31 protein-coding genes are annotated in these 44122 nt (G+C 43.0%); 22 read left to right on the forward strand and 9 right to left on the reverse strand.

Annotation, left to right across the window (positions count from 1 at the left end; genetic code table 11):
* Nucleotides 1-241 precede the first annotated feature (241 nt).
* The 4 genes from QZ076_RS14300 (at nucleotide 242) to QZ076_RS14315 (ending at nucleotide 5146) form a co-directional block, all read left to right on the forward strand.
* Nucleotides 242-625 (forward strand): START-like domain-containing protein, encoded by a 384-nt coding sequence (locus QZ076_RS14300; RefSeq protein ID WP_075555910.1) that lies wholly within the window; start codon nucleotides 242-244, stop codon nucleotides 623-625.
* 72 nt (nucleotides 626-697) lie between these two features.
* Nucleotides 698-2647 carry an LptF/LptG family permease gene (locus tag QZ076_RS14305; protein ID WP_293714096.1) on the forward strand — a complete coding sequence of 650 codons (1950 nt, stop codon included), beginning with the start codon at nucleotides 698-700 and terminating at the stop codon, nucleotides 2645-2647.
* Between the two features lie 6 nt (nucleotides 2648-2653).
* Nucleotides 2654-3871 (forward strand): bifunctional 3,4-dihydroxy-2-butanone-4-phosphate synthase/GTP cyclohydrolase II, encoded by a 1218-nt coding sequence (locus tag QZ076_RS14310; protein ID WP_293714098.1) that lies wholly within the window; start codon nucleotides 2654-2656, stop codon nucleotides 3869-3871.
* Nucleotides 3872-3952: 81 nt separating this feature from the next.
* Nucleotides 3953-5146 carry a pyridoxal phosphate-dependent aminotransferase gene (locus QZ076_RS14315; protein WP_293714100.1) on the forward strand — a complete coding sequence of 398 codons (1194 nt, stop codon included), beginning with the start codon at nucleotides 3953-3955 and terminating at the stop codon, nucleotides 5144-5146.
* Between the two features lie 79 nt (nucleotides 5147-5225).
* On the opposite strand, the gene tsf is transcribed toward QZ076_RS14315, so the two are convergent.
* The 6 genes from tsf to QZ076_RS14345 form a co-directional block, all read right to left on the reverse strand.
* Entirely contained in the window at nucleotides 5226-6215 is a 990-nt protein-coding gene (gene tsf, locus QZ076_RS14320; RefSeq protein ID WP_293714102.1) for a translation elongation factor Ts, read from the reverse strand.
* Between the two features lie 141 nt (nucleotides 6216-6356).
* The gene (rpsB, locus tag QZ076_RS14325; protein WP_075555905.1) at nucleotides 6357-7202 is read right to left on the reverse strand and encodes a 30S ribosomal protein S2; all 846 of its coding nucleotides are present in this window, start codon (nucleotides 7200-7202) and stop codon (nucleotides 6357-6359) included.
* A 136-nt stretch (nucleotides 7203-7338) separates the two neighbouring features.
* Entirely contained in the window at nucleotides 7339-7725 is a 387-nt protein-coding gene (gene rpsI, locus QZ076_RS14330) for a 30S ribosomal protein S9 (protein ID WP_028729881.1), read from the reverse strand.
* A 5-nt stretch (nucleotides 7726-7730) separates the two neighbouring features.
* On the reverse strand, nucleotides 7731-8186 hold the full coding sequence (rplM, locus tag QZ076_RS14335; protein WP_293714104.1) for a 50S ribosomal protein L13: 456 nt from the start codon (nucleotides 8184-8186) through the stop codon (nucleotides 7731-7733).
* A 220-nt stretch (nucleotides 8187-8406) separates the two neighbouring features.
* Nucleotides 8407-8994 (reverse strand): hypothetical protein, encoded by a 588-nt coding sequence (locus tag QZ076_RS14340; protein WP_293714106.1) that lies wholly within the window; start codon nucleotides 8992-8994, stop codon nucleotides 8407-8409.
* Nucleotides 8995-9051: 57 nt separating this feature from the next.
* Nucleotides 9052-9696 carry a porin family protein gene (locus QZ076_RS14345; RefSeq protein WP_293714108.1) on the reverse strand — a complete coding sequence of 215 codons (645 nt, stop codon included), beginning with the start codon at nucleotides 9694-9696 and terminating at the stop codon, nucleotides 9052-9054.
* An 891-nt stretch (nucleotides 9697-10587) separates the two neighbouring features.
* On the opposite strand from QZ076_RS14345, the gene dnaE reads away from it, so the two are divergent.
* Nucleotides 10588-14391 carry a DNA polymerase III subunit alpha gene (gene dnaE / locus QZ076_RS14350; protein ID WP_293714110.1) on the forward strand — a complete coding sequence of 1268 codons (3804 nt, stop codon included), beginning with the start codon at nucleotides 10588-10590 and terminating at the stop codon, nucleotides 14389-14391.
* Nucleotides 14392-14464: 73 nt separating this feature from the next.
* The gene (trxA, locus tag QZ076_RS14355; protein WP_195375030.1) at nucleotides 14465-14779 is read left to right on the forward strand and encodes a thioredoxin; all 315 of its coding nucleotides are present in this window, start codon (nucleotides 14465-14467) and stop codon (nucleotides 14777-14779) included.
* Here the strand turns inward: trxA and mnmD are convergent, their stop codons facing one another.
* Entirely contained in the window at nucleotides 14780-15436 is a 657-nt protein-coding gene (mnmD, locus tag QZ076_RS14360) for a tRNA (5-methylaminomethyl-2-thiouridine)(34)-methyltransferase MnmD (RefSeq protein ID WP_293714112.1), read from the reverse strand.
* Between the two features lie 101 nt (nucleotides 15437-15537).
* Here mnmD and QZ076_RS14365 point away from each other — a divergent pair, with 101 nt between their 5' ends.
* From QZ076_RS14365 to QZ076_RS14395, 7 genes are all read left to right on the forward strand, one after another.
* Entirely contained in the window at nucleotides 15538-16725 is a 1188-nt protein-coding gene (locus QZ076_RS14365; RefSeq protein WP_293714143.1) for an AraC family transcriptional regulator, read from the forward strand.
* 151 nt (nucleotides 16726-16876) lie between these two features.
* A complete protein-coding gene (locus tag QZ076_RS14370; RefSeq protein WP_293714145.1) occupies nucleotides 16877-17611 on the forward strand; it encodes an anti-sigma factor antagonist in 735 nt (244 codons plus the stop codon).
* A gap of 7 nt (nucleotides 17612-17618) precedes the next feature.
* Nucleotides 17619-18560: an ABC transporter substrate-binding protein gene (locus QZ076_RS14375; RefSeq protein WP_293714147.1), complete on the forward strand. Its 942-nt coding sequence runs from the start codon at nucleotides 17619-17621 to the stop codon at nucleotides 18558-18560.
* Nucleotides 18561-18567: 7 nt separating this feature from the next.
* Complete coding sequence (locus QZ076_RS14380) at nucleotides 18568-20505, forward strand: SpoIIE family protein phosphatase (protein WP_293714149.1); 1938 nt, start codon at nucleotides 18568-18570, stop codon at nucleotides 20503-20505.
* Between the two features lie 14 nt (nucleotides 20506-20519).
* Nucleotides 20520-20933, forward strand: a complete 414-nt coding sequence (locus QZ076_RS14385; protein WP_293714151.1) for an ATP-binding protein — start codon at nucleotides 20520-20522, stop codon at nucleotides 20931-20933.
* A gap of 78 nt (nucleotides 20934-21011) precedes the next feature.
* Entirely contained in the window at nucleotides 21012-23399 is a 2388-nt protein-coding gene (locus tag QZ076_RS14390; protein ID WP_293714153.1) for a TonB-dependent receptor, read from the forward strand.
* Between the two features lie 110 nt (nucleotides 23400-23509).
* Nucleotides 23510-26176: an ATP-binding protein gene (locus QZ076_RS14395; RefSeq protein ID WP_293714155.1), complete on the forward strand. Its 2667-nt coding sequence runs from the start codon at nucleotides 23510-23512 to the stop codon at nucleotides 26174-26176.
* Between the two features lie 5 nt (nucleotides 26177-26181).
* Here the strand turns inward: QZ076_RS14395 and QZ076_RS14400 are convergent, their stop codons facing one another.
* Together QZ076_RS14400 and QZ076_RS14405 are read right to left on the reverse strand one after the other, a co-directional pair.
* Entirely contained in the window at nucleotides 26182-27183 is a 1002-nt protein-coding gene (locus QZ076_RS14400) for a HAMP domain-containing sensor histidine kinase (RefSeq protein ID WP_293714157.1), read from the reverse strand.
* Nucleotides 27180-28544: a sigma-54 dependent transcriptional regulator gene (locus QZ076_RS14405; RefSeq protein ID WP_293714159.1), complete on the reverse strand. Its 1365-nt coding sequence runs from the start codon at nucleotides 28542-28544 to the stop codon at nucleotides 27180-27182. Before QZ076_RS14405 ends, QZ076_RS14400 begins: the two co-directional genes overlap by 4 nt.
* A 320-nt stretch (nucleotides 28545-28864) precedes the next feature.
* Here QZ076_RS14405 and QZ076_RS14410 point away from each other — a divergent pair, with 320 nt between their 5' ends.
* The 9 genes from QZ076_RS14410 to QZ076_RS14450 form a co-directional block, all read left to right on the forward strand.
* Complete coding sequence (locus QZ076_RS14410) at nucleotides 28865-29758, forward strand: hypothetical protein (protein WP_293714161.1); 894 nt, start codon at nucleotides 28865-28867, stop codon at nucleotides 29756-29758.
* A gap of 128 nt (nucleotides 29759-29886) precedes the next feature.
* On the forward strand, nucleotides 29887-31365 hold the full coding sequence (locus QZ076_RS14415) for a TolC family protein (protein WP_293714163.1): 1479 nt from the start codon (nucleotides 29887-29889) through the stop codon (nucleotides 31363-31365).
* A gap of 4 nt (nucleotides 31366-31369) precedes the next feature.
* Nucleotides 31370-32620: an efflux RND transporter periplasmic adaptor subunit gene (locus QZ076_RS14420; protein ID WP_293714165.1), complete on the forward strand. Its 1251-nt coding sequence runs from the start codon at nucleotides 31370-31372 to the stop codon at nucleotides 32618-32620.
* Between the two features lie 21 nt (nucleotides 32621-32641).
* Nucleotides 32642-35014: an ABC transporter permease gene (locus tag QZ076_RS14425; RefSeq protein WP_293714167.1), complete on the forward strand. Its 2373-nt coding sequence runs from the start codon at nucleotides 32642-32644 to the stop codon at nucleotides 35012-35014.
* Nucleotides 35015-35030: 16 nt separating this feature from the next.
* On the forward strand, nucleotides 35031-37400 hold the full coding sequence (locus tag QZ076_RS14430; RefSeq protein WP_293714170.1) for an ABC transporter permease: 2370 nt from the start codon (nucleotides 35031-35033) through the stop codon (nucleotides 37398-37400).
* Between the two features lie 32 nt (nucleotides 37401-37432).
* Nucleotides 37433-39751 carry an ABC transporter permease gene (locus tag QZ076_RS14435; RefSeq protein ID WP_293714172.1) on the forward strand — a complete coding sequence of 773 codons (2319 nt, stop codon included), beginning with the start codon at nucleotides 37433-37435 and terminating at the stop codon, nucleotides 39749-39751.
* A gap of 18 nt (nucleotides 39752-39769) precedes the next feature.
* Nucleotides 39770-40828: a hypothetical protein gene (locus QZ076_RS14440; RefSeq protein ID WP_293714174.1), complete on the forward strand. Its 1059-nt coding sequence runs from the start codon at nucleotides 39770-39772 to the stop codon at nucleotides 40826-40828.
* A 16-nt stretch (nucleotides 40829-40844) separates the two neighbouring features.
* Nucleotides 40845-43238, forward strand: a complete 2394-nt coding sequence (locus tag QZ076_RS14445) for an ABC transporter permease (protein ID WP_293714176.1) — start codon at nucleotides 40845-40847, stop codon at nucleotides 43236-43238.
* Nucleotides 43239-43372: 134 nt separating this feature from the next.
* Nucleotides 43373-44122: DUF4369 domain-containing protein (locus QZ076_RS14450; protein WP_293714178.1), on the forward strand; the 750-nt coding region annotated here is incomplete at its 3' end.

Raw genomic sequence — 44122 nt, forward strand, 5'->3', positions numbered from 1 at the left:
ATGATTATGAATCATGCGCTCTAACCAGCTGAGCTATCTCGCCATCATGTTGTCAATTTTCCTTATTGACGCTGCAAAAGTAGATGTTATTTTTATATTATGCAACAGTTTCGTGAAAAAAAATCGTTTATTTTTCGGGGCTTTCAGCTAAGCCTTTAAAAATTAGATGTTTTTTTATTCTAAGAATATTGGCAAATAGCAATCTTTTGCCTATCTTGCTGCGCAAATAATAGCTGAAAAGATGAAAAAAGAGAAGTTTCATATCGAATACGTTTTCGATAAAGTTTCGCGACGAAGTTTATGGAATCACCTCACCACACCTCCCGGACTATCCGCATGGTTCGCAGATGATGTAACAATCAATGACAACACTTATATTTTTAAGTGGGACAGAGATGAACAGGAAGCCGAAGTACTGGCCGTAAAACCGGAAATAAGTATCCGTTATCGTTGGGCAGATGAGGATGATGACAATGTTTACTTCGAATTTTTAATTCACACTGTTGAGCTCACCGGAGCAACCGCTCTTGAAATTACCGACTTTGCCGAGCCGGATGAAAAGAAAGATTCGATCAATTTGTGGGACTCGCAAGTCTATGAATTGAAACGTACACTCGGTATTTAGGTTGTTTTAGAGATTTATGTCATGTACTTATCGTTTTTTACACTACTTTTGCCCCGTCAACCCGGATAGGTAATGTTGAAGATAAAACGATTATATACATTTATGCTGCAGACTTTCCTGCCGTTGTTCATTATGACCTTCGGTATCTGTCTGTTTATTGTACTCATGCAGTTCCTTTGGAGGTACATAGACGACATGGTAGGAAAGGGGTTGGGGATTCCTGTGCTCGGCGAAATGTTTTTTTATGCTGCTTTATTCCTCCTACCGATGGCTTTACCATTGGCCATCTTATTAGCGTCTCTGATGACTTTCGGAAATCTGGGCGAGCGCCTGGAATTACTGGCTATGAAATCTGCCGGGGTATCACTTATACATATAATGAGACCGCTTATGATAACAATTGGCATCATAAGCATCGGTGCATTCTTTTTCCAGAACAACGCCATGCCTGTCGTCCAGGTTAAATTATACTCCCTACTCTACTCCATGCGGCAGAAATCGCCCGAACTGGATATTCCGGAGGGGGTATTCTATGGGGAAATCACCGGATATAATGTATATGTAAAAGAAAAGGATAATAAGACGGGACTGCTGAAAGATGTGATGATCTACGATTATTCGGAAGGTTTCAACAATGCACGTGTTATCGTTGCCGATTCCGGGCGGTTGAAAACATCGGCTGATAAGTTATTCCTTGTCTTGTCGCTCTTCAACGGTGAATCGTTTGAGAATTTGAAGGCTCAGGCCAGCACGGGAGCAAAAACGGCTGTTCCGTATCGCAGGGAAAGTTTCAGTTCCAAAGAGATTCTTATCGAATTCGATGCAAACTTCACTCGTACGGACGAATCGTTCATGGCCAACCAGTATATGGGAAAAAAACTGAACGACTTACAGACCTCCATCGATTCAATGACCGTAAGGCTCGATAGCATAAAAGAGTTGAATGCGAAAAGTGTTTATGACATGTCTTATCGTCGTACATTCTCCAAACCCAGAAGGGCAGAGTCTGATATGGCTAAAACTACTCAGGAGATAAATACAGACTCAATCGTCAACAAGCAAAATGAACCGGCTATAATCATCAATTTCGACAGCCTATACCAGGCGGAAGCACCCAGCGGTAAAGCAGCCTTACTTGTACGCGCAAAGTCGAATATAGAGAGTGTAAAGGCCGATTACTATTTTAAAGCGGCAACTATGGGGGATGAAGCCTCGAAGGTACGTCGCCACATGACTGAATGGCATAAGAAATTTACCCTGTCATTTGCCTGTATGGTATTCTTCTTTATCGGGGCCCCGCTGGGAGCAATTATCCGTAAAGGGGGATTAGGTATGCCGGTTGTGATCTCTGTGATCCTGTTCATTTTCTATTATATTATTGATAACATCGGGTTTAAAATGGCCCGTGACGGTGTATGGGCAGCCTGGGAAGGTATGTGGTTGAGTTCAGCCGTACTGGCTCCGCTGGGGATATTCCTTACTTACAAAGCCGTAAACGATAGTGTGATACTAAATGCAGACACATACTTGAACGCTCTGAAAAATCTTATCGGAAAACGTTCCGGACGTAAGGTGGAAAAGAAAGAAGTAATCATTTTCACCCCCAACTACGTATCTGTTCTTCCACGCCTGGAAAAACTGGCAAACGACTGTGCTTCCTATTTACAGGGTCACAAACGCTGGCTTAATTATATTACTTTCTGGAAACAGGGAGGAAAAGATCATACAGCCGAACAACTGGCTGAAGAGATGGAAGGGATCATCGAGGAACTGGCCAACTCCGACCAGAACCTGTTATTGAACAAATTAATGGACTATCCGGTCATAGGCGGATACAACCAACTGAATGCCAATCTGAACGGAAAGATCGGACTGACACTCGGTATCTTCTTCCCGATCGGACTGCCGATCTATCTGCTCGCTACATATCAGCGCAAGCTGTTGCGTCATGATGTACAAGTAGTACAAAAGACAAGCCTCGAACTGGAAGAGATGATCAAGAGCTTAGAAACTAAAAATTAAAACGATATGAGTGATTTCAAATTAAACACGATCGAAGAAGCAATTGAAGATTTCCGCGAAGGAAAATTCCTGATCGTTGTCGACGACGAAGATCGCGAAAACGAAGGTGACTTTATTGTTGCTGCAGAAAAGATAACTCCCGATAAAGTAAATTTCATGATGACATACGGTCGTGGTGTACTATGTGCCCCGATCACGGAAGAACGTTGCCAGGAACTCGATCTGGATATGCAGGTAGCCAGAAACACTTCTATGCTGGAAACGCCTTTCACTGTAACTGTCGATAAACTGGGTGGCGGTTGTACTACCGGTGTCTCTATGTTCGACCGTGCCGAAACAATACGCGCTTTGGCCGATCCCCAGACAAAACCGTCTGATTTGGGACGCCCGGGACATATCAACCCGCTACGTGCCCGTTCCCGCGGTGTACTTCGCCGTGCCGGACACACAGAAGCCGCTGTCGACCTGGCTCGCCTGGCCGGACTTTTCCCTGCCGGGGCACTGATCGAGATCATCAATGAAGATGGAACAATGGCCCGCCTGCCTCAATTGGTAGAAGTGGCCAAGAAATTCGATATCAAAATTATCTGTATCAAAGATCTGATTGCTTACCGCCTGAAGACAGAATCTATTGTCGACAAAGGCGTGGAAGTAGATATGCCGACACAATACGGTCATTTCCATCTGATCCCGTTCCGCCAGAAAAGTAACGGACTGGAACATATCGCTTTGATTAAAGGAGATATCTCCGGTGAAGAACCGGTATTAGTACGGGTTCATTCATCCTGCGCCACCGGCGACATCTTCGGTTCGATGCGTTGCGAATGTGGCGAACAGCTCCACAGAGCAATGAAAATGATCGAGAAAGAAGGACGCGGCGCCATCGTCTACCTGAACCAGGAAGGACGCGGTATCGGCCTGATGGATAAAATGAAAGCCTATAAACTTCAGGAAGAAGGATTGGATACGGTAGATGCCAACCTGCATCTGGGACACCAGGCTGATGAGCGTGATTATGGTGTCGGAGCACAGATACTGAAACACATCGGTATCACTAAAATGCGTCTGATGACCAACAATCCGATAAAACGTGTCGGCCTTGAAGCCTACGGCTTGACGATTGCGGAAAATGTTCCTATCGAAGTAACTCCCAACAAATATAACGAGTTTTATATGAAGACAAAGAAGGAACGTATGGGACATGTACTTCACAATATCAAATAATTAGCAATTTGTTGCAAGAATGCCGATAATTAATTACTTTTGTCGCAACTATTTAAAACAACCTATACAAACAGCAGTGTCATGACACAAGTTTCAGATCGTTTAGCAAGTTTATCGCCTTCGGCAACATTGGCGATGTCTCAAAAGAGCAATGAGCTCAAAGCACAAGGTATCGATGTTATCAACCTGAGTGTGGGAGAACCTGATTTCAACACACCCGATCACATTAAGGAAGCTGCAAAAAAAGCGGTAGATGATAACTTCTCTCGTTACTCACCAGTTCCCGGCTACCCGGCATTACGTAATGCGATTGTTGCCAAGCTGAAGAATGAAAACGGATTGGAATATACGGCCAATCAAATTTCTTGTGCGAACGGAGCTAAACAATCCGTTTGTAACACGATTCTGGTATTGGTAAATCGGGGAGACGAAGTAATTATTCCGGCACCGTTCTGGGTTAGTTATCCTGAAATGGTTAAGCTGGCCGAAGGTAACCCGGTAATTGTTCCGGCTGGTATCGAACAGGATTTCAAGATCACTCCGGCTCAGTTGGAAGCTGCTATCACTCCGAAGACAAAAGCATTGATCCTCTGTTCGCCTTCCAATCCGACAGGCTCAGTTTACAGTGCTGATGAATTGGCCGGTCTGGCAGAAGTATTGAAAAAACATCCGGAAATCATCGTTATTGCCGACGAGATCTACGAACATATCAACTATATCGGCAAACACCACAGCATTGCCTCTGTTGAAGGTATGCAGGATCGTACTGTTATTGTAAACGGTGTTTCCAAAGCATACGCGATGACAGGCTGGCGTATTGGTTTCATTGCCGGACCGGAATGGATCGTAAAAGCCGTAAACAAACTTCAGGGACAGTATACATCAGGCCCTTGCTCTGTATCACAGAAAGCAGCAGAAGTAGCTTATACAGGCTCACAGCAACCGGTTGAAGATATGCGTAAAGCATTCGAACGCCGCCGCGACCTGATCGTCAACCTGGCTAAGGAAGTTCCGGGATTCGAAATCAACAAGCCGGAAGGAGCTTTCTACCTGTTCCCGAAATGTAGCTACTACTACGGAAAGACAGACGGTACAAATACAATCAACAATGCTGACGACCTGGCTATGTTCCTGTTGGAAAAAGCACATGTTGCCTGCGTAGGCGGTACTTCTTTCGGTGCTCCCGAATGTATCCGTATGAGCTATGCTACCAGCGATGAAAACATTGTAGAAGCTATCAAACGTATTAAAAATGCTTTGGCTACTTTAAAATAAGGAAAGTAAAGTCTTATAACACAAAAAAGGGACTCCGATTAATTTCGGAGTCCCTTTTTTATTTCATTGCTTACGCTAATTATTCAGCACGCAAAGTGAAGCGTTTGAATGCAAGAACTTTCAATTCAGGATCTGCTTCCTTCATTACTTCTCTTACAGTCTTCTTTGCATCCATGATGTCTTCCTGGTTCAACAGGCAAACTTCTTTCAAGAATTTGCTAAGACGACCTTTTGCAATATTTTCAATCATCTGCTGAGGTAAGTTAGCAGATTTTTCCTCTGAAACCTTAGCGATGATTTCTTTAGCTTTAGCCACATCTTCAGCTGTAATCCAGCCTTTAGCCATATTGCTTTCCATGTGATCTTCGCTATCAACATGCGTAGGATTGATACCAGCTTTCTTCAGGGCAGCTTCAACAGCTTTCTGAACCTGCTCAGCTTTAGTCTTTTCAATAGCTACCTGGATTTCAGTTTCTTTTACTGATTCAGAAACACCATCTTCATCGATAGCGATCGGGTTCATAGCAGCGATCTGCATAGCTATGTTATGAGCTACATTGTCTGATTCCTTGTTGAAAGCAACGATTGTACAAAGCATGTTCTTACCCATGTGGTTGTAAACAGTGGTGTAAGCGCCTTCTACTACATTGTAGCCGTCCAATTCCATCTTTTCGCCAGTGATACCGCTACGGTCGGTAACAGCGTCCTGTATAGTACCTTTACCCATCGGCAGAGCTTTCACTTCGTCCAGAGTCTTGCACTTGTTAGCCACAGCAGCGTCAAGGATAGCCTGAGCCAGAGCAATGAAGTCTTCATTCTTAGCAACGAAGTCAGTTTCGCACTTCAAAGCGATAACTGCAGCGAACTCACCGTCTTTCTTAGCCAACACGCAACCTTCAGAAGCTTCACGATCAGAACGTTTAGCAGCGATAGCCTGTCCTTTTTTACGGATAATTTCCATTGCCTTTTCGATGTCACCGTCAGCTTCAGTCAAAGCCTTCTTACAATCCATCATACCAGCTCCACTCAATTTGCGCAGCTTGGTAATATCAGCCATAGTTACAGCCATAATCTTATTTCCTTATTTAATTGTTTATACTATTCTAAAACAACAATGGACAACCGACAGTTGACAATTACTGTCAAAAGCCAATTGCCCATTGTTTTATATTCTAATTGTCAATTGCAAACTGTCAATTGTCAATTATATTTATTCTTCGATATCTTTAGCGTACTTGTCAGCGACTTTAGCGTTCAAAGCGTCTTCGTCTTCTTTCTTAGTACGTTCTTTCTTTACAGTAGCTTTTCCTTTGCGTTCTCTTTTAGGACCTTCGCCTTCACCGGCAGCTTCTGTATCGATCTTTTCAGCTTTGCGTTCCTGCAGACCTTCGTTCATTGCTTCGCAGATAGCGCCTAAGATAACTTCTACTGATTTAGTAGCGTCGTCGTTAGCCGGGATCACGTAGTCAATGTTGTTAGGATCAGAGTTAGTATCAACCATACCGAAAACGGGGATACCCAGACGGTTGGCTTCGCGTACTGCAATATGTTCTTTCATCACGTCAACAACGAACAAAGCAGACGGCAGACGAGTCAAGTCTACAATAGAACCTAACGTCTTTTCCAGCTTAGCACGCTGACGAGTGATCTGAAGTTTTTCTCTTTTTGACAGATTATCAAATGTACCATCTTTTGTCATCTTATCGATAGTAGTCATCTTTTTGATGGCTTTACGGATAGTCGGGAAGTTGGTCAACATACCACCCGGCCAGCGTTCGATAACGTAAGGCATACCTACAGAAGCAGCCTTATCAGCGACAACTTGTTTTGCTTGTTTTTTAGTAGCAACGAAAAGTACTTTCTTACCCTGTTTAGCCAGGTTTTTCATTACTTCTGCTGCTTCGTCTACTTTAGCAACTGTTTTATATAAATCAATGATATGAATACCATTGCGCTCCATAAAGATATAAGGAGCCATAGCGGGATTCCACTTTCTCTTCAAGTGTCCGAAGTGTACACCAGCTTCTAATAACTGATCAAAATTAACTCTTGACATTTTTTTCTTTTTAAATCGTTTACTTTCTGTTTAATTTTCAACTATCAGGTAGTCCTCCGGCATGTCTGCATGCAAAAGAAATCCCGACAATTTAGATACTAAACGCTTTGTCCTTGTAAGAAACTCACAAATAACATTAACGTTTGCTGAACTGGAATCTCTTACGAGCTTTTGGCTGACCCGGTTTCTTACGTTCAACAGCACGAGGATCGCGAGTTACGAAGCCTTCTGCTCTCAACGCAGGTTTATCTTCCGGATTAATCTTGATCAAAGCACGAGCGATAGCCAAGCGAGCAGCTTCTGACTGACCTTTGAAACCACCACCGTCAAGGTTGATCTTGATGTCATATTGTTCTTCAACATTCAGCTTTGCAAGCGGTTGCTTAACAATGAACTGAAGGATTGTAGAAGGAAAGTAATTTGCAAGATCACGTTTGTTGATAGTTATCTTTCCCGTTCCTTCGCTTACGAATACGCGAGCAACTGCTGCTTTACGTCTTCCTATTGCATTTACTACTTCCATAGTTATTATTTAAGTGAGTTTATATCGATTGACTTAGGTTGTTGAGCTTCGTGCTTGTGCTCTGTTCCTGCATATACATATAAGTTACCCAGTAACTTTGCACCCAGACGATTTTTAGGCAACATACCCTTTACTACTTTTCTGAACAGACGATCTTCGCCCTTCTGCATCAATTCTGCAGGAGAATATGCGATCTGTCCACCGGGATATCCGGTATATCTCAAATAAACACGATCGTTCCACTTGTTACCTGTCAGAACGATTTTATCTGCATTGATAATGATTACATTATCACCACAATCAACATGAGGAGTGAAATTGGGTTTATACTTACCGCGCAAAAGTTTTGCTACTTTTGCACAAAGACGTCCCAAAGTCTGTCCATCAGCGTCAACGATGACCCACTCTTTGTTTACAGTTGCTTTGTTTGCAGAAATGGTCTTAAAACTTAAAGTATCCACTGCTTAATAAATTAATTAATTAATAACTCTAAAAAACAAGCGCTCAGTTTCTCACTACCATTATCACTACGGACACTTGACGTAATAATGTGCTAAAAACTAAACCCTTAGTACAATTTGATAATATTCGGCTTGCAAAGGTACGGCTTTTCTTCGAAATACAAAATATTTGTACATCTTTTTCATTATGAACCGCTAAGAGAGAAAGGACGATCGTTTTTTATTTGAATCGGATTTGCGTATCGATAAAATACAGGTCACCGTCTATTCCATGAAGAACATTGTTAGGTACAGCATCAAATATCTCATATTTATCGTTATGAAATTCATCCGGATAATCCATAACAAAGCTCAGAGCTTTCATATAGGAAATAATCTCGCTTTCTGTTGCTTCTCTTTCCGCTCGCACATAGGGTTGCAATAAGACTGCGCAGAATTCTTTTTTAGAATTATATGAAAAACCGATTAGCTGATAACAGACGTTGCTAAAGAAGTGGTTATGAGCAAAGATTCTGGTAAAAAAATTCTCCAGGTCATCTCCTGCATAATCAAAATTATTCAATTTTATAACAGAAGACGCACCATCATAAAAGACTTCGTTTTCACCCCCCTTATCTAAAAAGATAACGGAAGAATCATCGAGACTAATCCAAAGATTATATTTAAAAGCAAATTCTATTAACTCTGAGATTTGCCTTCTCTTGTAGCCCTCTGCCGGTTCAGCATTTCCTGTTGCTTCCTTGCATCTGCCAACGACACCGGATGCATCTTCCAATAGCTGATAGAATCTTTGCTGCGTTCCATCCATTCTTTGTGAAAATCATTTATGTATATTGTTTGCTCCATAAGCCTAAAATACTTTTAATTACTTGCGGAAATAATACCCCAGAGAGAAAGTTACGTTATTTTGATAGAGTGATGATTCGCCGTCATGTTTAGAGGTACGGCGGTCGAGCGTTCCGCAAAGGGCGGATACGGAGAAGAAGAAATTGGAATATTCGACCTGCAAACCGAGGTTTACTCCCAGGTCAAAGGTTTTAAGGTCTGCTTCGCCGGACTGACCGAAAACGATGTCGGTATTCAGATTTTCCTTCGTTTTCATTTTGCCAAACAGAGAGAAATCGACAGCCGGACCGGCGATCACACTGAAATAAACATCGGTAAACTGAAATGTATAGACCAGATTTACAGGTACCAGAATAGAATAGTAGTTACATTTAGTCTTGGGATAAGCCAGTTCCGGACTTTCTCCGTCCGAGATTTTGGACAGATAATTACCACCTTGATTCACAAAAGCGACTTCCGGCTGCAATGACAATTTCTTATATAAAGGTATCTGAGCTAGTCCGGCCACACTGAATCCGAAACGGGCTCCCGATTGATAATTATTATCTATTTTCTGTACCAGTGACGAATAAGCTAAACCGCCACGTACTCCCCAAGTGATCTGTGCGCCAGCGGGCACAATCATCAACATCACCAATATTATTACCAATCCGATCCTTTTCATACTAAATGCTCTTTTCTACCGAACAAAGATAGTTTTTTTTTCTAATGATGATACTTATTCTATGATTTTAACGTATGATTCAGCTACTGAAGAGTTCAGGACATACACTAACTAATAAAGCCACCCCGACCCTAAGGCCGAGGTGACTTACTTTTGTCTGTTTTTGCTCTTAACAGAGATCGAAGAGAAGAACTTTATTTCATTACTTTAGTATTAATATAGACCACTTGTTCGCCCTCGCGGGGCAATTGGTTGATTCCTGTCCGATATCACCGCGCAGTCAAATTTAAATTTATTGATTATAAATAGTTTCTTATTTTACGATTACTTTTACAGATCTTGACGAGTTTTGAATATTCGGAATTTGCCAGATGTGAGCGTTAAGCGCAGCAGCCGGAATGAGCGTCCGAAAGGATTGCTTGGTCGGTGAGCTACTACTCTTTAGGAGAAAAAATGCCATATATTATGAAAATGTTTTGTCATAATATATGATACAGTAATTTCATAATATATGATACAGTAATAGCGAAAGTTTTAAGAATATCGATTCCACATTAGAAATACAGGTACGCACCACCCTTTCGGAAGTCTGGCATGAAATAGAGCATAATATGTGGTATAAATGTAAAAAGGAATGGCAGTCGCTGGAAGACGAATCAAACATGATATTTGGATGGATATTTCATTTAATAACATTATTTATCTATGTAATTATCTGTTTGTGAAAAACACAGCGATACACGAACTCACACCTCCCGCATTAATACAACGATTTGAGAAAACTTTCGAACAGGATAGTTAAAGGCATATCTGTTTTAAAGATTGAGGCACTCGTTTCCAAACAAAAATAGTACCTTTGTTAGATCAAAATAAAAAGTTTTTCAATCATATATGGAACCATTTATACATCTACACGTACACACCCAGTACTCGCTACTGGATGGTCAAGCCTCTATTGATGCGTTGATCGACAAAGCACAGAAAGACGGCATGAACGCAATAGCCGTTACCGACCACGGTAACATGTTCGGTATAAAAGAGTTCTTCAACAAGGTTTCCAAAAAGAACGGGAAGCCGCTCGGTGCTATCAAAGACCTGGAAAAAGAACAGAAAGCACTCAAAGGGAAAGAAGAACTTACTGCCGAAGAACAGGCACGCCTGGGAGAGATCCCGACTTTAATAGAAGCTGAAAAGAAAAAGATATTCAAGCCCATTATCGGCTGCGAATGTTATTGTGCCCGCAACGGAAGACACAATAAAACGACGAAGGAAGACCGAAGCGGTTACCACCTGATCGTATTGGCAAAGAACATGAACGGCTACAAGAATCTGATCAAGATGGTTTCCATCTCGTGGACGGAAGGTTTCTACGGACGGCCGCGTATCGACCATGAACTGCTGGAAAAGTATCATGAAGACCTGATCATCTGTTCAGCCTGCCTGGGTGGAGAAATCCCGCAGCATATCATGCACGATCGGATAGATAAGGCGGAAGAGTCTATCCAATGGTTCAAGAGACTGTTTGGCGAAGATTATTACCTGGAAATGCAACGGCACGAGACACACGACCCGAACGCCGACTGTACCACCTATCCCAAACAGCAGGAAGTCAACAAGGTACTGATCGAACTCGCACACAAACATAACGTCAAGCTGATCGCCACCAACGACGTCCATTTCGTAAACGCTGAAGACGCCGAGGCACACGACCGCCTGATCTGCCTGAGTACCGGAAAAGACCTCGACGACCCGACCCGTATGCGCTATTCCAAACAGGAATGGATGAAAACGACGGCCGAAATGAATACCATCTTTACCGATATACCGGAGGCCCTCAGCAACACGCTCGAGATTGCCGACAAAGTGGAGTTCTATTCGATCGACAGCGGTCCTATCATGCCGACCTTCGCTATTCCCGAAGAGTTCGGAACCGAAGAGTCATACCGCGAAAAGCTATCCGAGCAGGAGTTGTTCGATGAGTTTACCCGTGATGAGAATGGAAATGTGGTATTGAGCGAAGAAGATGCAAAAGACAAAATAAAGAAACTGGGTGGATACGATAAACTTTACCGTATCAAGCTGGAAGCCGACTATCTGAAAAAACTGACTTACGACGGAGCCAGAGAATGCTATGGTGAAGATCTGTCGGAAGAAGTAAGGGAACGTCTGGATTTCGAGTTGCACATTATGAAGACAATGGGGTTCCCCGGATACTTCCTTATTGTGCAGGACTTTATTAAAGCAGCCCGCGAAGAGTTGGGCGTATCGGTAGGTCCGGGACGTGGTTCGGCTGCCGGCTCGGCAGTGGCTTACTGCCTGGGGATCACCAAGATCGACCCGATCAAATATGACCTGCTGTTCGAACGTTTCCTGAACCCCGACCGTATCTCCCTCCCCGATATCGATACCGACTTCGATGATGACGGCCGCGGAGAAGTATTGCGTTGGGTAACGGAAAAATACGGAGCCGACCGGGTAGCACATATTATTACGTATGGTACAATGGCCACCAAATCGGCTATCAAGGACGTCGCCCGTGTGCAGAAACTACCGCTTTCCGAATCCAACCGCCTGGCCAAGCTGGTGCCGGATAAGATTCCGGATATGAAGAAGTTTAAGTTGAAAGATGCCATCAATTACGTACCCGAACTGCGCGAAGCGGCCACCGGAAGCGATCCGCTGGCACGCGATACTTTGAAGTATGCACAGATGCTGGAAGGTAACGTGCGTAATACGGGTGTACATGCCTGTGGTGTAATTATCGGACGGTATGATATATCCGACGTCGTTCCGGTAAGTACCGCAAAAGATAAAGAAACCGGCGAAGAGATGCTGGTTACCCAATATGAAGGTTCGGTAATCGAGGAAACCGGACTGATCAAGATGGACTTCCTGGGACTGAAAACCTTGTCTATCATCAAAGAAGCCATCGAAAATATCCGTTTGACGACCGGAGACGAACTCGATATCGATCATATCAGCCTGGAAGATCCGAAAACATACGAATTGTATTGCACCGGAAAAACAACCGGGACATTCCAGTTCGAGTCCGCCGGTATGCAAAAGTACCTGAAGGAGTTGCAACCTTCCAAGTTCGAAGACCTGATCGCCATGAATGCCCTGTATCGTCCGGGGCCTATGGATTATATTCCCGACTTTATCGACCGTAAGCACGGGCGTAAACCGATCGAGTATGATATCGCCGTCATGGAAAAATACCTGAAAGATACATACGGTATTACGGTCTATCAGGAACAGGTCATGCTTCTGTCGCGTCTGCTGGCAAACTTCACCCGCGGTGAGAGTGATGCCCTGCGTAAGGCGATGGGTAAGAAACTGATCGACAAGATGAACCACCTGAAATCGAAGTTTATGGCAGGTGGCCAGGCAAACGGTTATGAGGCGAAGACACTTGAAAAGATCTGGTCCGACTGGGAAAAGTTTGCTTCTTATGCATTCAACAAAAGTCACGCCACCTGCTACTCGTGGGTCGCTTACCAGACCGCATTCCTTAAAGCGAACTATCCGTCCGAATACATGGCAGCCGTACTGAGCCGAAGTTTGTCCAACATCGTAGATATCACGAAGTTTATGGATGAATGTAAAGCGATGGGTATACAGGTATTGGGACCTGATGTGAACGAATCTATCCTGAAGTTCAGCGTCGATAAAAACAAGAACATTCGTTTCGGACTGGGAGCCGTGAAAGGGGTCGGCGAGTCAGCCGTACTGAATATTATTGAAGAACGGAAGAAAAACGGGCCATATAAGAACATCTTCGACTTTGTGGAACGCGTCAATCTGACATCGTGCAATAAGAAGAACATCGAATCATTGGCTTTGGCGGGTGCATTCGACAACTTCGGCATCCAGCGCGAACAATTCTTTGCTGAAACAGGTAAAGGTGAACTCTTCCTGGATACACTGGTACGCTATGGTAATAAGTTCCAAATGGATAAAAGTTCTGCCGCCAATTCTTTATTTGGTGGCGACGATCTATTAGTAGCTATTACCAAGCCGGAAATTCCGGTTTGCCATCGTTGGAGCGATCTGGAACGTTTGAATAAGGAAAAGGAACTGGTAGGTATCTACCTTTCCGCTCACCCGCTGGACGAATACCGTATCGTATTAACCTATGTATGCAATACGGGAATGGCAGAGATCAATGACCGGGAAAGCCTGAAAGGGCGCGAAATACTGCTGGGAGGTATCGTTACCGACTTCCGTGAGGGAATGACCAAGACAGGAAAGCCTTATGGAGTGGTTAAAATAGAAGACTTCACCGGCAGTGGCGAGATTGCTTTATTCGGTAACAACTATATAGAATACAGTAAATACTGCAAACAAGGTATGTATCTGCTCATCAATGCCCGCGTAGAGCCCCGCCGTTGGAATGAGAATGAACTCGATTTCAATATCGGTTCCATCCGTTTGTTGCAGGATGAAAAGGATAAGCTGATCGAAAAGATCAGTATTACCTTGCCTATCCACGACCTCGACGAGCCTACAGTCAATGAATTATCGGTGCTGATCAAAAACAATCCGGGACAGAGCTTGTTATATTTCAGAGTGGTTGATGGCGAACATAACATTTCACAAAACTTCTTTTCGCAGAATATCCGGCTGAATGTAACCGGTAAGTTAGTGGAATTCCTGCAGGAGAACGAAAATATTGATTTCAAAATTAACGGCTAAAGTTGTACGGTGTAGAAAGAATTAGTACTTTTGACACCTCGAAAAGGGAACAATTTAAATTAGATATATAATTATGGCACTAGAAGTTACAGATGCAAATTTTGAGGAGTTGGTAAACTCTGGCAAGCCCATGGTCGTTGATTTTTGGGCAGAATGGTGCGGTCCTTGCCGCATGGTAGGTCCGATCATCGATGAATTGGCCACAGAATATGAAGGTAAAGTTACAATCGGAAAAATGGACGTCGACAACAACAATGATGTAGTTGCTCAGTTCGGTATTCGTAATATCCCGACTGTATTGTTCTTCAAAGACGGAAAGTTGGTAGACAAACAGGTAGGTGCAGCACAGAAACCTGCGTTTGTTGCAAAGATCGACGCACTTTTATAATTACTTCATAGCGCGGAGCATTTCGCGCTTTCCCGGGGGGCCGGGTATTCTTTCAACAGAATACCCGGCCTCTTGCATCATACGACGTACTACTCCTTTAGCACAGTAAGTGGTGAGGATTCCTCCATCTGTCATATGTGCATATAATCTGTTGAATATTTCCTGGTTCCACATTTCTGGCTGCTTATCGGGTGCAAAGGCATCAAAGTAAATAAGGTCTATTCCTTCGGGAAGTTCGCAACTGTTATTATCACCCTGTATCTTATGCAAGGTAAACCGCCCGGTGATATTTACCGGCTCGTTCCATACGGCTACATGCAGGGAGTCGAACAAGTCCTTCTTTTCAGGACAAATCACTTTTCCATAATTCAAAGCCTGTACAAGCTCCGGTTCAAGCGGATACAGTTCAATGGAATAATAGTTTACATGGCGGCCATTCTCTTCCGCATCCAGGAGCGTAAGAAAGGCATTCAGTCCTGTTCCGAAACCAATTTCAAAAACGGTAATATCTTTCTTTGACAAATGATGCAATCCAGCCTCTATAAATACGTGGCGCGACTCCTGCACCGCCCCATTCACCGAGTGATAATGCTCGTCCATCTCCGGGATAAACAGGGTATGACTACCGTCTGCAGTCTGTTGTAGCTCTCGTTTCATATGATTTTCTTACGCTTTCATTATTTTTTAGATTCTGCAAAGATATAAAAATATAGAATTGATTACTTTTACATTCGAAATCATTACTAGTAACAAGATAGATGCTACAATATTTTATCCTCTCCACTCCTTCTTTTGTCTGTTTGTTCTGGGCTTTCGCCTTGCTGATAAAAAAAGGGAAAAACTTCCGAACCAAGAGAGTCCTGGCAATCGACCTGCTTTTTTGTTCTGTTGTATTCTATATATATGGAAGTTTCTTCGTGCCCGATACCGATTATGAAAACCGTTATTGGCAGGATATTATTTATACATTTTTCCTTCCGATGCTTTACCCGCTCCACATGATCTATGCCAAACAGCTGACAGATACAAGAAAGTTCCAGTGGTGGGTCATAGTGGCATTCGCCCCTCCTTTTATATTAACAGCATTAACTGCTACCGGCTATTTCTTGATGGGAAAAGAAAACTCCATCATCTATGCCCGTGACTTCCTGTTCAACTATGGAGAAAAGCATTTTCCTCCCGATTACCCATTGTTTAAGCTACAATATTTCTGGAATGAAGTACTGTTCATTATCGTTATCAGTATTCAAACAGTAGTTACGTTTATTTATTTTTCATACCGTATCATCAAATACAGGCACCAGCTAAAAGAGTTCTATTCTAATCCTGATGAACATTTCCAGTGGAACTTTTATTTTATATTTGCTGCTACCGGGATCTATTCATTGCTTACCTTCATAGCTGTACTGGCAGACCTGAACAGTTATAGTTCACGTCCGATATATGTCAACACCATATTTATATTTTTTGCAATCTCCAGCTATATATTAGCCTATGCAGGCTATCATATCCAGTATACTGCTCAAGATTTTGCCCGTCAACTTGCACAGGCCGATCTTGCCGAAGAACAAAACAGTAATACTTTTATCGACGATTGTGATAGAAAAAAAAGTTACAACCCAAGACTTGTCTCTCTTTTCACCCGCCTGATCGAAGAAGAAAAAATATATCTGAAAAGCGATCTGCGTCTGGATGAAGTTGCAGCAATGGTTCAAACCAACCGTTGTTACATATCCCGCCTGATAAACGAAAAATACCAGTGTACATTTTCCGAATATATCAACAGTTGCCGGATAACTTACGCACAGGAATTGATGCGCCGAAACCCATCGATGAAACAAGAAGTGGTAGCCGCCGAATCCGGGTTCTCACATGTGAGTACTTTTAGCAGAACTTTCAGGCAAGTGATAGGAATACCACCTAAAGAGTGGCTCAAACAACAGTAATAACAGCCCAAATATACGAATTGCAAAGAGATTTATATCTTTCGTCAAGATCGGATACATAAGAAAAACAAGGCATTTCGAACTTTCTCCATACTTTTGCGACCATCACAAATGATCCCGGTATTAATACAGAATATTATCTTAAAAGAAGATGGAGAAAGAAATTATCATTGAAAACGATTTATCAGAAATAATTCGTGTCACCCGATTTATTGAATCACTGGGGGTAAGTCTTTTCCTGCCCTCCGCCACAACAAGGCGTATTTGTCTTGCCGTTGAAGAGGCTGTTAGTTGCACCATCCACCACGCCTATCCTGATGGAGCAAAAGGCAAGATCAAACTAAAGATCAGTCAGGTAAACGGTGACATAAATTGTATGATAATAAACGATGGAATAACATTCGACCCGACACTGCTACAAGAGAAAATCGATAATTCATCTTTAGAGGATATGCTGACCGGAGGATTAGGATTCTTCCTGATCTTCAGAACAATGGATGAAATAGCTTTCCATACTGACGGTTCCCTGAATTTTCTAATGATGACAAAAGGGCTGGGGGATGCAGACGAACCCGAAAGTTCTCTAAACACCAATATCTGTAAGGTGGCAGGAGGTGTCATTATTACCATTGAAGGACGCTTGGATACAATGAATGCCCGCAGGTTTGATACTCTTATTCGTCCTGTACTGGACAACGGCACCCCTGAAATCGTTGTCAACTGCGAAAACTTAACGTATGTCAGTAGTTCCGGATTGCGTTGCTTTATCCTGATGCAAAAGAAAGTTGACAGCTCGCATGGACTACTCATTCTAAAAGGTGTATTACCGGAGATCCGTAATATTTTCGATATGACAGGCTGCTCATCCCTGTTCACCATACACTGACAAACTTATGATCAAACGACACATCCTCTACTTATTGCTTATTCTCCTATATATACCAGATATGGTAAAGGGGCAAAGCATCACGATCACCCCCAAATGGACGGCACAAGCACAATTTACCGGTTATTATGTGGCAGATAAAATGGGATTTTACAAAGAAGAGGGGCTCGATGTACGTATCGTGCATCCGGCCATCTCAGAAAGTTCTTTTTCTGTCTTGCAGAGTGGAAAAGCCCAGGTAGCCGTTATGAACCTGTCGTTTGCCCTGACGGAAAGGGCTTCGGGTGCTAAAATTATCAATGTGATGCAAACCTCACAGGAAAACAGCCTGATGCTGGTTAGCCGTCAGCCATTAACTGATCTGGCAGCATTGAAACAAAAAGATATAGCCGTATGGAACCACCTGAGCCAGAATCTACTGGATAGGATTGCTACGCGCTACCAACTTAGCGGTAAATGGATACGCTTCAACAGCGGCGTCAATATATTCCTTGCCGGGGCTGTCGATATATGCCTTGTAGGCAGTTACAATGAATATCTACAATTAGAGGAATACGGATTGCAACCGAACTCCACTTACCTTCTACATTTCTCCGACTACGGTTACGACCTTCCGGAAGACGGGTTATACGTCACTGAAAATTTCTATCACGCGCATTCTGAAATTATCCCCAAACTTGTACGCGCCAGCATCAAGGGCTGGGAATGGGCAAATGAACACAGGGAAGAAGCCCTGGATATCGTGATGGAATTCGTACGCAACAATAATATTGGTACCAACCGCTATCATCAACGCAAAATGCTGGAAGAATTGCTTCGGTTACAAGTGGATAAAAGTTGTAATAAACGAACATTCCACCTAAGTCCGGAAGATTTCAAACTGGCTTCAGACATCCTGTTGAATGAACAGGAAAGAGAAGATATACATTATTCTGATTTCGTTAAATAACAATCCTATGCATCCTATCAGACAATACTTTCAATTCAAGTCATTTGCCAGCCGGATGAGCATCTATGTACTTTCGTTCACACTGATGGTATTTATCGCTATCATCACACTCTTCTATTTGTACAGCCGTGAAAAGGTAACAGACTTTGCCATAAAAAGTACCCATGAACAATTGGAAAACATGGCTACCAAGATCGGCGACCTATTGAATACGGTAGAGACAACAATGAACCAGACAAGCTGGATGATAGAAGAGAGCCGAAATGACCCGGATTCATTGTTCCGTATCGTTATGGCTGTCGCTAAAAACAACGATCTGATTGTAAGCAGCGGTATCGCATTCGTACCCGACTACTACAAAGAAAAAGGGAAGTACTTCATGCCTTACGCCTCATATATAGACAAAAAGCTCGAATGTACGGTACTGGGTAGTCCGACCTACGATTACCCTTGCATGGATTGGTATCTGGTTCCGAAATTACTGAAGCAGAACTATTGGAGTGAACCTTATTATGACGAGGGGGGAGGAAACTTTATCATGACTACGTTCTCCATGCCTCTATATGATGACGCAGGAGAAGTATATGCAGTCTTTACAGCTAATATTTCGCTGTCTCAATTCACCGATATGGTATCGCAATTAAAGCCCTATACCACCAGTTTCACCTTTTTACTAAGCCGCAACGGTAGCTACATAACCAACCCGAACCGTTCAAAGATCATGAATGAAACCATTTTCACCGATGCATCGGCCAGTAATAATCCTGAAAAGGAGCAAATTGGCAGGGAAATGCTGGCGCAACAGACAGGAACGGCTTTAATCAACCTCGACGAAAAACCGGTATATGTTTTCTATACGTCGATTCCTCACATCGGCTGGTCTGTGGGCAACGTTTGTCCACCTGATATTATTTTACAAGAACTGGATACTATCTCCAAACAAATCATCTTTGTTTCATTAGCCGGAATGCTGATCTTATTCTTTATTATTTATATCATTATCCGCCGCCTGGTAGATCCGCTGGCACAATTCTCACAATCAGCCCGGATCATTGCTACGGGACGGTTCAACGTAAAGCTGCCGCAAGTCAAATCGCACGATGAAATAAAAGCCCTGCATGATTCGCTCGCTTACATGCAGCAATCGCTATTCGATTACGTAGTCAAGCTCCGTGAAACAACCGCAAGCAAAGAGCGAATCGAAAGCGAACTGTCCATTGCCAAGGAAATACAGATGGGAATGGTTCCTAAAACATTTCCTCCTTTCCCGGGACGCCATGATGTAGACCTGTATGCCATCCTGCAATCAGCAAAGGAAGTAGGAGGCGACTTGTATGACTTTTTCATCGAAGGCGACCGGCTCTACTTTATCATAGGAGATGTATCAGGGAAAGGAGTTCCGGCTTCTCTGTTTATGGCCATTGCCCGGAGCTTATTCCGTACCATCTCACGTAATATAGATTCACCTTCAGAGATCGTGACAAGAATGAACAACTCTATCTCGGAAAACAACGAGTCAAACATGTTTATTACACTTATCGTCGGCATATTGGATCTACAAGCCGGGATACTAAAAATATGTAATGCAGGCCATAATCCTCCGGCATTGATATTCCCCGACGGAAGTGTATCGTTCATGGAAACACAAAAGCAATTGATCGTAGGTATTATGCCGGATTATGTGTATTCGGACCAAACTATCAATCTTGAAAAAGGAACTAAAATATTCCTTTATACCGATGGAATAACAGAGGCGGAAAATACAGCAAAAGACTTATACGGAGAAAAAAATCTCCAAAAGACACTGGCTGCCAACACCCGTCAAGATATACGGACAATGGTGAACTCCATTATCTGCTCGGTCGCATTCCATGTACAAATGGCCGACCAAAGCGATGACATAACAATTTTAGCAATACATTACGAACCGGAAACTAGTAAATAAGAAAGGACTCCATTATGATGATGAATAAAGAAATCAGGATTACCAACAATTTGGAAGAAATATCCCATTTATATGAATTCATTGAAGAATTGGGTGAGATACTTGATCTGTCTTCAGAGACCACGATGAATATCAACCTGGCACTGGAAGAAGCTGTAGCCAATATCATCATGTATGCATACCCGGAAGGGGAAGAGCATGAAATATTGTTGAAAGTGACTTCCAGTCCACAGCAACTCATCTTCCTGTTGACAGATAAAGGACAGGTATTCGACCCGACACAGGTACCCGATGCCGAAATCAATTTGTCGATCGAGGAAAGGGCCATCGGAGGGCTCGGGATTTTCCTTATCCGCAGTATCATGAACGAGATTTCGTACCAACGATTGGGGGATGAAAACCTGCTGATAATGAAAAAGAACCTATAAAGCCATATAAACCGGATCATACATGATCCACAGTTGTAGTTTTTATATACCTTTGTCATTTCTAATAAGAATACAAAGATGAATAAAAAACTCTTCGCCTTTTTACTGTTTCTTGCCTGCATCCAGATCGTACAGGCTCAAAAAAGTTATTCCATAAAAGGAATCGTAAAAGAAACGGTTAGTGGCGAACCGATCCCTTATGCTACTGTCCTGATATGGAACACTACCCAGGGAACAGCTACCGACTCCATCGGAAATTTTGAGATAACAGGGGTTACTCCCGGTAGTTACCGGCTTCAGGCCTCTTTTATCGGCTACAAACCGACTGTAACAGCTGAGTTCCGTGTTGCTAATAAAGATGTCTATTTTCCGATCGAACTTGAAACAGCGAGCGAAAGCTTGCAGGAAGTAAACATAGTAGCCTCCCCTTTCCGTAAAACGGCAGAAAGTCCGCTGGGATTACGTGTCATCGGTTTCAAGGAGATAGAGAAGAGTGCCGGGGGTAACCGGGATATTTCACGCGTAGTACAATCATTTCCCGGAGTGGCTTCTACTGCAGCCTTCCGAAACGATCTGATGGTAAGAGGCGGCGGGCCATCCGAAAATCGTTTTTTTCTGGATGGAGTCGAAATACCGAATATCAATCACTTCTCTACACAAGGAGCTTCCGGAGGACCGGTAGGAATCATCAACCCGGATTTTGTACGCGAAGTAAACTTCTATTCGGCCGCATTTCCCGCTGCCAGAGGGAATGCACTTAGTTCTGTGTTAGATTTTAAGTTGCAAGATGGGAATAAAGAAAAGTTTTCTCTGCGAGGTACGCTCGGGGCCTCTGATGTAGGTGTATCGGTCAATGGTCCGTTAGGAAATAAAACCACCTATCAGGTATCTGTACGCCGTTCGTATCTGCAATTCCTGTTCGATATGATCGGTTTACCTTTTCTTCCGACTTTCACGGATGCTCAGTTCAAGATCAAACATGCTTTCGACAAGAAGAATGAACTGACATTCATCGGGTTAGGAGCAATCGATGATATGAAACTGAATACCGGGATGAAGGATATGAGCGAAAAGAACCAATATATCCTTGCCTATCTGCCGGTTGTAAAACAGAAGACCTATACGCTGGGTGCCGTATACAAGCATTATACAGGGCGTAATATCTACTCTCTTATCGTCAGCCGTAGCCAGATGAACAATAAAAACATAAAATATCGCGATAACGATGAAAGTTCACCGGTCAACCTCACCTTGAATTACCGGTCGGATGAAATTGAAAATAAATTTCGCACTGAAAATATCTTCCGCCTGCCTTATATCCAACTGCATGTAGGAGGGAATATCGATTATTCGGAATATACGAATAATACATTTCAGAAACAATTCACCACCATTCCAAAAGAAATCAATTATCAGACAGATCTGGGACTCTGGAAATGGGGATTATATGCTACGGCTATCTATGAAAGCGTGAACGAACGTTTTACCGCTTCACTGGGTCTCCGGACGGATGCTAATAATTATTCATCGAAAATGAATAATATATTCGACCAGCTATCTCCACGCCTATCGCTATCATACCGGTTGGTGGGAGACATGTATCTAAACGCGAACCTGGGACGTTACTACGAATTGCCTCCTTACACCGTGATGGGATTCAAAGACAATAACGGAGAATATGTAAATAAAGCTAACGAACTACAGTATATCCGTAGCGACCAGGCCGGATTAGGACTGGAATACCGCCCTTCATCCTACCTTAAATTTACGGTTGAAGGATTTTATAAACACTATAACTATTACCCGATGTCGGTTATCGACAGTATTCCACTGGCTTCCAAAGGGACAGACTACGGTGTACTGGGGAATGAGGCTGTCACCTCCACCGCCACCGGACGTGCCTACGGTGTGGAACTGATGGGGCGTTGGTATAATTATAAGGGCCTTACATTCATCGCTTCTTATACCTATGTCCGCAGCGAATACAAAGACGGAAGAAATACAGGTAAATATATACCCTCCGCATGGGACAACAAGCATCTTCTCACTTTCAGCGGTACTTATTCACTTCCTAAAAACTGGGATGTGGGAGCAAAACTGAGGGTAGTAGGCGGTGCACCTTATACTCCCTACGATGTCGAAAAAAGTAGTTATGTAAATGCATGGGATGCCAGTGGCAGTCTCTACTACGATTACAGCCGCTTCAACAGTGAGCGTCTGAAACCGTTCACCCAACTGGACCTGCGTATAGACAAAACATTTTATCTGAAAAATATAATGTTGGGGCTCTATATCGACGTACAGAATGTACTTAATTCCAAATACAAAGAACAGGATGTCTATATTAAAACAGGGAAAATACTCAATCCGGAAGCTCCACTGGATAAGCAACAGTATGAATTAAAACCAATAGAACGCATGACCGGAACATTATTGCCCAGCATAGGAATCATGATCGAAATATAATACCCTTGATTTTCTTCCGTTTTTATTAACCATAGTTCTGCAATAGATAGCAAATTATTCCTATTTTTGTAGCCGGGAAAACAGATAATAATTTGCCTGAGGAAAAGTCAATGCATAAAGCAGTTCTAATAAATATTATACACCACATACAAACTCTATTCATACTTGTATGCCTGATGTGGTCTGTCCCGACGCTAGCAGAAGAGGTCCATCCGATCCTCATTATCAGTTCTTATAACCCGGATACCCGGAACACCACACAGAACATTTCCGAATTCATGGAAGAATATAAACGACTGGGAGGTACTGCCCCTGTTATTATAGAAAACATGAACTGTAAAAGTTTACCGGAAGCTCCCCTATGGAAAGGGAAAATGAAGACCCTGCTCAATAAGTACAAAAATGAGAATACCCCACAGATCACCATCATTCTCGGACAAGAGGCCTGGTCTTCCTATTTATCGCAAGATGAACCTGTTTTAAAAGGTATTCCTATCTTGTGTGGAATGGTAAGTAGCAACGCGGTCATATTGCCGGATTCAAGTGTGGCACTCTCCGACTGGGACCCAGAAAGCATCGATATACAAGATCAAATCAGCAAGGAACATTTTCTGTCGGGATTTCTGTATACGTATGACGTTAACAGGAATATCCAATTGATCAGAAATCTTTACCCTTCCACCGAACACATAGCTTTAGTAACAGACAACAGCTACGGTGGCATTGCTCTGCAAGCTCTGGTGAAAAAAGATTTGAAATCATTCCCCGATCTGGATCTTATCTTATTGGATGGCCGAAAAAATAATATATACACCATTATTGAGCAAATCAAGCAACTCCCCAAGGAAACAGCTATCATGCTCGGAACCTGGCGCGTCGACGTGAACGATGGTTATTATGTAGGCAATGCTACATACACCATGATGTCGAGCAACCCGAATTTACCGGCATTCACTCTGACCTCCACCGGATTAAGCCACTGGGCAATCGGCGGATATATTCCTCAATACAGGCCTATCGGAAAAGACCTGGCTAAACAGGCAATCGATATCCTGACCGGCAAAGTGCAACAAAAAGATTTGCGTGCGATAAGTATTCCCAATGCCTATACTTTCGATGCACGAAAACTGAAAGAGTTCAATATCGATAAGAACATACTGCCGGAAAATTCTATCCTGATCAATACGGAAGGAAACTTGTTTGTAAAATACAGATTTGAAATCTTATTGATCGTTGCCTGCATATTACTGGTTTTCCTTTTGATGATCCTTCTTTTCCTGTTCAGAACCAACAGACTGAAAGACAAACTGATGGACCTGCAAAAAGACAACGAGATCATTATGAACAACATTCAGGCCTCCATCCGTTTCATCAAGCCCGACTATTCCGTGAAATGGGAAAATGAGATCAAAATGTTATGTGTCCCCAAATACGGCCCGAAGAATTGCTGTATCGTAAAAGACGGCCAGAAGCCTTATTGTGAAAATTGCGTATTGATCTCAGCAATGGAAAATAAAAAGCCTTTCGACATAGTAAAAGAATGCGAACCAGGCAAATATATACATACCCTTGCCAATCCGATCATCGATTCGAATAACAGCTTATTGGGAGTTATTTTCAAGAAAGAGGATGTCACCAAACAGAAGTTGGCGGAGAACGAATTACGTTTGGCTAAAGAAAAAGCGGAGGAATCCGATCATCTGAAATCAGCCTTCCTGGCAAATATGAGTCACGAGATCCGTACACCACTCAACGCTATCGTCGGTTTCTCCGGGCTACTGGCTATGACTGAAGATAGTGAGGAACGTGAGGAATACATCAACATTATCAACAACAACAATGAATTGTTGCTGCAATTGATCAACGATATCCTCGACCTCTCAAAGATAGAAGCCAACACGCTCGAGTTTGTTTATTCGGATATCGATATCAATCAGTTGTTATGCGATATCGAACAAACATCACGTCTGAAAGCTGCCGACGGTGTACAGGTTTCATTCGTAGAAAAACTGCCTCATTGTATTATCCGAACGGACAAGAACCGCTTGTCACAAGTAATAACCAACTTTATTAATAATGCGATCAAATTCACGAAGGAAGGTAGTATACGCTTCGGATATAAGCATAAAGAAAACAAGCTGCTTTTCTATGTCTCAGACACAGGTTGCGGTATAGACAAGAAAATAAAAGACAGTGTATTCCAACGTTTTGTCAAACTGGATAGCTTCGCACAGGGAACAGGACTCGGTCTGTCTATCAGCCAGATGATCGTACAGAAGCTGGGTGGTGAGATCGGTGTGGAGTCTGAGATTGGACAAGGGTCTACTTTCTGGTTTACATTACCCGACACGGTTATAGAAGAATCACACATAGTTCCCGTTAGCTCCAACAAGGTTGAAATAAATACAGAGAACCAGACAGATAAGAAAGCCTCCACTTTGCTGATAGCAGAAGATAACGAAAGTAATTATACCCTGATCAAAGCGATCCTGAAAGACTATAACCTGCTACATGCATGGAACGGTCAGGAAGCCGTCGATTTATATCGTAAGTATCATCCGGACATGATTCTCATGGACCTTAAGATGCCTATTATGGACGGATATCAGGCTACCCAGGAAATACGTAAAGACAATACGATTATCCCGATCATCGCCGTTACCGCTTTTGCTTTTGCCGAAGATGAACAACGGGTCAGCCATAGCGGATTCAATGGTTACGTAGCAAAACCGATCAAACCGAATGATCTGAAAAAGAAAATTACAGATCTTTTGTAACAAGCTTATAAAGCACGCGTTCCGGGAAAAAGCATCGTAAAAACGGTTCCCTTCTCCATTTCGGAAATAACGGTAATATTACCTCCATGACGATTCATAATCTGTCGGCACACACTGAGCCCGATCCCCGAGCCTCCGGGCTTAGTGGTAAAAAATGGAACAAAAACTTTGTCAAGTGCCTCCGGTACGATTCCGCTCCCATTATCCGATATAGTTATAACAGGTATCCCTTCCCGCCTGAAAGCCTCTACACGAACTTCAGGAGAGAGACTTTCGCTACAAGCTTCCACCGCATTCTTCAAGAGGTTTATAAGTACCTGTTCGATCATACCGCGATCGGCATACAACCTCAACTCAGACGGTTTAATAGAATAAACAAAACGGACATCATTAGCCGGCACCAGTTTCTGTATATCGTCAAACAAAGCCGATACCGGAAACAACTGCATGGTAGGTGCCGGAATACGGGTTAATTTCCGGTAGTTCTCTACAAAGTCCAGTAGGCCCTTACTCCTGCGGTGGATTGTCTGTATAGCCTGGAGCATAATCCCATAATCGCGTTCATTCATCCCATTCGATTCGGCACGCTCTGTTACTGTCTCCGACAAAGAAATGATAGGCGCAATTGAATTCATGATTTCGTGAGTTAATACACGGATCAGTTTTTGCCAGGCTTCTGTCTCCGCTTCAGCCACGACTGAATTGTAAAGCCTCGAACGGAAAGCATTCAATGCCTCATTCATAGAATGGGTGAGCTGCGCCTCCGCCCCACCCGACGAGGGAACAGGGAAAGAAAGATTCAGATCGCCATAATGTATATTAGCGATCAGGTGTTCCATCCTACGGATTGTTTTCTGCTGATCCCAATATAAAGAACAAGCCAACAGAATCAAGATTACTCCTACCATAACTGTCGTAAAATAAAGACCTTTCAATAATAGGAATGCAATTGCCAGCGACAAAAGCACGATCAATATGATCTTTATCAAGATGATATAACGTTTCATAAGCCCAGTTTATCTAGTTTCCGGTACAGGGCAAAACGGGTAATGCCCAGTAATTCAGCGGCACGGGTCACGTTTCCGTCGGCACGGCGCAGGGCACGTTCGATAGCTTCCTTCTCCAGAATACTCAGATTCAGTTCTTCTGTGTCGGCTTTCTTCTTTGAAGCAGAGGGCTGGAGCATAAAGTTTTCCGGTTTCAGCATTTGCCCGTCGGACAAAATAACAGCGCGTTCAATAGCATGCTGTAATTCACGGACATTACCGGGCCATTCATAATTTTGCAACTTGGTACGTGCATCACGGCTCAGACCTTTGATCTCTTTCTTATACTTACGGGCGTAACGGGAAAGGAAATAATCGGCCAGCAACTGAATATCGTTTCCTCGTTCACGAAGGGGCGGTATATGCAATTCGATCGTATTGATACGATAAAGCAGGTCCTGGCGAAAAGTCCCCTCCTCTACCATATTCCGTATATTCATATTGGTTGCACATATCAGGCGAACATCGATGGAGACAGGTCGGGTAGCTCCCAGACGAGTGATCTGTTGCTTCTCTATCGCAGTAAGCAATTTAGCTTGCATAGGCATACTCAGGTTTCCTATCTCATCCAGGAAAAGGGTACCACCCGTGGCCACTTCCATACGCCCTGGTTTATCCCGGCGGGCATCCGTGAAAGCACCCTTTTCATAACCGAAAAGTTCGCTTTCAAAAAGTTGTTCGGGTATACTCCCCAGATCGATCCCGACAAAAACCTGTCCGGCACGTGGCGAATGATGGTACAAGGCACGGGCTACCAGATCCTTGCCCGTTCCGTTCTCACCCAAGATCAGGATATTGGCATCCGTATAGCGTAACTTTTCAACAGTAGAGAAAATATCCTGCATAGCATTACTTTCACCTATAATTTCAAAGCCGGCCTCTTCCGTTGTTTCAAGTGCTGCAACTTGACGTTTCAAGGATCGTACTTCGGTTCGGCTTTCACGAAGTTTCAGGGCAGCTGATAAAGTTGCCAGCAATTTCTCTTTCTCCCACGGTTTGGGTATAAAGTCGGTCGCTCCTGCCTTGATAGCACGCACAGCTTTTTCAGTATCGGCATACGCAGTTATGAAAAGGACGACAGCATCGGGGTCGACCTTTTTTATTTTTTCAAGCCAGAAAAAGCCTTCCTGCCCGCTGATAGCATCACGACGGAAATTCATATCGAGAAGAATCACATCCGGTGCATAACTCTCCATGAAATGCTCAATCCGTTCGGGTTGTGTGGTGACACGTATCTGCTCTACATAAGGTTCCACTAATAAATTCAAGGCAAAGAGGACATCCTCATTGTCGTCGATGATAAGTATTTTTCCCTGTTTCATATCAATCTCCTTTTTTTAAAATACAGTCTATTTGGGAAGACACAGTTCCCAGTACTAGTAAGTCACTATTACCAACACTGGTAAGTCATCCTTCCCTGAGGTGAAAGAATCACTCTCCCGAAAGCTCCTATAAGCGTGGTAAAGATAAGGATTAAAACGATAGGCAGAACGTTCGGTTACGCACGTTTTTCGTGCGGAAAAGCACAGCTAAAAAAGCAGATTTATTACTTTACCCATTTAAATTATTAGCTGGAAATCGTTATAAATCAAAATTCTTTCTACATTTGTATAATTTACAATTAATCACTTAAACTCTCATTATGAAAAGAATCCATCTTGTTATTCCTTGCTTATTGGCACTACTCGTAACGTTTAGTTGCCAACAACCGGCACAGACCGATGGCGCATGTTCAGAAAAAGACATGCCTACAGAAGAAACAGTAATGGCTGTTCTGATCGACACTCCTCAGATTACAACACCGCCGGCCCGGTTAAAACTCGATCCCTTTTACAAAAAATACATGAATGTAAACGGCATACATGTGGTCAGTTCCTGGCGCGTACCCGACTCTTGTTTCTATACGGCCTACGTAAGTATCAAAGCATTAACCGATGTTCTACCTAAAGAGGTACTTGAATCGATGACCAACCGGGATACCCGTATCGGGATCATGGCACGTTACGAAGGGACTACCGATATTCCCGAACATGCATTCCTGGCGAGTGATACGACCCTGAACTGGGATGTGCGGGCCAGAGGGTTAGGTGGTACGCTTCACATGCCTTTCTCCACCTGCGCGGAAGAAAATATCATGGCTTACCAGATCGACAAATATCATGCGGAAGACATTCTGATCCATGAATTTGCCCATACAATACATAATGTAGGCATTCGTCCTGTCTATCCGGACTTCAACGATGAACTGCAAGCCTCTCTCGACGCTGCCATCGCTAAAGGACGCTGGAAAAATGTATATGCCTCGACAAATATTGAGGAATACTGGGCTGAAGGTGTTCAGAACTGGTTTAATGTAAATGCAGAAGTCGATAACGACGGAGGAGACGGTAAACACAACAAGATCAATACCCGTGAAGAACTACAGCGGTACGATCCGGGATTATATAATATCCTGGCCCGTTTCTTCCCCGAAGTAAAAGAACAGGTAAGCCGCCATAAAAAAGTGAATCTATATAACTGGCAGGAAAACGACTGATCGTATCAGCTGTGCGTAGACGCACATTCTTTGTGCGCTGACGCACTAACCATTAAAACAGATCAGCACCTTAAACACTAATTATCAGCACTTTAAAAATGTGGCATGTTATTTGTTTTTAATAAGACATGACACATACAAGAACATACATATTATCCGCTATCCTTGTCATACTGACCGTTATCCCGGCTCATTCGCAGGATACGTTACACCTGACATTGTCCGAAACCATCCGCATAGCACAGGAACAATCTCCCCAGGCTATCGCCGCCCGCCATTCATTCAGGGCTGCTTACTGGAACTGGAGGTCTTTCCGTGCCAATATGTTACCGAGCCTGACCTTCAACTCCTCCCCTTCTCTGAACCGATCGATCAGTTCGGTTACTTTACCTGACGGGGGAGAAAGTTTCGTACACCGGAATCAACTGATGGTGGATGCGGGATTTACTATCAACCAGAATGTTTCGCTGACGGGAGGTAGCCTCTTCGTCAAGACTGCGCTACAACGGCTGGATCTATTCTCTGAAAAAACAAGTTCTTATAACAGCAGTCCGGTCGTAGTGGGATACGAACAGGACCTGTTCGGGTATAATCAATTTAAATGGGACCGCAAAATAGAGCCATTGCGTTACACCGAATCCCGCAAGAACCTGATAGAGACGTTAGAACTTGTAGCGACACAGGCCACAACACAGTTCTTTCAGCTCGCCACTGCACAGACCAACTGGGAAATAGCCCAATATAATTATGCAAATGCCGACACCTTATTTCAATATGCACAGGGAAGATACAATATCGGAACTATCACAGAGAATGAAATGCTGCAACTGGAATTGAATCTTCTGACAGAACAAACCAATATGATGAATGCCCGTATCGAAGTTGACGATTGTATCCAGTCGTTACGCAGCTACCTCGGAATCAAAGATGCTTCGGAGCTGGTTTCCATAACAAACGGAGAAATTCCTCATTTCACAGTCGATGTAAAACAGGCCTTGGCACTCGCTTACGAAAATAATCCCGAACCGGAATACCTGCAACGTCGCCAACTTGAAAGTGAAAGTGCCGTAGCACAAGCGAAAGCATCCCGGGGGTTCAAAGCCGACCTGTACATGCAATTCGGACTGACCCAGACAAACGAACATCTGAAAGAAGCCTATCGCAGCCCGATGGATCAACAGTTGATAAGCCTCGGTATCCGGATTCCCATCCTCGACTGGGGTGTCGGCAAGGGAAAAGTGAAAGTGGTCCTCAGCAACCGCGACAAAATATATACGGAGGTAGAGCAATCGCGCAACGACTTTGAACTGAATGTAATCAAGATGGTCAAACAATTCAACCTGCAGGCCGACAAGGTTACGATCGCACAAAAAACAGATCAGACAGCCAGACGCAGGAACGATGTGGCACAAAAGTTATATCTCCTGGGTAAATCGACCATCCTCGACCTCAACGCTTCCATCAGTGAGAAAGACCGGGCACGACGGGATTACATCACTGCTTTATATAATTACTGGAGCCTGTATTACGGCCTGCGTAGCATGACTGGCTATGATTTTGAGCAAGGTCGGGAACTGACATTCAATTACGAACAATTAATGAAATAAGATAATGGACAAACCTATTGAAAAGAAACCTGTATATTACCGTTACCGCTGGCACATTGCCGGAAGCATAGCCTTTGTTATCCTATTGGTCTATGTATCGATCGTCGCTTCCGGAGGACGCAAATTACGTACCGAGGCTGAAAACCTCATCATAGGTGAAGCAACAGCCGATAAATTCCTGGAATATGTAGATGTGGAAGGAGTAGTTCAACCGATCCTGACCATTAAGATCAATGCCAGGGAGGCCGGGAGTGTAGAACGTATCGTCGCAGAGGAAGGTACCATGCTGAAACTCGGGGATACTATCCTGACCCTGACAAATCCGGACTTGGTACGTACCATCGACGACCAACGCGACGAATGGGAAAAACAATTGATTTCTTATCAGGAAAAAGAGATCGAAATGGAACAAAAAAGCCTTGACCTTCAAAAACAGACTTTACAAACCACGTACGAACTCAATCGCCTGAAAAAGAGCTTTACCCTCGATGAAGAAGAATTCCGTATGGGGGTAAAAAGTAAAGCGCAACTGGACGTACAACGCGATGAGTTTGCCTACAAGACCCAGAGTACGGCCCTCCAACTGGAAGGTCTGCGCCATGACAGTGCCGCCACAATCCTTCGCCGCGAACTGATGAAAAACGACCTCGAACGCGAACGGAAAAAGTACGCCCGTGCACAGGAGCGTATGGACAACTTAATTGTCCGTGCCCCTTTAGCCGGCCAGCTCAGTTTTGTAAAAGTCACACCCGGCCAACAGGTACAGAGTACCGAAGCGATAGCCGAAATAAAAGTACTGGATCAGTTCAAAGTGCATACGGCATTAAGCGAATACTATATCGACCGCATCACGACAGGCCTGCCCGCCACCATCAGCTGGCAAGGAAAAAAATATCCGCTGCGTATCACTAAAGTCGTTCCGGAAGTAAAAGACCGTAACTTCGACGTCGACCTCGTTTTCACCGACGAATCCCCTGAGAATGTCCGTATAGGAAAAAGCTTCCGCGTACAGATCGAACTCGGACAGCCGGAAGAAGCACTGGTCATCCCACGTGGCGATTTCTTCCAGACCACCGGAGGACAATGGATCTATAAACTGAACGAAGCCGGCACAAAAGCCCGGAAAGTAAATATCGGCATCGGTCGTCAAAACCCGCAACAGTATGAAATAACCAGCGGATTACAACCGGGTGATAAGGTTATTGTCACCGGATATAGTACTTTTGGAGACGCAGAAGAGCTGATATTAAAATAAAAAACGGAGCATACTATTACCATGAAAATATTATTACTGGCTATCCGGTCGTTATCACGTTTCCGGATGTACACAGCTATCAATATACTAGGATTAGCCATGAGTCTGGCCTGTGTGATTATCTTATGCAGATATATTCATCGGGAAGTAACGACAGATCATTTCATCAAAGATCTCGACAGGGTTTATTATACTGTATTAGATCGCAATTCCGATAAACAACCCTTCATTGCCGGTCGTTCGGATGATTCCTCTATCCCTGATCCGTTAACTGAAGCATCGGTAGAAATAAGTAGCTCTTTCATACCGATGGATCAGGACCGAATCGCTTACGATGATAAAAAATTCAATGTAAGACTATTGGCTGTAGATAGTAATTATTTGAAAATTATGACTTATCCAATCCTGAGATCCAACCATAACTCTTTATTCAGTCAACCGGATGAAGCTGTATTGACAAAAGAATTTGCCCGGAAAGTATTTGGTGACACAGACCCGATAGGTCAAACCTTTATACATACATCGGGCAATATCGCTACCGTAACCGGCATCCTCGATGAGCCGGACACACAGGTATCCTATCCTTTCGACCTGCTGGTTTCCGTTGGGTTACAAAAAGACTGGATGAGACTGAACGCATTACTGGTACGTCTCAAACCTCATACGGATGTGGAGGCATTCAACAAACGGTTCGATCATTATACCGAAGCACGATCCTGGGGGTCGTCCATCCGCCTACAACTATATCCGCTAAAGAAATTCTATTTCGATAAGCAGATGAGATGTTACTACAACGCCTGCCAGAAAGGAGAGTACAGCCATATCGTCGTACTGTCGATCGTTGCTCTTCTGTTATTAATTGTCGGGGTATTCAACTTCGTAAATATCTATACAGTACTCATGTTAAAACGTGCCCGTGAATTCGGTATGAAGAAAGTATTCGGGGCAAACAGTAAACAGGTAGCTATACAACTCTATCTTGAAAACCTGTTCATGACAACGATCGCTCTTTTTGGAGCCTGGATATTTATTGAACTCAGCACAGAGATTGTTCAGGGGATATTAGGTATTCCGATCGTACCCAATACATCATTCAATATAGCGTTATCGACAGGGATACTCTTTCTATTACCGGTCGTCACATCCGTTTATCCATTTATACGCTACAATTATTCGGCACCGATCACTTCACTCCGTTCTATCAACCGGAGCGGAGGTTCTACCGTCTCCCGTTCTATATTTCTGGGAATACAATATGTTATTACGATCGTCTTGGTTGTCGTCTCGATCTTCTTTATCAAACAACTGGACTTCATGCTGAATACAGACCTGGGATTCCGGACGGATCATATACTGAAAACACAACTATTGCATCAGCCCAACTCCGATAAAGAAAGGGAAGAAGCCTATCGAAAAGCAGAACTGTTCGAACAACAAATAAGTACTTCACCTTTATTCGAGCCTTATGTCTTTGGAGAGACACCATATAGTCACACCGATTATACCTATCCGATAAAAGCCCCGGGAGGAGAATACAAAGATGTCATCTGCCAGAGTATTTCTGAAAAATATTTTAAACTCTTCGATATCAAACTCAAAGAGGGACGATTATGGGACGATGCTGTCGATTCGCCTACCGAATATAACGTTATCATTAACGAGACAGCACAAAAGTTATTCAATATCAAGAATCTGGATAATGCGGAAATAGAAGCGGAACGTGCTTTCTACATATCCAACATGGAAGATTTCAATACCAGCAAACGATATAAGGTAGTCGGTATCATAAAAGATTTCAATACCGGACATCTATCAAAGGCAACACAGCCGATAGTATACTATTATTATAAAAATGATCCGCGTGATCCTTTCATGGCATACATTCCTGCCGGTAAAGAACAGGAAGCAATCTCTTTCCTCAAAAAATTGCATGAGGAAGTAGAAGGTGGCGAATTTAAATACTCTTTTATTTCGGATGAGATAAACGACCTGTACAGCAAAGACAAACAGATAACCAGTATCTACTCCGTCTTTGCCATCATCGCCATTCTGATCTCTTCGTTAGGGCTATTCGGTCTTTCTCTCTTTGACGTACAACAACGCTATAATGAAATAGCTATACGCAAAGTAAACGGGGCAACCACTACTAACGTCATGCAAATGCTTCTTCGTAAATATTACAAGCTTTTAATAGTAGCTTTCCTGATAGCCGCTCCTGTCTCCTGGATCGCGATCAATAAATACCTGGAAGACTTTGCGAACAAGACATCTGTTTCCTGGTGGATATTTATCCTTGCCCTATTCATAACAGCCGGTATCTCATTGGCAACATTGATCTGGCAAATACATAAAGCGGCACAGACCGATCCGGCAAAAGCTATGAAAACGGAATAATAAAAAACAGACAATCATGAAAATTCTATTGCTGGCTATACGTTCTCTTTTTAGATTCAGGTCATATACCCTGGTAAATATACTCGGACTAGCATTAAGCCTGGCCTGCGTGATCATTATCAGCCGATACATATACAGCGAAGCTACGACCGATCATTTCAACAAAAAACATGAGCAGTTGTACCTGAGCCTGCGCCATCGGGGAAACGGCGAACTGCCACCGATCCTGTGTACTACGGATAATGTGCTCATGAAGAAAAATTATATCAATCCGCTGGATATTCCGGAAATAGAGAAAAGGACTTCTTTTGTCTCCCTCAGCGACGTAGAAATCAGTGTAGACGAGAAGAAATTTAATGCGCATGTATTAGCTACAGATACGCTCTTCCTGCAATTGTTGGACTATCCGGTGCTGGAAGGCGATCGTACCCGCTTGCTGGCCGATCCTAAGGAAGCAGTTATCACCGATAAATTCGCACAGAAGTTGTTCGGTAAAGAGAATCCGGTCGGCAGGAATATAGAATATAATGGGAATATCCTTACGGTAAGAGGCGTTACGGGGAAGACGAAAACACAAAGTTCCCTCGACTTCGACCTCCTGATATCAAAAGAGTTGCAATGGCGCTGGCCTCCGGTGAACTACTACAGTATCGCACGGGCTTTTCCCGGCGCCAGTACCGCACGGATTAATGAGAAACTCAAAGCGAACTATAATGCAGACGATAACAACAGTTTCCTTTTCCAGGTTATCCCGCTGGACAAACTTTATATGGACAAGACTGTCGACAAAGGACAGAACACGTTTCGCCAAGGAAATACGGACAGCCTGAAGATACTGTCATTCGTAGCCGTCTTACTTCTGTTGATCGGGGTATTCAACTTTATCCACATAAGTTCGGTCGTTATCATTAAACGCAACCGGGAGTTGGGGATGAAGAAAGTATTCGGGGCCAGACCTGCCCAACTGTTTGTCCAGTTATATGCAGAAAACATGGTGCTAACGGCAATCTCCCTCTTTCTCAGCTGGATGATCATCGAAATAACCAACCCGTTACAGATAAACCTGTTCGGCATTTCGCCTGTTGTCGGATCGTCTTTTAATGCCATATTATCGCTGGGGCTTCTGGTCGGATTACCGTTGGTCATCACTCTGTATCCTTTTTTCAACTATAGTTTCCGGCAGACGATCCGTTCACTGCAAGGAACAGTTCCGGAAAAAAGCAAGATGGGAACGCGCTCGGTCTTTTTAATCATACAGTATGGTATCACCTGCTGCCTGATCATTTCTTCCCTGTTTTTTATAAAACAACTTCATTTCATGCTGAATGCCGATCTGGGATACCGGACAAAGGATATTATAAAGGTATGGTTCATGCGCCCTTCCTCCCAAATGAGTTACGGGCTGGAAGACCAGAAACGGTCTGATGAGATTTCGTTTAAAGTACAAAATGCCATCAAAGCGTCTCCTTTATTTCAATCCTTTTCTTATGGTCTGAGCCCGTATGAGATGCCTGCCGACCAGTCCAATAAACAAAACATGCGCATTCCCGGAGGAGAATGGCAAGAAGTACTTCATGTAAAGGTATATAATAGCTTTTTCGATGTATATGAGATACCGGTTTCCAAAGACAGACTCCCGGAAAACGAACATGAGATACTTATGAATGAAACGGCCGGGAAGCTATTCAGGAAAGGCGGGCAAAGTCCTGCGGAACTGGAAATGGAGTCATACGACGGGATCAACTCATACCTAATAAAAGGCTTCATACCTGAATTTCAAGTCGTACATCTTTCACAACGCAACCAACCGGTCGTCATCACTACCAAAGATGTAAAAGACGAGCTTTTCTGGCCCGGTAAACTAATGGCTTCTATTGTCCCAGGGCAACGCCAGGAAGCAATCAGGTTTCTGAAAGAACTTCATGCCAGAACTGTCGGGGGCGAATTCGAATATACATTTGTAGAAGACGAGATCAGTGCCATGTATGAAAAAGACCGGTTAGCTACCCGCATCTACTCCGTCTTTGCAGTAATCTCCATCCTGATCTCTTCAATGGGGTTATTCAGTTTGTCATTATTCGACATTCAGCAACGATACAAGGAAATAGTAATTCGCAAAATAAACGGGGCTACGACGGGAGTTATCATAAAATTGCTATTAAGAAAATATTACAGGCTCCTGGGGCTTTCATTTATAATAGCCACCCCGGTTTCCTGGCTGGTTATCACCAGGTATATGGAACACTTCGCAAACAAAGCGCCGTTATCATGGTGGCTCTTTGCCGTAGCATTTCTGCTTACCGGCGGCATATCCCTATTCACTCTGATCTGGCAGATACGTAAAGCTGCCGGAACCAATCCGGCAATAGCCATCAAAACAGAATAAGAACTAAACTTGCAATAAATATTCGCACAACAATGAATATGCTACAACACTATTTTAAACTGGCGGTTCGTAACCTGCTTAAATATAAATCGCAAGCCATCATTAGTATTGTTGGCCTAGCGGTAGGGTTTACCTGTTTTGCACTGGCGACTTTATGGATACGCTACGAACAGACTTACGATACTTTTCATGACGGCGCCGACCGTATTTATATGATACGAATAACATCTGAAATGTACAACGAAGGTATATCCCAGATCACGCCCTATCCGCTGGCCGCTTTTCTGAAAGAAACATTCCCGGAAGTAGAAACAGCCTGCAATATGCAAGCCTGGAACTGTGAATTCAAATACAAAGGGGCAGAATATAGTTCGTATGAAATAGGAGTCGACTCTACCACAATGGAAATGTTCCGATTTGATGTGATAAATGGAAGCAGAAACTTCATGCTTCCTGATAATCAAGAGATAGCCATTACCGATCAACTGGCCCATAAACTATTCGGAACGGAAGATCCGATCGGTAAAGAGCTCGATATCTATGGGAACAGGAAAATATGCGCCATTGTAAAACCCTGGGATATACATAGCAATATGCCTTTTGAAATCCTTGTATCGAACAGGTATGAGAAAAAGTGGAACATGTCTTCCTGGCAAACTTTCATCAAGCTAAGAAAAGGAGTCAATATAAAGACTTTCGAAAAGAAACTGAAAGAGTTTAAAGCAGATAAGGATCCATCATTTTCAATCAGTAAAACAATACTGACACCGATCACGAGCATACGTTACGACCGTCCCAACCGGGAAGTAACAGTGAAATATGAACACATCCTATTATTTGCTTCAGCCAGCGGTCTTGTTATCCTTTGCGCCTTATTCAACTATCTGACTCTGTTCATTACCCGAATCCGTATGCGTAACCGGGAAATTGCCCTTCGTAAAGTATGCGGTTCATCCGACAGCAACCAACTGGTCTTATTTGCCGTCGAATATATGCTGACGCTGGTACTGGCTTTATTTACAGGCCTGATACTGATCGAACTAGTACTACCTATATTTAAAGAGCTCTCTGAAATAAAGCTGGAAAACACGGCCATTTATCTTTCAGCAGTGAAGTATTCAGGGATTATTGTCATTCTTTCATTCCTGTTATCCTTATACCCGATTTATTATTTCAGACGTCAGACTTTAAACAGCATGCTGAAAGGATCTGCCGGGGGAAAGAACAAAAATATATTCCAGAAGATCAGCATAGTCGCACAGTTCATAATCAGTATCTGTTTCATTTTTTGCTCTATCATACTGATGAAACAAATCTATCACCTGAACCAGGCCGATTATGGGCTCGAGCGGACCTGCCGGGCAAACGTCAGTGTCTATCCGGTTATCGGAGGACTGAAAGAGGAGATCAGCAAGATCCCGTTCGTCACGGAGGTATTCCCGGATGAACTGTCACCTATTTTTCCTCGCTACGCCCGTTCTTTCCAAAGTTTGAACGAATGGGAAGGATGTCAGGATTCTACCACATTCATACATTTCGAGATGATCGACTGTAATCAGGAATACTTCCGGTTCTACGGAATGAAACTTGTTGAAGGCTCAATACCCTCTAACGGTGCCGGCAATCAGATTTTGGTAAACCAAACAGGGATTAAGGCGTTGAATATGGATCATCCAGTCGGAAAAACAATGTTGAAGGGAGAATCGCAATACGTTATTGCCGGAGTCGTTAAGGATTTCTATATCGCTCCGCCTACCGTCCCCACCAAACCGATCATGCTGGTATTCCCAAAAGAATTTACTTCCGGTAACGGTGAAAGTGCCCTTTTCAAATACCAGAAAGGAACCTGGCCTCAATGTAAACAACGGATCGAAAAGCTGGTGAAAAAGCTTAACCCGGACAATCGCTATTGTAATATTGGGAATATGGAAGAGGAATATGCCAAATTCCTGAAATCTGAGAATGCCTTGTTATTGATGCTCGATTTTGTTACATTGGTATGTATCCTGATCTCCCTGTTCGGTATCTTTTCACTTGTCACTCTCGACTGTGAACAACGCCGGAAAGAAATAGCCATCCGGAAGGTGAATGGTGCAACGACACGTCATATCATGCGTAATTTCTTCCTGAAATATATGTTGCTATTGTTCATCGCCTCCGCTGTCGCTTTCCCGGTCGGTTATCTCATTATGAAACCCTGGATACAGAATTACGTGCTTCAAACAAGCATCGATTGGTGGATATATCCGGCCATATTGCTCTCACTGATACTTCTAATCACACTCTGCACAAGCTGGCGGATATGGAGGGCTTCCAACCAGAATCCGGCGGAAACAATTAAATCTGAATAAAATTAAAACAATATAGATATGAAACAATTAGTATGCTTTCTCACTTGTCTATCCGTATTTCTCTCCTGTTCCGATTCGAAGAACAAAGGAGCCGTAAAAACGTATAAAGTCGATACAGACATCACAAACACATTATCAGGTCAGGTAGTCTTTGCCGGACAAGATGTACATACTTATTACGACATAAATATTACGGACGATTACTATGCTTTTATGGACTATTACAGTGATACGCTCCTGCAGGTCAGAGACAAAAACGACTTCTCCCTTTACCAGATAGAGATGAAGGAGAAAGACACGTTCCTTATCTCCTACCCGTCTTTTACTAAATATGATTATGCCAACAAGAATAAAAAAAATGCAATCACGATCTGGGATAACGACTCACATCTATTGAAACGTGTTGACTTGAATCAGACACAATCCTCCCCTTTCATATCCGGTGAAACAAATTCACTTTCGGAATATACTCCGGGAGGCGGATTCACAAATTGTTGTCTTACTGCAAGCGACCTGTATGCCGTATCGTTCAGCCCGGGAAAACCGCAAGTATTTTATTCTTCCAATGGTACTTCAGGACAATATGCAGTTCCTGCCTATCCTAAAATCACCGTCCCCATACCCGATAATGTACGCAGGGAAGCTTACGTCAGCGACCTGGTAGTTAATGAAGAAAAGGGAGTGATCGTAGCTGCTCTTCGCTTTATCGATTGCGTAAATTTTTACAATCTTAATTGTGAGATGACAGGTTCTGTTTCTTTTGCCGATTACTACACCATCCCGGTTCCCGACATCACCAATAAACACCTAGACGCCGAACAGAGCAAAAAATGTTTTATCGATATTTGTAGCTCAAACCAATATGTATTCTGTCTGTTTGACGGTTCGACAGACTTCACCGGTAATTCGGTCCTTTATGTATTCGACTGGAACGGAAAACATAAAGCCACCTTACAAGCCGATCGCAATTTACGTAAGATCGCCACGGAGAAATCAGGTAAATACTTATTAGCTTTGTCACCGAACGAACAAGGAGGACGCGACGTAGTAAAATATGATTTGAAAGGAAAAATCTGATAAACGAACATAATTCATGATACAACACTATCTTAAGGTATCCATCCGGGAACAATTTAAATATAAAACACAAGCCATTATCAGTATCATTGGCCTGGCTATCGGTTTTACAGCCTTTGTCTTAGGTGGATATTGGTTGTGGTGGGAAACGCATTTCGACAACTTCCATCCCAACAGCGACCGCGTTTATTGCCTTACAACAACCGGATTGGTAAAAAAAGCGACTGGTGCTGATGCTGATCTCGACCAGTTACATGTAAACGACCTGGCAGAGATAAAGAAGTTGCTACCCGAAATTGAAAAAGTCTGTACTTTTACTGATTGCTTTTATACGATAAAAAGTAACCACGGTAGCCAGATGTTATACGGCCTCATATGTAATCACTCCTTTTTTGATTTCTTCCAGGCAGATTTCATTACCGGAACTTATAAAGGTACCTATCCGAACGGGGAATCCGTTATCCTCACCGAAAGTACTGCAAAAAAGTTTTTCGGGACAACAGATTGCATCGGCAGAACATTCGAACTGAATGGTCAAACCCACCCGATTGTCACCGGAGTCATCAAAAACTATCCGGACAATTCGGATTTAATATTTCAGTTCCTATTGATCAACAAAGTAAAGCCAATCCCCAACGTCAGACGGAATAAAACATATATCCGGCTGATGAAAGGCGCAAATACGAATAGAGTAAAAGAGAAACTTGCAACCTATAAAAGCCATGCTGATGACCCGTGGGGTACAGAACATATCGAACGGTGGAAAATCAATTTACGGACTCTCCCGGAAGTCCATTTATATTGCCATCCCGAACTGGAAAACAGAATACGAAATATCCATATTCTGGCATTAGCCGGCTTTATGGCCTTTCTGAGTGCATTGATGAATCTGTTAGTCTTGTTTATCGGACAACAACAACGCAAACAAACCAAAAACAGGACCTATCTGTGTATCGGGGCATCCCCTAAAGACATGTTGTTGAAAGGCTGGATCGAATTATTCCTCCCTATGCTCATGGCTTATCTACTGGCTTTTTGCCTGATAGAAGCCATCTTCCCCTACTACGAAAGCTATACAGCCTGGAATCACTATGGGATTTATGAGGGGATATCGCGGCGAATCGACAAAGCCGCGTTATTTTCGAATGTAATCATATCCTTAGTAGCCAGCACCGTAATATTCTGGTTACTCACTATTCTTCCTATACGAAATATATTGTGCAACCGGAATACTAACCCTGTGATCTTTAAGCGAGGGTTAATTGTCGGTCAGATATTTATCGGCTCGTTATTTTTTATCACTTCACTCATCCTTTTCCAACAGTTACATTTCATATTGACAAAGGATAAGGGGTTGAATTATGAAAATGTGATTCAGGTAGATATGGGATACGAAAACGCGTATGAGCAAGATCTCAGAGTATTAGTGCCGGAACTTAAAAATCATCCGTATGTAACGGACGTTTGTTATGCGGCAACCAATTCCGGGATATTCACAGAACAGGGAGATTGGTATGGTTCTATGGACATCCATTTATCATTCGACCCTACTGAACCCGATCACAAAAGAAGTGATCATTTAATGATCGTCAGTAAAGAATTCTTCTCCTTCTTTGAAATGACTTTAAAGCAAGGAAGCTGGATTGGAGAAAGCAATCCGGATGATTATATCGTCAATGAAACCGGTTTTAAAGACTTGGGGCATGAAGATTTACTGGAACGTTCCATATACAATAGTAAAGGCATTTCGAATCAGAAAGTAGCCGGTATCATCAAGGATTATATTTATGCCCCTATGCAATACCCTGTGCAGAAAACTTTCTTCCGGCTATATACGGATCAGGATGTAAAAGAGTATATGCCTGTCCAATATTTTTATGTCCGCTATCTTCCTGAATATAAGAAAGAAGTACTGGATCATATCGTTAATGTGAGCCAGAAACTAAATGTTCATGGAGTCAGCAAAGAAAATATGTGTATAAAGCTAACCGATCTGGTCGACAAATTCAATCGTCCGGAAAAAGTGATCTTCAGCGTATTCAGTATAATTGCGATCCTCTGTATCCTGATTTCTACTTTCGGTATTTATTCACTGGTCACTCTTTCTGCCCAGCAACGGAAAAAAGAGATCGCCATCCGCAAAGTAAATGGAGCCACTTTCCTGCATATCCTGCAACTCTTCTTCCGGGAATATCTGATACTGGTAATCATCAGTAACCTGTTTGCCCTGCCATTGGGATTTATCCTGATGCAACGATGGCTGGAGACCTATGCAAATCACACCAGCCTGACGATATGGCCTTTTATAGCCGTATTCTTCATCACCGGTGCGATTGTTCTTCTTTCTATCTTCCGACAGGTAAAGGAGGCAGCACAAGCAAATCCGGCAGAATCGGTAAAAGCAGAATAACAAATACTGGTACTTCCCAAAAAGAATTAATAATTGGATTCCATTGGAGATAATATACCGATATATATAAGAATCTTTCATACTTTCGTATATTCATTTAACCGAAGTATGTACATTCTATAAAGATAAACTATATGAAGACAAACTTTTTATTTACATTGTTAACCGGATTAATGCTGCTCAGCGGCTGTTCGGAAAAACCAGCAACAACTTATACCATAAACGGTACTATTCCAGACAATTCGCTGGATGGTAAAATGATTTACATCTACAATCGTGACAACAACAATGTCAATGTAGACAGCACTGTCGTTACCGGAACGACCTTCACTTTTTCAGGAAAGATGGATACAGCCGCTTACTGCCTCATTGATGCCAGCCGCGAATATTATGTCAACTTCATTCTCGAAAATGGAACAATCAATCTTGACCTGAGCAAACCTGTATCCCCGTCAGGAAGTCCTTTGAACAATGAGATTACACTTTTTTTTGCAGCACAGGACAGTATGAGGAACCTGATCGATTCCCAACGGGAAGCATTTATGAAACAAACAGAAAATGAGGAAGAACGTATGCAGCTACAGAAAGACCATTTCCAGAAAGAATGGAAACCAGCTTATCTGGCTATGCTCGACGCATTCTTCAACAGAAACCTGAATAACCCGATCGGAGCTATTGCCTTGAACTATATGGACGGTTACCTTTCTCCCGACCAGATAAAAGCAAAACTGCCTCTACTGGGCGAAGTGGTTCGCAACACCCCTGCCATGCAAGAAAGGCTACAACGCTTCAAAGCATTAGAAGATACAGCCGAAGGAAAACCGTTTACCGACTTCACCATCGAAGCAGAAGACGGCAGCAAAGTATCCCTGTCCGACTATGTA

Origin of the sequence: uncultured Parabacteroides sp. (assembly GCF_905196875.1) — a bacterium.
Lineage (GTDB): Bacteria > Bacteroidota > Bacteroidia > Bacteroidales > Tannerellaceae > Parabacteroides.

What these genes read in the sequence shown, in the direction of transcription:
- rpsI (WP_028729881.1), bottom strand. Translation starts at nt 7,725, where the DNA reads ATGGAAGTAGTAAATGCAATAGGAAGACGTAAAGCAGCAGTTGCTCGC.
- tsf (WP_293714102.1), bottom strand. Translation starts at nt 6,215, where the DNA reads ATGGCTGTAACTATGGCTGATATTACCAAGCTGCGCAAATTGAGTGGA.
- QZ076_RS14435 (WP_293714172.1), top strand. Translation starts at nt 37,433, where the DNA reads ATGAATATGCTACAACACTATTTTAAACTGGCGGTTCGTAACCTGCTT.
- QZ076_RS14420 (WP_293714165.1), top strand. Translation starts at nt 31,370, where the DNA reads ATGGACAAACCTATTGAAAAGAAACCTGTATATTACCGTTACCGCTGG.
- QZ076_RS14440 (WP_293714174.1), top strand. Translation starts at nt 39,770, where the DNA reads ATGAAACAATTAGTATGCTTTCTCACTTGTCTATCCGTATTTCTCTCC.
- QZ076_RS14385 (WP_293714151.1), top strand. Translation starts at nt 20,520, where the DNA reads ATGATGATGAATAAAGAAATCAGGATTACCAACAATTTGGAAGAAATA.
- dnaE (WP_293714110.1), top strand. Translation starts at nt 10,588, where the DNA reads ATGGAACCATTTATACATCTACACGTACACACCCAGTACTCGCTACTG.
- rpsB (WP_075555905.1), bottom strand. Translation starts at nt 7,202, where the DNA reads ATGTCAAGAGTTAATTTTGATCAGTTATTAGAAGCTGGTGTACACTTC.
- QZ076_RS14380 (WP_293714149.1), top strand. Translation starts at nt 18,568, where the DNA reads ATGCATCCTATCAGACAATACTTTCAATTCAAGTCATTTGCCAGCCGG.
- QZ076_RS14430 (WP_293714170.1), top strand. Translation starts at nt 35,031, where the DNA reads ATGAAAATTCTATTGCTGGCTATACGTTCTCTTTTTAGATTCAGGTCA.
- QZ076_RS14410 (WP_293714161.1), top strand. Translation starts at nt 28,865, where the DNA reads ATGAAAAGAATCCATCTTGTTATTCCTTGCTTATTGGCACTACTCGTA.
- QZ076_RS14300 (WP_075555910.1), top strand. Translation starts at nt 242, where the DNA reads ATGAAAAAAGAGAAGTTTCATATCGAATACGTTTTCGATAAAGTTTCG.
- QZ076_RS14370 (WP_293714145.1), top strand. Translation starts at nt 16,877, where the DNA reads ATGGAGAAAGAAATTATCATTGAAAACGATTTATCAGAAATAATTCGT.
- QZ076_RS14405 (WP_293714159.1), bottom strand. Translation starts at nt 28,544, where the DNA reads ATGAAACAGGGAAAAATACTTATCATCGACGACAATGAGGATGTCCTC.
- QZ076_RS14390 (WP_293714153.1), top strand. Translation starts at nt 21,012, where the DNA reads ATGAATAAAAAACTCTTCGCCTTTTTACTGTTTCTTGCCTGCATCCAG.
- QZ076_RS14345 (WP_293714108.1), bottom strand. Translation starts at nt 9,696, where the DNA reads ATGAAAAGGATCGGATTGGTAATAATATTGGTGATGTTGATGATTGTG.
- QZ076_RS14415 (WP_293714163.1), top strand. Translation starts at nt 29,887, where the DNA reads ATGACACATACAAGAACATACATATTATCCGCTATCCTTGTCATACTG.
- QZ076_RS14445 (WP_293714176.1), top strand. Translation starts at nt 40,845, where the DNA reads ATGATACAACACTATCTTAAGGTATCCATCCGGGAACAATTTAAATAT.
- trxA (WP_195375030.1), top strand. Translation starts at nt 14,465, where the DNA reads ATGGCACTAGAAGTTACAGATGCAAATTTTGAGGAGTTGGTAAACTCT.
- QZ076_RS14305 (WP_293714096.1), top strand. Translation starts at nt 698, where the DNA reads ATGTTGAAGATAAAACGATTATATACATTTATGCTGCAGACTTTCCTG.
- QZ076_RS14310 (WP_293714098.1), top strand. Translation starts at nt 2,654, where the DNA reads ATGAGTGATTTCAAATTAAACACGATCGAAGAAGCAATTGAAGATTTC.
- QZ076_RS14340 (WP_293714106.1), bottom strand. Translation starts at nt 8,994, where the DNA reads ATGGATGGAACGCAGCAAAGATTCTATCAGCTATTGGAAGATGCATCC.
- QZ076_RS14400 (WP_293714157.1), bottom strand. Translation starts at nt 27,183, where the DNA reads ATGAAACGTTATATCATCTTGATAAAGATCATATTGATCGTGCTTTTG.
- mnmD (WP_293714112.1), bottom strand. Translation starts at nt 15,436, where the DNA reads ATGAAACGAGAGCTACAACAGACTGCAGACGGTAGTCATACCCTGTTT.
- QZ076_RS14425 (WP_293714167.1), top strand. Translation starts at nt 32,642, where the DNA reads ATGAAAATATTATTACTGGCTATCCGGTCGTTATCACGTTTCCGGATG.
- QZ076_RS14315 (WP_293714100.1), top strand. Translation starts at nt 3,953, where the DNA reads ATGACACAAGTTTCAGATCGTTTAGCAAGTTTATCGCCTTCGGCAACA.
- QZ076_RS14395 (WP_293714155.1), top strand. Translation starts at nt 23,510, where the DNA reads ATGCATAAAGCAGTTCTAATAAATATTATACACCACATACAAACTCTA.
- QZ076_RS14365 (WP_293714143.1), top strand. Translation starts at nt 15,538, where the DNA reads ATGCTACAATATTTTATCCTCTCCACTCCTTCTTTTGTCTGTTTGTTC.
- QZ076_RS14375 (WP_293714147.1), top strand. Translation starts at nt 17,619, where the DNA reads ATGATCAAACGACACATCCTCTACTTATTGCTTATTCTCCTATATATA.